Source organism: Pseudomonas sp. FP597 (assembly GCF_030687435.1).
Lineage (GTDB): Bacteria > Pseudomonadota > Gammaproteobacteria > Pseudomonadales > Pseudomonadaceae > Aquipseudomonas > Aquipseudomonas lactucae.
In genome coordinates this window covers 2,533,308-2,589,986 of the sequence record NZ_CP117432.1, presented here as the reverse complement: position 1 = coordinate 2,589,986, position 56,679 = coordinate 2,533,308, and the positions used below count along the sequence as shown (strand labels likewise).

Annotated in this window: 53 protein-coding genes and 3 pseudogenes (2 of these 56 running past the window's edge); 35 read left to right on the top strand and 21 right to left on the bottom strand. The window is 59.9% G+C overall.

The features are described 5' to 3' along the window. A protein-coding gene (locus tag PSH66_RS12130; protein ID WP_305429164.1) for a serine hydrolase crosses the window boundary here: on the bottom strand, positions 1–880 show its 5' portion. 383 nt of this gene lie to the left of the window's left edge; 880 of the gene's 1,263 nt are visible here — the first part of the coding sequence; the start codon lies at positions 878–880; its stop codon lies off the left edge, out of view. 218 nt (positions 881–1,098) lie between these two features. Here PSH66_RS12130 and PSH66_RS12125 point away from each other — a divergent pair, with 218 nt between their 5' ends. Next, complete coding sequence (locus PSH66_RS12125; RefSeq protein ID WP_305429163.1) at positions 1,099–1,536, top strand: hypothetical protein; 438 nt, start codon at positions 1,099–1,101, stop codon at positions 1,534–1,536. 40 nt (positions 1,537–1,576) lie between these two features. Here PSH66_RS12125 and PSH66_RS12120 read toward each other — a convergent pair whose 3' ends face one another. Continuing rightward, positions 1,577–2,077, bottom strand: a complete 501-nt coding sequence (locus PSH66_RS12120; protein ID WP_141064140.1) for a CinA family protein — start codon at positions 2,075–2,077, stop codon at positions 1,577–1,579. Positions 2,078–2,198: 121 nt separating this feature from the next. Here PSH66_RS12120 and PSH66_RS12115 point away from each other — a divergent pair, with 121 nt between their 5' ends. From PSH66_RS12115 to PSH66_RS12095, 5 genes are all read left to right on the top strand, one after another. Continuing rightward, positions 2,199–2,963: an OBAP family protein gene (locus PSH66_RS12115; RefSeq protein ID WP_305429162.1), complete on the top strand. Its 765-nt coding sequence runs from the start codon at positions 2,199–2,201 to the stop codon at positions 2,961–2,963. A gap of 94 nt (positions 2,964–3,057) precedes the next feature. After that, entirely contained in the window at positions 3,058–3,339 is a 282-nt protein-coding gene (locus PSH66_RS12110) for a hypothetical protein (protein WP_003174488.1), read from the top strand. A 91-nt stretch (positions 3,340–3,430) separates the two neighbouring features. Continuing rightward, on the top strand, positions 3,431–3,679 hold the full coding sequence (locus PSH66_RS12105) for a DUF6555 family protein (protein ID WP_305429160.1): 249 nt from the start codon (positions 3,431–3,433) through the stop codon (positions 3,677–3,679). A gap of 4 nt (positions 3,680–3,683) precedes the next feature. Continuing rightward, positions 3,684–3,923 carry a hypothetical protein gene (locus tag PSH66_RS12100; protein WP_305429158.1) on the top strand — a complete coding sequence of 80 codons (240 nt, stop codon included), beginning with the start codon at positions 3,684–3,686 and terminating at the stop codon, positions 3,921–3,923. Between the two features lie 383 nt (positions 3,924–4,306). Beyond that, the gene (locus PSH66_RS12095) at positions 4,307–8,452 is read left to right on the top strand and encodes a CheR family methyltransferase (protein WP_305429157.1); all 4,146 of its coding nucleotides are present in this window, start codon (positions 4,307–4,309) and stop codon (positions 8,450–8,452) included. 7 nt (positions 8,453–8,459) lie between these two features. Here PSH66_RS12095 and PSH66_RS12090 read toward each other — a convergent pair whose 3' ends face one another. The 3 genes from PSH66_RS12090 to PSH66_RS12080 are packed head-to-tail and all read right to left on the bottom strand — an operon-like array spanning position 8,460 to position 9,662. Further along, on the bottom strand, positions 8,460–8,903 hold the full coding sequence (locus PSH66_RS12090) for a DUF421 domain-containing protein (protein ID WP_078824067.1): 444 nt from the start codon (positions 8,901–8,903) through the stop codon (positions 8,460–8,462). A gap of 8 nt (positions 8,904–8,911) precedes the next feature. After that, positions 8,912–9,427, bottom strand: coding sequence for a hypothetical protein (locus PSH66_RS12085; protein ID WP_141064136.1), 516 nt, complete (start codon positions 9,425–9,427; stop codon positions 8,912–8,914). 13 nt (positions 9,428–9,440) lie between these two features. Beyond that, entirely contained in the window at positions 9,441–9,662 is a 222-nt protein-coding gene (locus tag PSH66_RS12080) for a PLDc N-terminal domain-containing protein (protein WP_305429156.1), read from the bottom strand. 318 nt (positions 9,663–9,980) lie between these two features. On the opposite strand from PSH66_RS12080, the gene PSH66_RS12075 reads away from it, so the two are divergent. The 6 genes from PSH66_RS12075 (at position 9,981) to PSH66_RS12050 (ending at position 14,399) form a co-directional block, all read left to right on the top strand. After that, positions 9,981–10,157: a general stress protein gene (locus PSH66_RS12075; RefSeq protein WP_003174481.1), complete on the top strand. Its 177-nt coding sequence runs from the start codon at positions 9,981–9,983 to the stop codon at positions 10,155–10,157. A gap of 320 nt (positions 10,158–10,477) precedes the next feature. Next, positions 10,478–10,828: a general stress protein gene (locus PSH66_RS12070; RefSeq protein ID WP_003174480.1), complete on the top strand. Its 351-nt coding sequence runs from the start codon at positions 10,478–10,480 to the stop codon at positions 10,826–10,828. A gap of 53 nt (positions 10,829–10,881) precedes the next feature. Further along, positions 10,882–11,433 (top strand): ATP-dependent Clp protease proteolytic subunit, encoded by a 552-nt coding sequence (locus tag PSH66_RS12065; RefSeq protein ID WP_078732623.1) that lies wholly within the window; start codon positions 10,882–10,884, stop codon positions 11,431–11,433. Between the two features lie 177 nt (positions 11,434–11,610). Further along, positions 11,611–11,880 carry a DUF6555 family protein gene (locus tag PSH66_RS12060; protein ID WP_042944868.1) on the top strand — a complete coding sequence of 90 codons (270 nt, stop codon included), beginning with the start codon at positions 11,611–11,613 and terminating at the stop codon, positions 11,878–11,880. A gap of 519 nt (positions 11,881–12,399) precedes the next feature. Then, on the top strand, positions 12,400–13,230 hold the full coding sequence (locus tag PSH66_RS12055; RefSeq protein WP_305429155.1) for an SRPBCC family protein: 831 nt from the start codon (positions 12,400–12,402) through the stop codon (positions 13,228–13,230). Next, a complete protein-coding gene (locus tag PSH66_RS12050; RefSeq protein WP_305429154.1) occupies positions 13,230–14,399 on the top strand; it encodes a zinc-dependent alcohol dehydrogenase in 1,170 nt (389 codons plus the stop codon). The genes PSH66_RS12055 and PSH66_RS12050 overlap by 1 nt, the downstream gene beginning before the upstream one ends. A 60-nt stretch (positions 14,400–14,459) precedes the next feature. On the opposite strand, the gene PSH66_RS12045 is transcribed toward PSH66_RS12050, so the two are convergent. The 3 genes from PSH66_RS12045 to PSH66_RS12035 all read right to left on the bottom strand — a co-directional run bounded on the left by PSH66_RS12045 (position 14,460) and on the right by PSH66_RS12035 (position 16,803). Beyond that, positions 14,460–15,185, bottom strand: coding sequence for a demethoxyubiquinone hydroxylase family protein (locus PSH66_RS12045; protein WP_141064133.1), 726 nt, complete (start codon positions 15,183–15,185; stop codon positions 14,460–14,462). Next, a complete protein-coding gene (locus tag PSH66_RS12040; RefSeq protein WP_003174473.1) occupies positions 15,182–16,357 on the bottom strand; it encodes a hypothetical protein in 1,176 nt (391 codons plus the stop codon). The genes PSH66_RS12045 and PSH66_RS12040 overlap by 4 nt, the downstream gene beginning before the upstream one ends. A gap of 131 nt (positions 16,358–16,488) precedes the next feature. After that, on the bottom strand, positions 16,489–16,803 hold the full coding sequence (locus PSH66_RS12035) for a hypothetical protein (protein WP_003174472.1): 315 nt from the start codon (positions 16,801–16,803) through the stop codon (positions 16,489–16,491). Positions 16,804–17,177: 374 nt separating this feature from the next. On the opposite strand from PSH66_RS12035, the gene cyoA reads away from it, so the two are divergent. The 4 genes from cyoA to cyoD are packed head-to-tail and all read left to right on the top strand — an operon-like array spanning position 17,178 to position 21,029. Further along, positions 17,178–18,095 (top strand): ubiquinol oxidase subunit II, encoded by a 918-nt coding sequence (gene cyoA, locus PSH66_RS12030; protein WP_003174471.1) that lies wholly within the window; start codon positions 17,178–17,180, stop codon positions 18,093–18,095. A 2-nt stretch (positions 18,096–18,097) separates the two neighbouring features. Then, positions 18,098–20,071, top strand: coding sequence for a cytochrome o ubiquinol oxidase subunit I (cyoB, locus tag PSH66_RS12025; protein WP_003174470.1), 1,974 nt, complete (start codon positions 18,098–18,100; stop codon positions 20,069–20,071). A 3-nt stretch (positions 20,072–20,074) separates the two neighbouring features. Continuing rightward, positions 20,075–20,689: a cytochrome o ubiquinol oxidase subunit III gene (gene cyoC / locus PSH66_RS12020; protein WP_003174469.1), complete on the top strand. Its 615-nt coding sequence runs from the start codon at positions 20,075–20,077 to the stop codon at positions 20,687–20,689. Between the two features lies 1 nt (position 20,690). Further along, entirely contained in the window at positions 20,691–21,029 is a 339-nt protein-coding gene (gene cyoD / locus PSH66_RS12015) for a cytochrome o ubiquinol oxidase subunit IV (protein WP_003174468.1), read from the top strand. 91 nt (positions 21,030–21,120) lie between these two features. On the opposite strand, the gene PSH66_RS12010 is transcribed toward cyoD, so the two are convergent. The 6 genes from PSH66_RS12010 to PSH66_RS11985 all read right to left on the bottom strand — a co-directional run bounded on the left by PSH66_RS12010 (position 21,121) and on the right by PSH66_RS11985 (position 27,053). Next, positions 21,121–22,701 (bottom strand): histidine kinase famiy protein, encoded by a 1,581-nt coding sequence (locus PSH66_RS12010; protein ID WP_198140457.1) that lies wholly within the window; start codon positions 22,699–22,701, stop codon positions 21,121–21,123. Between the two features lie 160 nt (positions 22,702–22,861). After that, complete coding sequence (locus PSH66_RS12005; RefSeq protein WP_003174466.1) at positions 22,862–23,092, bottom strand: hypothetical protein; 231 nt, start codon at positions 23,090–23,092, stop codon at positions 22,862–22,864. Between the two features lie 81 nt (positions 23,093–23,173). Then, positions 23,174–24,172, bottom strand: coding sequence for an NADP-dependent oxidoreductase (locus PSH66_RS12000; RefSeq protein WP_305429152.1), 999 nt, complete (start codon positions 24,170–24,172; stop codon positions 23,174–23,176). Positions 24,173–24,217: 45 nt separating this feature from the next. Then, entirely contained in the window at positions 24,218–25,087 is an 870-nt protein-coding gene (locus PSH66_RS11995) for an alpha/beta fold hydrolase (RefSeq protein ID WP_003174464.1), read from the bottom strand. Between the two features lie 44 nt (positions 25,088–25,131). After that, entirely contained in the window at positions 25,132–25,920 is a 789-nt protein-coding gene (locus PSH66_RS11990; RefSeq protein ID WP_141064128.1) for an SDR family oxidoreductase, read from the bottom strand. Between the two features lie 44 nt (positions 25,921–25,964). Further along, positions 25,965–27,053: an alkene reductase gene (locus PSH66_RS11985; protein WP_003174462.1), complete on the bottom strand. Its 1,089-nt coding sequence runs from the start codon at positions 27,051–27,053 to the stop codon at positions 25,965–25,967. A gap of 150 nt (positions 27,054–27,203) precedes the next feature. On the opposite strand from PSH66_RS11985, the gene PSH66_RS11980 reads away from it, so the two are divergent. Beyond that, a complete protein-coding gene (locus PSH66_RS11980) occupies positions 27,204–27,791 on the top strand; it encodes a TetR/AcrR family transcriptional regulator (RefSeq protein WP_141064126.1) in 588 nt (195 codons plus the stop codon). A gap of 50 nt (positions 27,792–27,841) precedes the next feature. Here the strand turns inward: PSH66_RS11980 and PSH66_RS11975 are convergent, their stop codons facing one another. Then, complete coding sequence (locus tag PSH66_RS11975) at positions 27,842–28,537, bottom strand: B3/4 domain-containing protein (protein ID WP_078824057.1); 696 nt, start codon at positions 28,535–28,537, stop codon at positions 27,842–27,844. A gap of 156 nt (positions 28,538–28,693) precedes the next feature. Here PSH66_RS11975 and PSH66_RS11970 point away from each other — a divergent pair, with 156 nt between their 5' ends. The 4 genes from PSH66_RS11970 to PSH66_RS11955 all read left to right on the top strand — a co-directional run bounded on the left by PSH66_RS11970 (position 28,694) and on the right by PSH66_RS11955 (position 32,224). Further along, positions 28,694–29,296, top strand: a complete 603-nt coding sequence (locus PSH66_RS11970) for a helix-turn-helix domain-containing protein (protein WP_003174459.1) — start codon at positions 28,694–28,696, stop codon at positions 29,294–29,296. Positions 29,297–29,398: 102 nt separating this feature from the next. Then, positions 29,399–30,262, top strand: a complete 864-nt coding sequence (locus PSH66_RS11965; RefSeq protein WP_078732610.1) for a sensor domain-containing diguanylate cyclase — start codon at positions 29,399–29,401, stop codon at positions 30,260–30,262. A 155-nt stretch (positions 30,263–30,417) separates the two neighbouring features. Continuing rightward, a complete protein-coding gene (locus PSH66_RS11960) occupies positions 30,418–31,362 on the top strand; it encodes a glycosyltransferase family 2 protein (RefSeq protein WP_305429151.1) in 945 nt (314 codons plus the stop codon). Positions 31,363–31,372: 10 nt separating this feature from the next. Continuing rightward, the gene (locus PSH66_RS11955) at positions 31,373–32,224 is read left to right on the top strand and encodes an NAD(P)-dependent oxidoreductase (protein ID WP_003174455.1); all 852 of its coding nucleotides are present in this window, start codon (positions 31,373–31,375) and stop codon (positions 32,222–32,224) included. A 20-nt stretch (positions 32,225–32,244) separates the two neighbouring features. Here the strand turns inward: PSH66_RS11955 and PSH66_RS11950 are convergent, their stop codons facing one another. From PSH66_RS11950 to PSH66_RS11935, 4 genes and pseudogenes are all read right to left on the bottom strand, one after another. Further along, on the bottom strand, positions 32,245–34,410 hold the full coding sequence (locus PSH66_RS11950; protein ID WP_370694848.1) for a glycosyltransferase: 2,166 nt from the start codon (positions 34,408–34,410) through the stop codon (positions 32,245–32,247). Then, a complete protein-coding gene (locus PSH66_RS11945) occupies positions 34,403–35,089 on the bottom strand; it encodes a 2OG-Fe(II) oxygenase (RefSeq protein ID WP_141064123.1) in 687 nt (228 codons plus the stop codon). The genes PSH66_RS11950 and PSH66_RS11945 overlap by 8 nt, the downstream gene beginning before the upstream one ends. Then, positions 35,083–36,399: pseudogene (locus PSH66_RS11940) on the bottom strand (polysaccharide pyruvyl transferase family protein); the annotation flags it as partial. The pseudogene PSH66_RS11940 and the gene PSH66_RS11945, both read right to left, overlap by 7 nt. A gap of 165 nt (positions 36,400–36,564) precedes the next feature. Beyond that, positions 36,565–37,794: pseudogene (locus tag PSH66_RS11935) on the bottom strand (ABC transporter ATP-binding protein); the annotation flags it as partial. A 183-nt stretch (positions 37,795–37,977) separates the two neighbouring features. Here PSH66_RS11935 and PSH66_RS11930 point away from each other — a divergent pair. The 10 genes from PSH66_RS11930 to PSH66_RS11885 all read left to right on the top strand — a co-directional run bounded on the left by PSH66_RS11930 (position 37,978) and on the right by PSH66_RS11885 (position 51,407). Then, positions 37,978–38,796, top strand: coding sequence for an ABC transporter permease (locus tag PSH66_RS11930; protein ID WP_003174451.1), 819 nt, complete (start codon positions 37,978–37,980; stop codon positions 38,794–38,796). A gap of 147 nt (positions 38,797–38,943) precedes the next feature. Continuing rightward, a complete protein-coding gene (locus PSH66_RS11925) occupies positions 38,944–41,394 on the top strand; it encodes a glycosyltransferase (protein WP_305429148.1) in 2,451 nt (816 codons plus the stop codon). A 104-nt stretch (positions 41,395–41,498) separates the two neighbouring features. Next, on the top strand, positions 41,499–43,850 hold the full coding sequence (locus PSH66_RS11920; protein ID WP_305429146.1) for a phospholipid carrier-dependent glycosyltransferase: 2,352 nt from the start codon (positions 41,499–41,501) through the stop codon (positions 43,848–43,850). A gap of 12 nt (positions 43,851–43,862) precedes the next feature. Beyond that, positions 43,863–44,885 carry a glycosyltransferase family 2 protein gene (locus tag PSH66_RS11915; protein ID WP_003174448.1) on the top strand — a complete coding sequence of 341 codons (1,023 nt, stop codon included), beginning with the start codon at positions 43,863–43,865 and terminating at the stop codon, positions 44,883–44,885. 32 nt (positions 44,886–44,917) lie between these two features. Next, positions 44,918–45,664 carry a class I SAM-dependent methyltransferase gene (locus tag PSH66_RS11910; protein WP_305429145.1) on the top strand — a complete coding sequence of 249 codons (747 nt, stop codon included), beginning with the start codon at positions 44,918–44,920 and terminating at the stop codon, positions 45,662–45,664. Further along, complete coding sequence (locus PSH66_RS11905; RefSeq protein ID WP_003174446.1) at positions 45,661–46,068, top strand: GtrA family protein; 408 nt, start codon at positions 45,661–45,663, stop codon at positions 46,066–46,068. The genes PSH66_RS11910 and PSH66_RS11905 overlap by 4 nt, the downstream gene beginning before the upstream one ends. 2 nt (positions 46,069–46,070) lie before the next feature. Beyond that, positions 46,071–47,354 carry an NAD(P)-dependent oxidoreductase gene (locus PSH66_RS11900; RefSeq protein ID WP_305429143.1) on the top strand — a complete coding sequence of 428 codons (1,284 nt, stop codon included), beginning with the start codon at positions 46,071–46,073 and terminating at the stop codon, positions 47,352–47,354. Next, a complete protein-coding gene (locus tag PSH66_RS11895; RefSeq protein WP_141064117.1) occupies positions 47,344–48,930 on the top strand; it encodes an FAD-dependent oxidoreductase in 1,587 nt (528 codons plus the stop codon). The genes PSH66_RS11900 and PSH66_RS11895 overlap by 11 nt, the downstream gene beginning before the upstream one ends. 49 nt (positions 48,931–48,979) lie before the next feature. Then, positions 48,980–50,086: a glycosyl transferase gene (locus PSH66_RS11890; protein ID WP_305429141.1), complete on the top strand. Its 1,107-nt coding sequence runs from the start codon at positions 48,980–48,982 to the stop codon at positions 50,084–50,086. A 106-nt stretch (positions 50,087–50,192) separates the two neighbouring features. Further along, positions 50,193–51,407: an aldose 1-epimerase family protein gene (locus PSH66_RS11885; RefSeq protein WP_305429140.1), complete on the top strand. Its 1,215-nt coding sequence runs from the start codon at positions 50,193–50,195 to the stop codon at positions 51,405–51,407. A 113-nt stretch (positions 51,408–51,520) separates the two neighbouring features. Here PSH66_RS11885 and PSH66_RS11880 read toward each other — a convergent pair whose 3' ends face one another. Continuing rightward, a complete protein-coding gene (locus PSH66_RS11880; protein WP_003174441.1) occupies positions 51,521–52,294 on the bottom strand; it encodes an SDR family oxidoreductase in 774 nt (257 codons plus the stop codon). A gap of 187 nt (positions 52,295–52,481) precedes the next feature. Between PSH66_RS11880 and PSH66_RS11875 the strand changes: the two genes are divergently transcribed. Beyond that, positions 52,482–53,363, top strand: coding sequence for a LysR family transcriptional regulator (locus PSH66_RS11875; protein ID WP_141064114.1), 882 nt, complete (start codon positions 52,482–52,484; stop codon positions 53,361–53,363). A 552-nt stretch (positions 53,364–53,915) separates the two neighbouring features. Here PSH66_RS11875 and PSH66_RS11870 read toward each other — a convergent pair. Beyond that, a complete protein-coding gene (locus PSH66_RS11870; RefSeq protein ID WP_305429139.1) occupies positions 53,916–54,104 on the bottom strand; it encodes a LysR substrate-binding domain-containing protein in 189 nt (62 codons plus the stop codon). Between PSH66_RS11870 and PSH66_RS11865 the strand changes: the two genes are divergently transcribed. From PSH66_RS11865 to PSH66_RS11855, 3 genes and pseudogenes are all read left to right on the top strand, one after another. Beyond that, entirely contained in the window at positions 54,088–54,435 is a 348-nt protein-coding gene (locus PSH66_RS11865; RefSeq protein WP_305429138.1) for a hypothetical protein, read from the top strand. The genes PSH66_RS11870 and PSH66_RS11865 overlap by 17 nt on opposite strands. Then, a pseudogene (locus tag PSH66_RS11860) lies at positions 54,362–55,080 on the top strand (DUF6282 family protein); the annotation flags it as partial. The gene PSH66_RS11865 and the pseudogene PSH66_RS11860, both read left to right, overlap by 74 nt. Before the next feature lie 798 nt (positions 55,081–55,878). Next, positions 55,879–56,679: the 5' portion of a D-isomer specific 2-hydroxyacid dehydrogenase family protein gene (locus tag PSH66_RS11855; protein ID WP_205489321.1), read on the top strand. The gene runs 267 nt beyond the window's last position; only the first 801 of its 1,068 coding nucleotides appear in the window; its start codon is at positions 55,879–55,881; its stop codon lies off the right edge, out of view.

The window sequence follows — 56,679 nt, the reverse complement described above, 5'->3', positions numbered from 1 at the left end:
CCACATTGCGCCCCCAGGGATCGGCCATGAAATGGCCGTCGCGCTCGCAGCCCAGGCGCGCCCAGATCTCCTCCAGCATCGCGCTGCAGGCCTTGCCCGAAGCACGCTCCATCACCCACGCCAGGGCTTCGGTGGTGGCCGTCACGTAATGGAAAAAACCACCGTGGTCGCCGCGCTTCTTGAGCGACGGCAAATACGCGTACAACGATTCGAACTGGGCGTATTGCGCCGGTGCCGGTTGAAAGCCGCAGGCGTAACCGTACTGGGAACTCTCCGAGTTGGGGTCGTCATACACCTCGCTGTACTCGATGCCCACCGCCATGTCGAACAGTTGGCGCACCGTGGCATCGCCAAACGCGCTGCCCACCAGTTCGGGCACGTAGTACGCGGCCGGCAACTCGGGCCTGAGCACGCCTTGGGTGACCAGTTGTTCGCCCAGGGTGCCGATCAACGACTTGGTCACCGAGAACATGATGTGGCGGTCACAGGCGCGCTGCCCGTTGAAGTAGCGCTCGAACAGCACCGTGTCACCCCGCATCACCAAAAAAGCGTCGGTCTGGCTGGCTACCAGATGATCGATGACGCTGATGCTCAACCCGCACTCGCTGTCGAAATACAGTGCGTCCAGTGCTGTCGGGACGTGCTTGAGCGCAGCCACAGGCATCGCGCCCGCCTGCACGTCGATGGTGGGACGCAGACGCGCCAGGTTACGAAAGCCCCATTGGCTGAAGGGCGAACGCATCCAGTTGCTCCAAGTGACGCGGTGTTGCGGCGCTGCCGGAAAGCCCTGCATGAGTGACGGTGCCAAGCGCGGCGCGGATAACGACTCGGCGGTCTGGACGTACAGACTGGCCAGTGACGGCGTGATTTTCTGACCCATGGCATAACCCTGGAAATGACTCTGCATGCGAGCAGATGCGCAGCAATAATTAACCGGGCAATATTCTTTAGTCAATAAAAGTTTTTATTTAAATTAATAAACCGCCTCTACGCCGCTATCAGGTTGCCAGTATTTACGACACGCAGTGGTGAGCTAGCCTTGATGGGGGATGGCTCGTTACCCAGGAGCCCTGCGTAAGCCGCATGGAGATAACGATCATGAACCTGCGCCTGCTGATATTTTTGATGACCGCCTCTACCTCTTCGACCGCCTTGGCGGCGGCGTGTGATGTCTACACCCGCACCCAGAGTGACCAGGTGCCGATGGTTGAACAACACACCTGTTATGCCTACGAAGGCATGCCCTCCGAAGCCATCGACTGGTCGTGCAGCAACGAACAAAAAGACATGCTGATCACGCAAAAAAGCCGGGTTGCCCAATGCCCCGGCGACTACGCGGCCAGTTGCAAGGCCACATTGACCCAGGAAGCACTTGCCAACCCGCATGCCACCGCCAAGGCCCCGGGGCACACAGGCGCCGTGCTTCCCGGCAACGCTCGTATGGTGACCTACCACTATGCGGCGCAGGACCTCAAACAGGCCAAAATCGATTGCGAGAAAGACGGTGGGCAGTGGACATGGCAGTCCGCTCAGTAGACAGCGCCGCGGCCATCGGCGCCGCCCCGCTCGTCCAGCGCTAAGCCTGTTCGCCCGCCAGCGCACGCTGGTGAAAATGCGGCAGCCATTTCAAGGCATGCACCGACGCGGCCAGTTGAACGTCCTCACGCGCGCCCATGAAACGCTCCTTTCGACTGAACACACTGAGCCCTCGGTCGGTGCGATAGGCCCAGGCAAAACAGATCGTCCCCGCCGGTATGCCATCGACATCCTCGGGGCCGAGGATGCCGCTGGTGGCCACCGCCACATCGGCGGGGCTGTCGCGTAACGCGCCCCTGGCCATCTCGCACACCACCTCGCAACTGGTGAGGTTGAACGTCTCGATCGTGCCGGCGCGCACGCCCAGCAAGCGTTGCTTGGCCTCTGGCGAGTACACGACGTAGCCACTTTCAATCATTGACCCACTGCCCTCGACTTGCGAAAGCAGCGTGACGATCTTGCCGGCCGTACAGGACTCGGCAGTCGTCAGCACCAACTGGTTGCGTTTTAGATAGTCGACGGTGGAAGCCGCTACGGACATGGTTTTACCTCCTGCATCTTTGACATCCGATTGAACGCCCGTTTGGCCGGGCCTTCTAAGTACTTGCATGCCTGAACCCGGCAAGCGCCGCCCCGAAAACGACCATGGAAGGACCCCAGCAATGAAACAAGCCAACCGGGAAACCACCCTCCAATCGCTCTGCCTGACGGTGGCCGTTACTTTTCTGACAGCCTGCGCCGGCAATAACTCCGTTTCGAATGTCGTGGCGCCCGGCACCCCCACCTCGCCGACCACGCGCGCGCTCGACGCGGGTGCCGGGCTGCTCCAATCGCGCCCACCCATCGAGGCGTTGAACGCTTATCTGGACGGCTTTCACTTCTACAACGGCCATCCCGATGTGCAAATGGAAGCGCATCACTACTGCGCCATCCTCAACGAAGAGGTGATCCAGTGCGTGATCTACGACGGCAACCGCAAGGACGCCAAGTTGATGGGCGTCGAGTACATCATCAGCGAGCAGCTGTTCAGCACGTTATCCGCATCTGAAAAGGCCTTGTGGCACAGCCACGTGCATGAGGTGAAATCCGGGCAACTGGTCGCGCCGGGCATTCCCAAGGTGGCCGAACATGCCCTGATGGAAAAGCTGGTGCACACCTACGGCAAGACCTGGCACACCTGGCATACCGACCTGCACAAGCGCCTGCCGCTGGGTGTGCCCCAACTGATGATGGGGTTCACCGCCGATGGTCAGGCTGACGCGCGCATGGTCGCCGAACGCGATCAGCGGCTGGGCATCGACAGCCACGAGAAGAAGCGCGCCCGTGCCGATATCCGCGCGCCAGCTATCGCACCCGGTGCGGATGCATGGCGCCAGGGCAACGTCATCCAGATCGTTGATCCGACCGAAACGCCCCATCAGCACTGATGGCGCCACCGGGTCATCGAGCGTAGGAGCCCGTAACAAGCAAACGAACCACACGCTGGGGCAACCGCCCCCTTTTACTGAGAGGTAAACCAGCATGTCTTACGACTATCAAGGTAACGCCACTGTCATCACCGCATCACGCCATCTGGGCACGCCATCGGATGAACGCCTGAATGAATCAGTCGATATCCAACTGACCAGCAGCGGCAAACCCACCATTGCCCGCCTGGATTTCCACGCGCCGCTCGACTGGCCCGGCAACCCAAACTTCGTCACGGTCAACCTGCCGGATGGCACGTCCGTCAGCGGCATCATCGCCGAGATTCAACGCCCTCAGGACGGGCCGGGCTGGGTGACATTCACCGTGGACGACTGAGGCGCTCGATACCCGTTATCGCGTTGTCGGACAATTTTTTGAATCTTTTCTGACGCCCTAAATCTTTAGTTCATGAGCACAAGGAGGCCTCATGAAACACAACGGTTTATTCACAATTCGGTACCAACTCCACGGCGAACAAAAGTCGTTCGTCGTGCGTGCGGCGCAGATGAACAATGCCGAGGCGTGGCATTGGGCCAGCTGCGATGCCGGCGTAGCGGTCATCCCCAGGTTTGGGCAACACACCTTCAAGCGTGTGTCCAAACCCATGGCGGAAAAATACGGCATTACGGACGTGCGCTGGAGCGGCGCCGCAGAGATCCAATGGGCGGAGGCCTGACACCATGAACAGTCACATCCTGGGTTACACAACAAGACAGACATGGGATGAAGAGATCGCGCAAAACACCGAAATGTTCTTTGAGGCCGATCGACTGGACGCGCATGCGTACAAAATCATCGAGTCCTACAGCGGCGATCCGCAGACGTGGGCGCGCTTTCTCGAAGCCAAGAAAATCGCCGACGCACAACGTACCGCCGCTTATCGAGACTGGATGCGCATTCGACGCGCCATGCGCAAGTAACTATCCGCTCACCATAAGGAGGATTTTCAATTCTTAAAAGTTATGTAGATCACATTTAGGTCGCGGGGGTGTCAGGCAGATAGTCGTCTGCCCCCAAGCCGTCGCGGGAGCAAGCTCCCTCGCCACAGGTTCGAAGTTGCATTCGATATGTGTATATCCGTGCGGCTACGACCGCGCCACTCGTCCGATTGAATAAACCTTCGCGCTCAACTACGCCTCAACCGAAAGGTAAAGGTCCACGCGAGGGCCTTCGAGTGGCCTGAAGGGATTCTGTCATTCGCAGGTTTTCAGCTATATTTCGCTTTTCGTTCAGCCCTCACCCCTCGCTGGAATTCGTCCCCTCTACACGCTCTCTCGTGCGCGGTTAACCAAGGTTGGTATTTATGAAGTCTGCCCCCCTGCGGTCCCCCAACGTTCCGCAACGCAAGGAACTGACCCCCAGCCACCTGAGCTTTCCGGTGGTAGGTATTGGCGCGTCGGCAGGCGGGCTGCAAGCGGTGAAAGCCTTTTTTGAGCACATGCCCAAAGACTGTGGCATGGCGTTCGTGGTGATCCTGCATCTGTCCCCCGATCATCAGAGCGTGGCGGACAAGATCATCCAGGAGTCGACCGGCATGCCGGTCGTGCAGGTCAATAGCACTTTGCCGATCGAAAAGAATCGGGTGTATGTCATTTCGCCTGCACAGCTGTTGAAGATGAATGATGGCTATCTGTCTGTATCGCCCTCGGTGCGCGAGGGCGGTTCGCATGTGGCCATCGACCTGTTCTTTCGCGACCTGGCAGACACCCACAAAGAGCGGGCGTTTTGCCTGGTCCTCTCCGGTACCGGCTCCGACGGCGCGGTGGGCCTTTCACGCATCAAGGAGCAAGGCGGCATCACCCTGGTGCAAACACCGGAAGACGCCGAGTACGACGGCATGCCCCTGGCAGCGCTGGAAACCCAGATGGTCGACCTGGTCCTGCCCGTGGTGGAGATGCCACAGAAATTGCTGGAGCTGTGGCGAAACGCCCAATCGATCATCCTGCCCACGGCCAATGACCCCGAGATCCGTACCACCCCGCCCGCCACCGAGCGTGATGCGGCCCTGGCCGAGCAATTGTTGCTCGACATCCTGGTCCAACTGCGCGCCAGCACCGGGCACGACTTCAAGCACTACAAACGCGCCACCGTGCTGCGCCGGATCGAGCGGCGCTTGCAGGTCACCGCCCAACCGGACCTGGCCACCTATTACACCTACCTGCAGGGGCACCCGGAAGAAACCAAGGCATTGCTCGGCGATATGCTGATCGGGGTGACCAATTTCTTCCGCGACCGCGAGGCCTTCGAAGCGCTTGAGCGGGATGTGATTCCCAACCTGGTCAAGTCCCTGGAAGACAGCGTGCCGCACCGCGAGGAAGTGCGCGTGTGGTCGGCCGGCTGTTCCACCGGCGAGGAGGCCTACAGCCTCGCGATGCTGGTCGCCGAGCAGTTGGCGCTGGAGGCCAGCAGCGCGAAGATGCAGATATTTGCCACCGATATCGATGAGCGCGCCATTACCCATGGGCGCAACGGTGTGTATCCCGAAGCGATCATCACGGACGTGCCGCCTTCACGCCTGCGCCAGTACTTCGCCAAGGAGAAAAACCAGCACTACCGGGTGCGCAAGGAGATTCGCGAAAAGGTGCTGTTCGCCAAGCACAGCCTGCTGGCGGACCCGCCGTTCTCGCAGATCGATTTGATCGTGTGCCGCAACCTGTTGATCTACCTGGACCGTGAAGTACAGCGCGACATCCTGCAACTGTTCCACTTTGCGCTGCGCCCCGGTGGCTACCTGTTCCTGGGTTCGTCGGAGTCGGCCGATGGCTGCCTGGACCTGTTTGTGCCGGTGGACAAGCGCAACCGCATCTTTCGTGTGCGTGCCGGCTCCTCCGCGGTGCGCCGCGCGCCCACCATGCCGCGCGGTGGCTATCTGCGCCCGAACGCCCCGACCACCGCCGCCGTCGCGCCGCCCCCCAACAAGGTCTCGTTCAACGATATCCACCTGCGCGCCCTGGCCAAGGCCGCGCCGCCCAGCGTGATTGTCGACATCCACGCCGATATCCTGCATATGAGCGAAGGCGCGGGACGGTTCCTGCGCTATGTGGCCGGGGAAATCACCCACAATCTCCTGGCGCTGGTGCATCCCGATCTGCGCCTGGATATCCGCACCACACTGTTCCAGGCCCAGCAATCGAATATCGCCGTGACCTCGCGCAAGGTCCGCATCCAGCGCGAACAGGGCACTTACCTGGTGGACATCAGCGCCCGCCCCTACCGCGATGACGCCACCGAAAACGACTATGTGCTGGTGATGTTCCAGGAAACCGAAGTCGATCCGCAGCAGTCCGAGGCCGACACCATCAGCCACGCTGAAAACCAGCTCATGAGCGCTCTGGAGCGCGAGCTGCAACGCACCAAGCTGCACTTGCAGGACACCATCGAGCAGGCAGAAGTCTCCAGCGAGGAACTCAAGGCCTCCAACGAGGAGATGCAGGCGATCAACGAAGAACTGCGCTCGGCCACCGAGGAGCTAGAAACCAGCAAGGAAGAGTTGCAGTCGATCAATGAAGAGTTGTTGACGGTCAATTATGAGCTCAAGACCAAGGTCGAGGAGACGGACAAGGTCAACGACTACCTGGCCAACCTGATCGCCTCCACCGACATTGCCACGGTGTTCGTCGACCGCAACATGCGCATCCGCTGGTTCACCCCGCGGGCCACTGATCTTTTCAGCATGCTGCCGGTGGACACCGGGCGCTCGCTGATGGACATCACGCACCGCCTCGATTACCCGCAGATGACCGAGGATGCGACGACCGTCTTTGAATCGCTGAGCATGATCGAGCGGGAAATCAGCAGCAAGGACGCGCGCTGGTACATTGCGCGCTTGCTGCCTTACCGCTCCAGCGAAGACCATATCGACGGCACCGTACTGACGTTTATCGATATCACCAAGCGGCGCCAGGCCGAAGAGGAACTGCGCCTGGGTGAAGAGCGCATGCGCCTGGTCGCCGAGAGCACCCATGATTTTGCCATTATCATTTTGAATGACCATGGCGCCATCACCGATTGGAACACCGGTGCCGAACTGATCTTCGGCTACACCAAGGACGAAGTGCTGGGTGCTTATTACGACCTGATTTTCTCACCGGAAGACCGCTCCGCCGGCATACCCGAGAGCGAACTGCGCGCCGCCCGCGAACATGGGCGCGGCGAAGATGAACGCTGGCACGTGCGCAAGGATGGCAGCCGGTTCTATTGCAGCGGTGAAGTCACCCTGCTCAAGAGCGCCAGCCTGCAGGGCTACGTCAAGATCGCCCGCGACCTCACCGGCCACAAACGCACCCAGGATGAACAGAGTCAGCGGTTGAGGGAGACCCAGACCAACAGTCATCTCAAGGATGAATTTTTCGCGGTGATGTCCCACGAACTCAAACACCCGTTGAACCTGATCCAGTTGAACGCCGAGTTGCTGCGACGCTTGCCCGCCACCAAGACTGCGGCCCCGGCGGTCAGGGCTGTGGAGACCATTTGCGAAGCGGTGTCGAGCCAGGCGCGGATCATCGATGATCTGCTGGATGTGGCGCGGGTTCGTACCGGCAAGCTCAAGCTGAAAAAACAACCGGTCGACCTGATTCGCACACTGCAGGACATCCACAGCGTGGTGCTTGCCGACGGGCATCATCGCCAAGTCACCCTGCAGACACCGTCGGAACCTGGTGCGTTGATCGTCGACGCCGATCCGACGCGCATCGAGCAAGTGACCTGGAACCTGGTCAACAATGCGCTGAAGTTCACCCCACAGGATGGCCAGGTGCAACTGGTGCTCAGCCGCTCGAACGGGCACGCGCAACTGGACGTCATCGACAGCGGCGCCGGGCTCGCCGACGACAGCCTGGAAAAAATCTTCGACCTGTTCGGGCAGGCGGAAAACCAGCATCAGACCCATCAACGCGAGGGCCTGGGGATTGGCCTGTCGCTGGTGCGCCAACTGGTGGAAGCACACGACGGTTTGGTGAGTGTTCACTCCAAAGGCTTGGGCTTTGGCTGCACCTTCTCGATCCGGTTGCCGCTGAGCGCACGCCAGGATCACTTGCCGAACACCGGCGACACCCAGGCCGAGGATGAACGCCTGAACGGCATCAAGGTATTGCTGGTAGACGACTCCGCGCAGGTGCTTGAAGTGCTGAATATGCTGCTGGAAATGGAAGGTGCCCAGGTCAGCGCATTCAGCGATCCGCAAAATGCCCTCGCAACCGCCCGTGACGCCCGCTATGACGTGATTATCTCGGACATCGGCATGCCGAAAATGAACGGCCATGAGCTGATGCAGAAGCTGCGCAAGATCGGCCATCTGCGCGAGGTTCCGGCCATTGCCCTGACCGGCTACGGTGCCGGCAATGACCAGAAAAAGTCCGCTGATTCAGGCTTTGACACCCATGTCAGCAAGCCCGTGGCCCATGATGCGTTGATCAACCTGATCGAACAACTCTGCCGTTCACGCCGTTAGGCAGGGCTCACTCAAAGGGGATCACCGAGATTTTTCCGTTGCGCTCAAGAATGGCGAATTTGATCTGCTCGATCTCGACGATGCCCTGGGCGGAGCGGGCCGCTTCGAGAATATCGCTTTCGTCCAGTCGCGCCTGCTTGAGACGTTCCACGAGCACTCTGCCGTGTTCAACCACGATGGTCGGCCCGCCATCCAGCAAGCGGGCAAACCAGCGTGAGCGCTGCTTGACCAGCGAGAAGCCAATGTCGATGGCGATCAATGTGACGATCACAAGAATAGCGTTGGTCAACGAAAAATCTTCGCCCAGCAGCGCCTGTTGCGTGGCCTCGCCAATCACCATCAGTAGCACCAGGTCAAAGGTGGTCAGTTCCGCCAGGGAGCGCCTGCCGGCGATCTTGAATAGAACCAGCAACAGCAGGTAAATCGCGGCTGCGCGCAAGACCGAGTCCATGGTGCCCCCTACGGGTAAATGAATTGTGAGAAACGCACGGACGCGCCCGTTGCCAGCGTCACCTGGGTGTCGAAGCTACCCACGCCGTCGCTGCGTAAGGTCAGGTACAGCACCGCCTGACCATCATTGTCGCTCAGCACCCACAGCCTGACGCCTTCACCCGCGGTACTGGCCTTGAGGGGTTGCGGCTGCAGCATCTCAATATTGAAACCCTGCAGCAGCTCGCCACTGATCGCGACTTCCAAGGGCTCGCGCGCCTTGCCCCGCAGATGAATCACCAGCACATCCGAAGCGCCGTTGCGCAGGAAGCGTTGGTGTTCGACACGCAACTGCCCATCAGCGCTGCGTGTTTGCGCGGTGCTCAACGGCCCCTTGGAAAACAAGCCGACCAAGCTCAGGCCGATCAGCATGACCAGCGCATACCAACCCAAGCGCTCGAAGCGCCAGACCTTGCGCTGCAAGGCCATGTCTTCATTGACCGGGTAACTGCGGCTGCGCAGGTCGTCGTGAACCGGTGGCTTCATACGGCGCACCGGCTTAGCCCTTGCTGTGTTCCGGCGAGGATGGGCCTTTGGTCACGCCGCGCGGCCCCGCGATGCTCCAGATCGCCAGCCCGACATACGGCAACAACACGACCAGGGCCGTCCAACCGACCTTGTTGCCGGAAGAGTTATCGCTTCGCCAGACACTGTTGATGACCCACAGGTCGAGCAACAACAGAATGACGCCCAGGGAAATCCAGAAATAGGTGAATTGCATGATGCACCTCCAGTTAGTCCATGTTCGTTAGGTGTGGAGCGGGCAGTAAGGGTTCATTATTTTTTCACCACTTAAAGCCTATAAGCACCCACTAAGCGAAGCGGCCTGCACAGCTATCAATTTAATATCAACGAATACAAAAAAGTTATACGAAGCGGCAGTCAGTGCGCGTACCTGTACAAGTTTTTTTCAGTTCACTACCGTTCATCGCCATTTTTGAAAATCCACAAAGCATTTTCGCGACGGCCCCAATCGGAGTAAGTGCACGTTGCGTAAATGCGCAACTAGCGAAACGATCCCTTATTTTGGAGAGTTATCATGACGACCAGCAATAAAAACCCTGGAAACTTTGCCAACGACCCTCAAAAAGCTTCCGAGGCCGGTAAAAAGGGAGGCCAGGCATCTGGCGGCAACTTCGCCAATGATCGCGAAAAAGCTTCGGAAGCCGGCCGTAAAGGTGGGCAAAACAGCCACGGCGGCGGTCGCAAGTCTTGACTCGGGAGACTGAACGCCCCCTCCTACATCACTAACCAGGTAACTAACTATGCGCGCGCCAATTGATTATCAGCGACGTGACTTATATCGCGGGCCTGTAGTGGAAGTTCGACCGCAAGCCACAACAAGCGCACGCTCTAACACCTCAGGGTGTTACGAGCGCCAGCAAGTTATTGAACACGCCGAAGCTACTGTTGGCGCCGCACAAACGCCACCCTTGTGCGAAAAGCACTTATAGCGACACGCGCAAGTTGGTAGCGACACCCATGCAACATCGAAGTTAACGTTTATTGACCGACATAACGACGAGGTAGCTAAAGATGAGTACTCAAGACAAGCAAGGCAAAATGAGCGTCAGCGAAGCCGGTAAAAAAGGCGGCGAAGCCACTTCTGCCACGCATGACAAGGAGTTCTACCAGGAGATCGGCAGCAAAGGTGGCCAAAACAGCGGTGGGAACTTCAAGAACGATCCCGAGCGTGCGGCGGAAGCTGGCAGCAAAGGCGGCCAGAACAGCGGCGGGAACTTCAAGAACGACCCTGAGCGTGCCGCTGAAGCCGGCAGTAAAGGCGGTCAGAACAGTGGCGGCAATTTCGCCAACGACCGTGAAAAAGCCTCGGAAGCCGGACGTAAAGGCGGTGAGCACAGCCACGGCGGCGGCCGCAACAGTTGAGGCGCTTGACGCAGGGGAGCATGGCTCCCCTGCTTTCTTTGACGAGGGATCCCATGCCTTTACACGTCATTAACTTTACCGGACCGGTTAACGCGTCCACCTGTAGCCAACTCATCGAAAAAGCCTCGTTGGCCGTGCAGCGCGACGCCTCTGGCCTGGTGCTGAACATCGCGACCATGGGCGGTGAATGCAGCTACGGCTTTACGATGTACAACTTTTTGCTGTCCTTGCCGATTCCAGTCCACACCCATAATTTGGGCACCGTGGAATCGATGGGTAACATCATTTTCCTGGCCGGCGAGCGGCGCACCGCGTGCCGGCACAGCAAGTTTTTGTTCCATCCGTTTCATTGGCACCTGCAAGGCGCTGTCGACCATTCGCGTATGTCCGAATATGCAATGAGCCTCGATTATGACTTGCAGCTCTACGCCCGCATCGTGGCCGAACGCACGCCCGATGCCGCCGAAAAACTGGAAACCGAAAAGTACCTGATCGCGGCCCCGCGTATTCTTGACCCTCAACAAGCCCTGGCGGCCGGTCTGATCCATGGAATCGAACTGCCGGTGATCAAGGCGGAGTTTGTGAGCAGCTTTATTCACTCTTGAAGTTGGACACCCAACTAATGTGGGCGCGGGCTTGCTCGCTCCCACATTGATCTTCATACGGATTCAAGTGGGTGAACTTCATGCAACGCAAAGCGGTAAACACCCAGCAGCCAGGCAAATGAAAAATTCTGAACCTTCGCCTGCAACAACTAACAAAAAGATGCAGACGGAGCCTTTATGAAAAACTCTCTATATATCATCGAATACGAACTTCATCATGAACCCAGATCCTTCATTATTAGGGCCGATGTCATGAACAACGCAGAGGCATGGCACTGGGCCTGTTGCGACGCCGGCATCGGTATCATTCCGCGGTCGCGCAATGAAAAGATCAAACGCATCAGTAAACCGCTTGCCGAACGCTACGGTCTTGAAAATGTGAAGTGGCGCCCCTCCGGCAGTGTTCCATTCATTGCGAAGCCATATATACCACCCCCTCCCGAATGAATGTAACTTCAAACAGCACCCAACCCATCAAGACTATTGCCATTCGTCGCCATCTGATTAAAAAAACGAAACTGCGTTCGCTGTTTTCGTTTCTCAATACTGAGTGTATTCACTCATCAAGTCCCTGGTAATACTCCTGTTTTGCCCGTACGTAGTGCGGGCTTTTTTTATGGCAGTGCTATGGCTACAAAAAATTGCGCTCAGCCCGGTCGCGACCCAGTGGCAGGCAGGTGCAATCACCCGTATATACGCAAGGGCTACTATCTGGGCCTGGATCCGGATGTTTATGTGTGCATGGGTTGTGGCGAACAGCGAAAACCGCAGCAATGGGAAGATTTCGAGCGGCGTCGCAAGCAGCCTGCCGGGTTGCTCAACGGACGGGACTGAAAGCCAATACCGGCGCTGCGCCGACCGCAGGCACAGCCTTGAACACCTTTCATCCCCCCAATCGCGAAATGCACTGAACCTCAAACGGCGCGAGTTTTTCTATCGCAAACACACCCGTTGGAGGACTGGAACATGACTGACCAACCACTGATTGCAACCCACACCCATCAGGACACACCTCGGCGCGGCACGATGACCCAAGCCGAGCGCACGCTTTCGCTCACGACCGGTGCCGTGCTGCTGCTCACTGGCTGGCGCAGGGGCGGTTTGAGCGGCGCATTGCAGATCGCGGCCGGCGCCTATGGGGTCTATCGCGGTACCGCCGGGCATTGCGCGCTGAAGCAGGCACTGACGCCAACGCCCTTCGAACAGCAAGTGAGTGCGGAACGTGACTGGCCGATCAGCGAGGCGATCACGCGCAGTATCACCATCGGGCGTCCCCTGGATGAGGTGGCGGCATTCATCGCCCGGCCACAGAACATCGGCCCGCTGCTGCGCTGGGTCGACAGCGTGGAACAACTGACACCGGACACTACGCGCTGGACGATCCGTGTACCGGCCGGGCGACGCTTGCAGTGCACACTGGTGCGCACCGACACGCAGGATCCCCATGTGCTTGGCTGGAAAACCCCAAGCGGCGCACGCTGGGCACACGACATCCGCGTCTCGCTGACACCCGCCCCCGCGGGTCGTGGTACGCAGGTCAAGGCAGTCGTGGCGTGCAAACCGGCCCTGGGCAAGCTGGGTTATGGCCTGGCGCGCGCCATCAGCCTGTTCAGCGATAAAGCCTTGCTCAACGCTTTGCAGGCCGTGAAACAACAACTGGAGACCGGCGAGGTCAGCAACAACCGCCTCCATCCGGAACACGACGACAATTTCTTCTACGTCCACGACGCCGAGCCTGAAACCAGCGATCACTCGGCCGTCAAAACCGGCGTAGCCGTTGAAGGAGGGCCCAACTGATGCGCGCACTCACTTGGCAAGCACCGAACATGCTGCAAATCGACAACGTTGCCGACCCAGCCATTCTCAATCCGCGTGACGCAATCGTTCGTGTCACGCTCTCCTCCGTCTGCGGTTCCGACCTGCACCTGTTGGGCGGCTACGTCCCGGCCATGAAGCCCGGCGATATCATCGGCCACGAATTCATGGGTGAAGTGGTGGATGTCGGCAAAGGCATCACCGACCTGCGCCAGGGCGACAAAGTGGTCGCTATCTCGATCATCGGCTGCGGCAACTGCGAGCCGTGCCAGCGCAGCGACTTCTCCTGCTGCGACAATTCCAACCCCAACCCGTCGGCAACGGACCTGCTGTACGGCCAGCCGTGCTGCGGCATCATCGGTTACAGCCACGCCTTCGGCGGTTATCCCGGCAGCCACGCAACCTATGTGCGGGTGCCGTTTGCCGACGTCAACCTGTTCAAGGTGCCCGAAGGCGTCACCGACGAGCAGGCACTGTTTATCTCGGATGCGGCGCCTACCGGCTATTTCGCGGCGGACAATGCCAATATCCAACCCGGCGACACAGTAGCGGTATGGGGGTGCGGCGGCGTCGGTCAGATGGCGATTTGCAGCGCCTACCTGTTAGGCGCAGAACGGGTGATCGCAATCGACCGTTACCCCGACCGGCTGCGCCTGGCCGAGGAGCGCGGCAAGGCAATCGCGCTCAACTACGAAAAAACCAACGTGCACGAAGCCTTGCTGGAACTGACCGGCGGGCGCGGACCGGACCGCTGCATCGACTGCGTAGGCATGGAGGCGCATGGGATCGGGATCGACTACGCCTATGACAAGGCCAAGCAACTGCTCAGGCTGCACACCGAACGCGGCACCGTTCTCAGACAAGCCATTCGCGCCTGTCGCAAAGGCGGTACGGTGTCAGTGGCTGGCGTGTATGGCGGGCTGCTGGACAAGTTCCCCATGGGCGCGATCGTCAACAAGGCGTTAACCCTGAAATCCGGGCAACAGCCGGGGCAGCGTTATGCATCCATCTTGTTCGAACACATTCAGAAAGGTGAACTGGACCCCGCCTACCTGCTGACCCATCCCATGAGCCTGGAAGACGGCGCGCAAGGCTACGCATTGTTCAAGGAAAAATCCGACCAGTGTCTGCGTGCGGTGTTCAAACCCTGAGGCTGCTTGAGCGCGCGGTTTCACGCCGGTGTCGACGTGAAACCGCGGCTTGCGCTCAGGTCAGCTCACCTGTTCAAGCAGGTTGTCGCGAATGAACTGGCGAACCGTGGCCAGGTGCGTTTCTTCCTGCTGCAACGCCGTTTTAAAGCGCTTGGCGATCAGCGGATGCCCGCCTTTCTCGGCCAGTTCGATCAACAGCTCCCAGGCCGCGTTATCTTCCAGTTCGATGGTCAGGATTGCACCCATCGACTGCGACACGGTGGTACGAGGGTCGGTCAACACCTGCAGCACGCCCATGGCCTTGACCCCGGCCACGTCCGCACAAGGCGTCATGGCGGTGGGGTCGGCGCCCAGGGTTTCAATGGCTTCGCGCACGATGTTCATGTGCTCCAGTTCTTCCGCCTGGATGTGCCGCAAGGTGTCCGCCAGCGCGGGATCGGCGCCCGGTGCCGAGGCGGCCTTGGCGATCATCGCTTCATACAGGCGCACACCGGTGCGCTCGAAGGCCAGGCGTTCGCCGAGCTTGTCGAGCAGTACTTCAGGCGCCTTGCCGAGGGTTTTGTCGAGCACGGTCTTGACCACGCCTTTGGCCGTGCCAGGCGCCGGTACCGAGCCGATCAGGTCGGCTTCGCGAATAGCCCGCTCGCGCTCGGCGGTGTAGGCGCTCATGTCGCCGGGGACATCGGCGGGAAACATGCGCGTAGCTTCCAATTGGCGGGTGGTGCCTTCAGGCGACATCTGCGCGCCGGTGCGGTTGGTGCCGATGATCACTTGACGTTCGCTCATTGCTGTTCTCCCGCTGGGTTGAGTTCGGTGCCCGGTTTGAAGGTGTAGCCAGCCGACACCACGTTGGCCGGGACGCCCTCACTGTTAAGGCGTGCGCGCTGATCCAGAGACGCCTGCCCTTCCCTTTCCTTCGGCACGTAATCGATGCCGTGTGCACGCAGGTCGACCTCGCGGGACAAGGTCTCGCGCACAAAATCGCGCTGGCTCTTGAATTCGATCATGCGCGGCAGCGGGCCGGCCAATACCTCGGCGGGATCGCGGCGTTCGTATTGCTTGAATAACTCGCAGGCCAGGTTGAGATGGCCCAGTTCATAGTCGACAAAGCGCTCCCAGAGCGCCTTGATGCGCGGGTTGTCTTCCTGCTCGGCGCAACTGGCATAGGTGTAGACCTCCATCGCCTCGTGCACCAGCCACTTTTCCATGAAGGTTTCGCTGGGGTCCTGCAACGAACCGTACTGGGTCACATGCTGCTCCTCGACCGAGGCAATTTCGGCGTACAGCGCGCGGGCGACCGGGTCGGCGAACAACGGACCGATGTTCATGTAGTAATCGTGGGTCTGGTATTCGGCACCGGTGATCAACGCCGCGTGGATCTTGGTGATCAGGGCGGCATTGTCCTTCTCATAGTTGTCACGCAGGTCATCGCTGGGCGCGCGATGATGCTCGCTGGTCGGCCGGCCGGGAACGAGATCGGTGTAGCCCTGCAGGATGTTGTTGGCATCCTTGCCTTCCAACCGATCAAGCATGGCGGCATAACGATAAAGGTGATCGAAGTCTTCCAGCAGACCGAAACGGTAGGTTTGCGCCTGATACGCGTCGGGCTCGTTCTGGGCAACGGCGGCGGTCACCTCGATCGCCACCTGCTCATAGGCCACGGTGGTTTCCAGGGGCGAATGGTCGGCCGACAGCAGCCAGTTGATCGCGGTCATCTGGTGTTGCTCGACACGGCGTATCTGCGCCAGCGGCAGCTGCAGCGCCTTGTGAAACCGCGCGCCGAAGTGCTTGAGTCGCAAGGCGTCGGATTCAACGCCGTTCATCAAAATCACCCGCACCCGGGTGAATGCATCGTCGTCCAGCTTGCTGATCGGCTTGCCGGCCAGATCACGCCAGGTAAAGCTCTGCTTGTCCAAGGGGGTGCCCTTGTTGTCCAGCAGATTATCGATTTTCGACATGGATCGATCTCCTTTCATCAGTCATCACGAAGGGCCGCCGCGACAATCGCCACAGGTTTCATGGCCCTTCCTTGATGACCAGAAGATCGAATGAGGGCATCGAAATTTTATGTTCACCCTCCGATGAGCGGTCAGTCGTCTGCGTGATGCTGCGCATCAGCGCAGGGCAATCGGCCGGACTCGCCACCCGCGATCCTTTCGGCCTGGTCAATCCCGCGCTTGAGCGCGTCCCGCACCGTCCATTCCGAGCCCGGCAACTGCCGGGTTCGTTCGACGACACACTCCCCTGTGGCGGTGTAGACGCTGATCAGGATTTCAATGTCGGCGTCCTCGCGTTCCCGGGCCCTGACTTCGATATGGCAACCGTTTTCCACTTCCTGGGTAAAGCACTCTTCGTCCAGCGCCTTGGCGGCCCACGCCTTATAGGTATTGCCACGAATAAACATAGTGTTCTCCACCAACGTTAGTTGAGCGCCCTCAACTTACCTGACAACTTGGATACCTCACGCATCTATTAAAACGCCGTCACCGTTTCGCTTGTTAAACCGTTCGTCAGGCGACGTAACAAATTGTTAAACCAACCCGGAAGACCCCATTCAAACCTTTCGGGAGCTGGCTGCAACACGCCCCGCCGCCCAACCTTGAACCCAACAAAACCGGGGATTTATCCGTGGCGGGCGGCTTATTGCCAGGCGTTAGCCGACTGACGACAACAGGGCCTGTAACAAGCGCAGCGTCAGTGCGTCGACAAACCAACTTGCGAATGCAATTGCGCAGTTTCAACAGGGAAACAGTGAAACTTTCAACACAGGAGCAGGGCATGAATAGAATGCTTGGGTATTGCCTGGTCTCACTCACCGGCATGTTCTTGTTAACCGGTTGCAATCTGGTGGTATTCAACCCCAAGGGGCAGATTGCAACCGATGAACGCGACCTGATTATCCTCGCCACGGGCCTGATGTTGCTGGTGGTGGTGCCGGTGATCGTGCTGACATTCGTCTTTGCCTACCGCTACCGCGCGACCAACAAAACAGCGCGCTACTCCCCCCGCTGGGCCAGTTCACACACAATCGAAGCGGTGGTCTGGGGCGTTCCGTTGCTTATCATCATTGCCCTGGGGTGGGTCACCTGGGTAACCACTCACGCCCTGGACCCCTATCGACCGCTCGACTCGGACACACCGCCGATCAACGTGCAAGTGGTCGCCACCGACTGGAAATGGCTGTTCATCTACCCCGACCTGGGCATCGCCAGCGTCAATGAGCTGGCCCTGCCGGTACACACGCCGGTGAGCTTTACCATCACCTCCGACGCCGCCATGACTTCCTTTTTTATCCCGGCCCTGGGCGGACAGATCTACGCCATGGCCGGCATGCAGACCAAGCTGCACCTGATCGCCGACGAAACCGGCGTGTTCAGGGGGATAGCCGCCAACTACAACGGCCCCGGTTTTTCCGACATGCACTTCGCCACGCTGTCACTGCGCCCTGCCGACTTCCAGGCCTGGGTCGAAAAGGTCAAGGGCGCGGCAAGGCCGCTCGACCAAAACAGCTATGCGCAATTGGCCAAGCCCAGTACACGCCACCCCGTGACCTATTACTCGGCGGTACAGGAGCGATTGTTCCTGGACATCGTCGACAAGTACGAAGGCATGAACAAGGCCGATAAAAGGCGCGGCCAGACGCAGTTGAACGACGCCGGCAAGCGTTCCGACCACTACCTGGCCAAGGAGCAATAATCATGTTCGGAAAACTATCGTGGGACGCGATTCCGACGACTGAACCCATTGTGATGTACACCCTGGCCGTCGTCGGGCTGATCGGTGTGGCGCTGGTGGGGTCGATCACCTGGAAACGCCAATGGGGCTATTTGTGGCGCGAATGGTTCACCTCGGTGGACCACAAGAAAATCGGCTGCATGTACATCATCGTCGCACTGGTGATGCTGCTGCGCGGCTTCTCCGACGCGATCATGATGCGCACCCAGCAAGCCATGGCCGCCGGCGGCGGGCCGGGTTACCTGCCGCCGGAACACTACGACCAGATCTTCACCGCCCACGGGGTGATCATGATCTTCTTCATGGCCATGCCTTTCGTGGTCGGGTTGATGAATATCGTTGTGCCGTTGCAGATCGGCGCGCGCGATGTGGCCTACCCGTTTCTCAATGCGTTGAGTTTCTGGCTGTTCGTGGTCGGCGCGGCACTGGTCAACATTTCACTCGGGGTGGGCGAGTTTGCGCGCACCGGCTGGGTTGCCTATCCGCCGTTGTCCGAGCTGGGTTACAGCCCCGGGGTGGGCGTGGACTATTACATCTGGTCACTGCAGATATCGGGCATCGGCACCTTGCTCACGGGGGTGAATTTCTTCGTGACGATCCTGAAGATGCGCACCGAAGGCATGACCCTGTTCAAGATGCCGGTGTTCACCTGGAATGCGCTGTGCACGTCGGTGCTGATCCTGGCGTCGTTCCCGATCCTGACCGCCACCCTGCTGATGCTGAGCCTGGACCGTTACCTGGGCATGCATTTTTTCACCAACGAAGCCGGCGGCAACCCGATGATGTACGTCAACCTGATCTGGGCCTGGGGGCACCCGGAGGTGTACATCCTGATCCTGCCGGCGTTCGGGGTATTTTCCGAAATAGCGGCCACCTTCAGCAGTAAACGGCTGTTCGGCTACGTGTCGCTGGTGTGGGCGACGATCTCGATTACCGTGCTGTCGTTCATCGTGTGGCTGCATCACTTTTTCACCATGGGCTCGGGCGGCAACGTCAACGCGTTCTTCGGCATCATGACGATGATCATCGCCGTGCCGACCGGGGTGAAAATCTTTACCTGGCTGTTCACCATGTACCGGGGTCGAGTGCGCTTCGAAACCCCCATGCTGTGGACCCTGGGCTTTATCGTGACGTTCAGCATCGGCGGCATGACCGGCGTCCTGCTGGCCGTGCCCGGCGCCGACTTCATGCTGCACAACAGCCTGTTCCTGATCGCTCACTTTCACAACGTGATCATCGGCGGCGCGGTGTTCGGCTACATGGCCGGCCTGACCTACTGGTTCCCCAAGGCCTTTGGTTTTCGCTTGTACGACAGGCTGGGGCGCATTGCCTTCTGGTGCTGGCTGACCGGCTTCTATTTCGCCTTCATGCCGTCGTACGTGCTGGGTTTCATGGGCATGACGCGCCGCCTCAACCACTTCAACAACCCGGAGTGGCGGCCCTGGTTGCTGCTCGAACTGGCAGGCGTGGCGATTATCCTCTGCGGTGTCGCCGCCCAGGCCCTGCAACTGTTTGTCAGCATCCGCTACCGTCATCGCTATCGCGACCTCACCGGTGACCCGTGGGACGGCCGCACCCTGGAATGGGCCACCGCCTCTCCGCCACCGCTGTACAACTTTGCCGAGCAACCCAAGGTCAGCGACCTGGACGCTTACTGGGGCATGAAGGAGCGCGGCGTCAGCACCCTCAGCCACACCGATTACCGAAGCATCCACATGCCGCGCAACACCGCCTCGGGCCTGGTGATCAGCCTGTTCGCGCTGGTCTGCAGCTTCGCCCTGGTATGGCATATCTGGTGGATGGCGGCGTTCGGCCTGGTGGCGTCGGTGGTTGCATTCGTGGTGCGCAGCTACGACGAAGACACCGATTACTTCGTGCCCGCGCAGGAAGTCGCGCGCATCGAAACGGCACGTTTGAAAGACCTGGCAGAGGCTTGACCCATGTCCCATATCGTTATCGAAAAAGACATCGCGCACACCCACGAACAAGGGCACGAAGACGCCGGTTCCCTGAGCCTGTTCGGGTTCTGGATCTACCTGATGACCGACTGCATCCTGTTCGCCACCTTGTTTGCCGGCTATGCCGTGCTGCGCGACAGCGTGGCCGGCGGCCCCTCAAGCGTGGATATTTTCGAACTGCCCTATGTGCTGGGTGAAACCATGCTGTTGCTGCTGAGCAGCATCACCTACGGCTACGCAATGCTCGCCATGAACCGTGGCCAGCAAGGGCACGTCTTGCGCTGGCTGGGGCTCACATTCGTGTTGGGCGCAGGCTTTATCGCCATGGAAATCAACGAATTCCACCACCTGATCGAAGCGGGCCACGGGCCGGACCGCAGTGCGTTCCTGACCGCGTTCTTCACCCTCGTGGGCACCCACGGCGCGCACGTGCTGACGGGGCTGGTGTGGATGGCGGTGCTGATGGCCCAGGTTCATCAACGCGGCCTGACCACTACCAATGCCACGCGTCTCAGTTGCCTGAGCCTGTTCTGGCACTTCTTGGACGTGGTGTGGATCTGCGTGTTTACCGTGGTCTATCTGCTGGGGGTGGTGTGACATGTACAAGCAAAGTTCGATTCACAGCAGCGCCGGTACAAGCCATGGCAGCAGCCGCTCTTACCTGGTGGGCTTTGTGGTGTCGGTGCTGCTGACCCTGATCCCCTTCGGCCTGGCGATGTTCCCGTCACTGCCGCGCACCGTCACCGCGTGGCTGGTGGTGGCACTGGGCGCGATCCAAATCGTGGTCCACCTCAAATTCTTCCTGCATCTGGACACGGCGCAGGAACAACGCTGGAACCTGATTGCGCTGATTTTCTCGGCGGTCATCATTGTGCTGCTGGTGGGCCTGTCGCTATGGATCATGAACAGCATTCATCACAACATGCTCGCGCACTGAGCACTGGCGAGGCTGCGTTCGCGGCGTATCTGACGCACCGCCGACGCTGCCTCGCCAAGGCTCGGCAGCGGCTACGCGAGGCGTTCGCGAGTTACGCATCGAGCACCGCGCGGATTTTCCGAGGCAGGTCAACCGGCCGATAGGGCTTGGGAATCAGCTCGAACTCCTGCACCTGCACATCGGCGCGCTCCAACGAGTCTTTGGCGTAGCCGGTCGTCAGCAGGATCCTGGTGCAGGGGTACAGGCGCGAGACCTCACGTGCGAGCGCTGCGCCATTCATCTCGCCCGGCATGATCAGGTCACTGAACACCAAGTCATACGTCGTGTGCTTGAGCTTGGCCAATGCTTCGGCGGCATTGAGCGCGGTGTCTGTGCGGTAACCGTAATCCGCCAGGACCACCTGCGCCAGTTCGGCCACCTCGGGCCGGTCCTCCACGATCAGGATGCGCTCGCGGCCTTGCAGCGAGGTCGTCTCTGTCGACGGGTGTTCGACCCAAGGCTGGCTGTCGTCCGCCGGAAAATACAGGCGTATCGTCGTACCGATGCCGGGGGATGAATGGACCCGCGCCGCCCCGCCCGATTGCTTGACGAACCCATACACCATCGACAACCCCAGCCCCGAGCCCTTGCCCTCCTCCTTGGTCGTGAAGAACGGCTGCATGACTTTTTCCTGGATGCCGGTGGCCATGCCGTTGCCGTTATCACTGACCGAGATGCTCACATAGTCGCCCGCGGCCAGGCCATCGTCTTGCGCGAGCACATCGCCCGGCACTTGGACATTGCAGGTTTTGACCGTCACCGTCGGCGCGTCACGCCCCTCTAATGCATCCCTGGCGTTCGACAGCAGGTGCTGCACCGCCAGCTCGGCCTGGGCAGGGTCGACGCAACAGTTGCGGAGGTCAGGCGCGAGTTCCAGTTGCAGATCGACACCCGGCAGTGCCTGCGCCATGAAGTCCGGGCGGCTGAGCAAGCGGTTCAAATTGATCACGCGGCTGTCGAGCCGTTGCTTGCGCGAAAACGCCAGCAATTGCTGGGTCAGGGTCTGCGCCTTTTCAGCGGCCGCCCTGGCTCGACCGGCGCTGTTGACGATGCGCTGCGGGTCGCTGCCGGGGCGCTTGGCGCTCTGCTGGATCAGTTCGAGATAGCCGACCATCACCTGCAGCAGGTTATTGAAGTCATGGGCGATACCGCCGGTCAGTTGCCCCAGGGCTTCCAGGTCCTGTAGGCGACGCACGCGCCGTTCGGCGTCGTGACGCCGGCTCACGTCCAGCTGGGAAGCAAAAAAATACACCAGTTGCCCGCGCTCGTTGAACAAGGGCGCCAGGAACAATTCATTCCAGAACGTCGAGCCATCCTTTCGATAATTGATGACCTCCACGCACACCTCGTGGTGTCGCTCCAACGCGCGCTGCACGTGGCGCAAGGCGTCCTTGTCGGTGTGTGGCCCTTGCAGAAAGCGGCAATTGCGCCCGATCACTTCATCCTGTTCATACCCCGTGAGGGCCAGGAACGCTTGGTTGGCGAAGATGATCGGATTGTCGGGCTGCGCAGGATCGGTCACGATCATCGCGCTGTGGCTGGTTTGCATGGCGGCGAAGAACAGGTCTTTGCGGTGGGCGGATAACGCCGCCAGATCGCTGTCGTGGACCACAGGCTTTGTCTTTTTTGCCAAGGTTCACCTCCGGGTCAGTGGTGCGTGTTCCATTGACCATAAAAATCTCTCGGAGTGCGACGCTCCGCTGTGGCTGTCGCTCTGGCTGCTGATCTTGATCTCGAGCACCCTTGCCACAGATACCTATGCTTCGTTGGTCCGGCCCTGCTCGACAGGCCGGTCAATCCGCACCTTCATTGTCAGCATCAGGCACAACGTCGATACCGGGCGTGCCATTGGGCGGCTTTACATCGATCTCCTGCTCGGTATCGATGTCATCGGGGTGATCCCAGTCGGTGGTCGCGTTGGGGTCTTCCTCACGCCCGGCCGTGCCGACCAGGCAACCGTCGTCATTCGGTTCACCCAGGTCTTCACGGGAGCCCTGCTGGGGATGGGAGGGGTCATGTTTCATGGGAAATCTCCAGTTCACCGGTGATAACCCCTTGGAATCGCATTTGGCTCTGGAGTGCGCGAAAAAGGACGAATGGCGTACTCAGTGGATGCGGATGCACACCTTGCCTTTGGACCGGCCCTGCTCGACATACGTCAACGCCTCTGCCGTCGACTCAAAAGGGAAGCAACGGTCAATCACCGGTTTGATCGATCCCGCTTCGATCAGCGCGGTGATCGCCTGCAGCTGCGCGCCGTTGGCGCGCATGAACAAAAATGTGTAGCCGACGCCCCGCTTGCGTGCCTTGCGTCGAATCCCGCTGCTGAGCAGGCGCATGACCTGTCGCAGCAGCCAGGACAAGCCTTGCGCCTGGGCGAATTGCGCGGTCGGCGGGCCCGAAATGGAAATGAGCTGCCCGCCAGGCTTGAGCACGTTGAGCGACTGTTCGAGTACATCGCCACCGAGGCTGTTCAACACCACGTCATAACCCTGCAGCTCGTCGGCAAAATTTTGCTGTGTGTAGTCGATGACCACGTCCGCGCCCAGCGCTTTGACCCACTCGACGTTCGACGAACTGGTGGTGGTCGCGACAAATGCGCCGAGGTGTTTGGCGAGCTGGATGGCCAGCGTGCCGACACCGCCGGAACCGGCGTGAATCAATACCTTCTGGCCGGGTTTCACCTGGGCGGTCTCCACCAGTGCCTGCCAGGCGGTGAGTGCGATCAAGGGAATGGACGCGGCCTGAAGCATGTCCAGGTTCGTGGGCTTGAGCGCCAAGGCGTGCTCGTTCACGGCAATCCGTTCGGCGAAGGTACCGATGCGCCCGTCGGGAGGACGTGCGTAGACTTCATCGCCGGCCTTGAAGCGCGAAACCGCCGAGCCGATGCCGACCACCACACCGGCCAGGTCATTGCCCAACACCAGGGGCAATGCGTAGGGCAGGATCAGCTTGAACTCCCCCGCCCTGATCTTTGAGTCCAACGGGTTCACGCTGGCGGCGTGAATTCGGACCAGCACATCGTGCTCCCCCACCACCGGCTCGGGTACTTCACCCATCGCGCCGTTGCGCTTGCCGTAACGGTCTATGAAAAATGCCTTCATGCTGCGGATGCTCTTGTCAGTGGGAGGAAAACGGCGTCAAAGCGCTCAAGCGTCAAGGAAGGCCCGCGCCTGGGCGACAAACTCAGCGTAGTACTGGAAAATCCCGCCGTGCCCGGCGTCCTTGTAAAGAATCAATTGGGCACCGGGAATGCGCCTGGCCAGCTCGATCGAATTGGCCGTGGGCACCATGATGTCGTGATCGCCATTGGCGACCAGCGTCGGCATTTGCAGGCCAGAGAGGTCTTGCGGTGCCTGTCTGCCCCATGCCGTGATGGCTTTCAACTGCCTTGCAAACGCACGCGGGGTCGGGCCTTTGACGCGGCCTTTGCGGCGCTCCTTCAAGCGCTTCAAAAACGCGGACGCCGCTCGGCGCCCGTTGGCCGTCGAGGTAAAGAACAGGTAGAACTTGGGGTCACGCAGGGTCAGCAGGCCTTTGATCATCAAGGGCCATGACACCTTGCCGACGTTGGCGATGCCTGTACCGCCGGCAGGGCCGGTTCCGGTGAGGATCAGTCGGCGCACACGTCCGGGCGCCTGCATGGCGATGTCTTGAGCGACAAAACCACCCAGGGAAAAACCCAGCAGATCGACCTGCTCCACCCCCAACGCCCGCATCAGGCCGATGACATCGTCGGCCATTTCAGCGACGGTCAACGGCGCGGTGCCGCCTGAGCCGCCGATACCGCGATAGTCGAGGGCGATGACGCGCCTGGTGTCCGCCAGGCCGTCGATGATCCTGGGGTCGAAGTTGTCCAGTACCGCGCCCCAGTGATTGAGCACCATCAACGGCACCCCGACCCGGGGCCCCAGATCGCGATAGGCGAAGGCAACGCCACCTACCGTGATCGACTGGTTCTCAGCCAGGGCAAACGAGGCCGGCGATCCCGAACGGCTGTGTGTGTCCAATGCGCGCATGCTGTCTACTCCATGCAATCGGGAAGACCGGTCTGTTTCAAGCGTCACGCCTGGGCTTGATAACGTTGCGCAACCGCCGACTGGCGGATCTGCGACAGCAGGCCCTGGCGCGCGCCCTGCAAGGCATCCCAGCGCTCGGCTTCGTGCAACGGTGGAATGGTCACCGCCTCGCGACGATCGAAGCCGACCAGGGCGGCATCCACCAGATCACCGACTTCCATCACTTCGCTCAAGGTGTTGATGTCGATACCGGCGCGGTCCCAGATCTCGGTGCGGGTGGCGGCAGGCAGTACGGCTTGTACATAGACGCCCTGTGGCGACAGCTCCAGGCTCAGGCCCTGGGACAGGAACAGCACGAACGCCTTGGTCGCGCCGTACACCGTCATGCCGAACTCCGGCGCCAGGCCGACCACCGAACCGATGTTGATGATCGCGCCGTTGCCCGCCTTGGCCAGGCGCGGGGCGATGGCACTGGCCAGGCGCACCAGCGCGGTGGTGTTGAGGGCGACCAGGTGGGCGACGCTGTCGGTGCTTTGCTCGATAAAGGTGCCCGACTGCGCGGCGCCGGCGTTGTTGATGAGGATGCCGATGCTGGCGTCATCACGCAGGCGCGCTTCGACGTGGTTCAAATCGCTGAGTTGGGTCAGGTCCGCTTGCAGCACATCGACGGCAACCGCGTATTCGCTGCGCAACTGGCTGGCGAGGGTCTGCAGACGGGCCTGATCGCGTGCGACCAGCACCAGGTCGTGTCCGCGTTGGGCGAAGCGCTGGGCATAAACGGCACCGATGCCGGTGGAGGCGCCGGTGATGAGAACGGCAGGGCGAGTAGTCATGAGCGTGTCTCTTTTTTAGCTAACGGTGGGGGAAATGGTTGCGCCTAGTTCGACTCGGCCAGCGCCGGGTAGTCGATGTAGCCTTCGGCAGCGCCGCCATAGAGCGTGGCCGGATTGAAGGCAGCCAGAGGCGCGCCGGTCTTCAGGCGTGCCACCAGGTCCGGGTTGGCGATGAACGGGCGACCGAAGGCGATCAGGTCGGCCTTGCCTTCAACCAGGCGTGATGTAGCCAGGTCCAGGTCATAGCCGTTGTTGGCGATATAGGTGTGCTTGAAGCGTCGGCGCAAACCGGCGAAATCGAAAGGCGCCACATCGCGCGGGCCGCCGGTGGCGCCTTCGACCACGTGCAGGTAAACGATACCCAGCGCATTGAGCTGGTCGACGATGTAGTCGAACTGCGCTTGCGGGTCGCTGCTCGAAACGCCGTTGGCCGGCGACACAGGTGACAGGCGAATGCCGGTGCGCTCGGCACCGATCTCGGCCACCACCGCGGCCGTCACTTCCAGCAACAGGCGTGCGCGGTTTTCAATCGAGCCACCGTAGGCATCGGTGCGCTGGTTAGCGCCATCCTTGATGAACTGGTCCAGCAAGTAGCCATTGGCGCCATGGATCTCCACGCCATCGAAGCCCGCCGCCATCGCATTGGCCGCCGCCTGGCGAAAATCGTTGACGATGCCCGGCAGCTCAGCGGTTTCCAGTGCGCGCGGCTCGGACGCGTCTTCAAAGCGGTTGTCGACGAACACTTTGGTCGCCGCACGCAAGGCAGAAGGCGCGACCGGTGCGGCGCCCTGCGCTTGCAGGTCGACGTGGGACACACGGCCCACATGCCACAGTTGCAGGAACATTTTGCCGCCCTTGGCGTGCACGGCCTCGGTCACCGCGCGCCAGCCTTCGATCTGCGCCGAGGTGTAGATGCCAGGCGTGTCCTGATAGCCCTGCCCCTGCCGGGAAATCTGCGAGGCTTCGGAGATCAGCAGGCCGGCGGACGCGCGCTGGCTGTAATACGCAGCGGCGAATTCGCTGGGCACCAGGCCTTTGCCGGCACGGTTGCGGGTCAGAGGGGCAAGCACCGCACGATTTGCCAGCGTCAGGGCACCCATCGTATAGGGGGTAAACAAATTCAGGTCGCTCATGTCATGCGTATTCCATGTCGGTTGATGAGGCAATCGTGCCGCTTGCCATTAGGATGATGATCGAAATCTAAACTGTCAACAGCTTTGATTACGATCAACATCTATGTATCATCGAACCTTGTTTTTGAGCGCACACGAGAGGTGTTGCACGTGAGAGTGAGCAAGGCTCAGGCCCAGGCAAATCGGGAACACATCGTCGAAACAGCCTCGACGGTGTTTCGCGAACGCGGTTTTGACGGGGTGGGCGTGGCTGACCTGATGGCGGCTGCGGGGTTCACCCATGGCGGGTTCTACAAGCATTTCGGCTCCAAGGCCGACTTGATGGCCGAAGCGTCCGCCAGCAGCCTTGCGCGCTCGCTGGTCGGCGTGCAGGCGCTGGATATTCAGCGTTTCATCGACATTTACGTGTCGAGGGAGCACCGCGACGGACGCGGCGACGGCTGCACACTGGCCGCCTTGAGTGCCGATGCGGCGCGTCAGCCCGATGACCTCAAGGTCGCGTTTGCCCAAGGCATAGAAGGCATGCTGCAGACGTTGGGCGGCAAGTGTGCCTCGCCCGCCGATGCGCCGCCTGGAGCGTCGCGCGCGAAAATGATCGGCCTGCTGGCACAGGCGGTCGGGGCGATCCTGTTGTCGCGTGCCTGCCCGGATGACGCTGCGCTGGCCGATGAAATCCTTGAGGTCTGCCACGCGCAGATGACGGCATCCTTGGCGACCGCGCAGAAACCAACAGCCTGAGGCTCGGCAGCCCAGGCTGAACGCGGGTAACGCCTTACGGTGACGAGGGTTCAGGAGGCCCCGGGGCCGATCAGTGAACTCTCGATCTGCACACCCGGCATCATCCTCTGCAAGCCTTCGATCAGCTTGTCGCCGGCTTCGGTCAAGGCCTCAAGCGGCATGGCCGGCAGACTTTCGAGGATGAACCACATGTGCCTGGCATCGGCGTCCAGCCGAGTCCTGGCGCCTTGCCGCCAGTTCCAGCGACGGCACGTCACGCCTTTTTCATCACGCCATACCACCTCGCCGGGGTCCGGATACTCGTAGGCGGGGGCACCTTCTTTCATCGTGTCAAAAGGCTCTGTGCCCTCTGCGACCACCAGCCGTGGGGCCCCCATATAGGCTTGCGCGTTTTCCCCGCCAACGGGAATGGCGTACTCAAGGCTGATGGCGTTGTAGAGGTCGACAATCGGGTCCAGGCTCGGCAAGTGGCCGTCCTTGAGCACGCGCTTGCGCAATGCCTGCGCCGAACACGGTGTGCGTTGCGGTTTGGCGCCGAAGGCACGGAAGGTATCCGCCCAGGCGGCCAGATGCGCATCGCCCCAGCTTGGGCCGCCCGCCAGCACTGATCGGCAAGCACGCTCCAAGGCTTCTTGCGCAACGCCTGGATGCGTGAGCGGCGCCGCCTGCACCACAATGCTCAGCGCGCGGAACTGCGGGGCCAGTGTCACCACGGCCTGGTCAATTAACGGCAATACGGACAGCATCAAGAGTCTCCAGCGTTCCACAGGTGATTTCATGCTAGTTAGTGCCGACCAAAAAAGTCAATATATCGACCAACACCCACCAGCCGGCGCACGGATTGACGCCAGCGCCGACAAGCACCCAGAATCCCCCCAACTTCAGCGCATGCCCCCTCCCCCATGACCAAAAAGACCGGTAAAACGACCACCCCCGGCGCCGATGCTCAAGCCGTGAGCCTGGCCGTCGCACGCACCCTCAAGCAGGCCCGACAGGCGCAGAGCATCACCTTGGACGAGCTGTCCCGGCGTGCCGGCGTAAGCAAAGGCATGGTGGTTGAAATTGAAAAATGCACGGCCAACCCAAGCATCGGCATCCTGTGCAAAATCGCCGCGGCGCTGGGGTTGTCCGTTGCCGATATCGTCAACGTGACGGACGTGCCGGCCGCCCATATGATCGCCAGTCAGGACATCCCGACGCTCTGGACCGGCGAGCTGGGTGGGACAGCGCGGCTGCTGGCGGGTACCTCGGGGCCGAACATGATCGAACTGTGGCGCTGGGAAATGTTTCCAGGCGAGTCCTTTTCGTCGCAAGGGCACCCGCAAGGCACCCTTGAGTTGTTCCATGTGGAGAAAGGCACGCTCAAATGCGTGGTCGGGGAAACCGAGCTGATCATCCCCGCAGGCAGTTCGGCGGTGGCGAGAACCGACGTTGCGCACCGCTATGCGAATGCGGGCAGGTCCCGATTGGTTTTCACCATGTCGGTGACCGAAATCCATCAGTGAGGGCGCGCGCAAGCAGGCAGCAAAAATGTGCGGGATAGCTCAACGCCGCCCCTGATGATCGGGCTATCATCAGCCGATACGAACCGGATGGCCGGATGTCCCATGCCCGTAGACCTGCAAGCGCTGTACCCCAAACTGATCCACCTGATGTTGGATACGGTGTTTGTCGTTGACGGTGAAAACCAGATTGCGTTTGTCAGCGATGCCTGTGAGGCACTGCTCGGTTACTCGGCCGATGAGCTGAGAGGCACCCTGATTACCCGCTATATGCACCCTGAAGACCTGGCACGCACCCGGGCCTCCATTGTCCGTGTCATGAATGGCCAGGCCCATGTCGACTTTCGCAACCGCTATATCCGCAAGGATGGCAGTATCGTGCATATCCTGTGGGCCGCCTTCTGGTCCCAGGAGGTGGGCGCGCGGATCGGTGTGGCACGGGACGTGACAGCGCTCACCCAGGCCGAGGAAGAGTTACGGTTCCTCGCCCATCATGATCCGCTGACGGCCCTCACCAATCGGTTGCTGTTCAACGATCGACTGGAACACGCCCTGCACAGCGCACAGACGCATAACCAGCCCCTGGCGTTATTGTTTGTGGACATCAACGACTTCAAGGCTATCAATGATGTGCATGGGCATGCCGTGGGCGATCGTGTGCTGTGTGTGATCGCGCGACGGCTGGAGCGCTGCCTGCGCAAGAACGAGCTGGTGGCGCGGATGGGCGGCGATGAATTCACCGTGCTGCTGGCCGATAGCCCGACGCCGGATGCCGTTGCCGTCAAGGTGGCGCAGATACTCGCGGTGATGGCCGAACCGTTGGGCGCCGAGTTTGGTGCGCTCAAAATGCCGTCCTGCAGTATCGGCGTGGCTGTTTACCCGGTCGACGGAACGGATGCCGATACGCTGCTCAGCCATGCCGATGGCGATATGTACCGTATCAAAAGGCAGCGGTTTGCAACGGAGTGACAAGGAGAATGCCCTGACCGGTTGAAAGCCAGGCCGTGACGCCGCCCGGCACGCGCTTGAGGAACTGGTGCAAAAGCACGGACCTGCTATCTTGGATGAAGGCCTGAGCAGTTGCGACCCCGTACGCATCCAGGTCTGTACAGGGAGTAATAAAGTTGGAAGCAGAGGACCTGCTCACTCTTGAGGATTCGGTTACATCGTCTCGACATGGCGAATGCGATGTGATCATTGTCAATTACAACGCCGGTGACCTGTTGCTGGCGTGCGTAGCGTCGGCGTTTGCCGCCGGTGCTTGCACAGTGATCGTGGTCGACAACGACTCTCACGATGACAGTTTGATGCGACTGGAGCGAGCCCACGCTGGCCGTGATTCCCTTCGAGTCCTGCGCAATACCGCCAATCTGGGCTTCGCCGTGGCGTGCAATCAAGGTGCCCGTCTGTCAACGGCCCTCAATTTGTTTTTCTTGAACCCGGACACCGTAGTGGCCGCAGACGCGATAGACCGTTTGCTGTTGGCGTTGCACAGCGCACCGCGGATCGGCATGGTCGGAGGGTTCCTGTCCAATCAGGACGGGAGCGAGCAACCTGGCGGGCGCCGAGTATTCCCGACGCCCAGGCGCGCGTTCATGCGGGCTTTCGGGCTTTCGCGGCTGTCGAAACTTTCCCATTCGGTGTGGTCCGATTTTTTATTGCATAAGGAGCCACTACCCACCGCGCCCATTGTCGTCGAAGCCATTTCCGGGGCCTGTATGCTGGTCAAGCGCGAAGCGATCGAGAGCGTCGGATTTTGGGACGAAGAGTATTTCCTTCATTGCGAAGACCTGGACTGGTGCATGCGCTTCCATCAGGCCGGCTGGCGTGTACTGTTCGTGCCGGATGCCCAGGTGATGCATGTATTCGGTGGCTGCAGTCAGCATCGTCCGTACTTCGTCGAATGGCACAAGCACCGGGGGTTCCTGCGTTTCTATCGCAAGTTTTTCCGCAGCAAATATCCGGCTGTCCTCTGGTTCAGTGTGGTGGTTGGGGTCTGGTTTCGATTCTGCCTGGTGGTCCTTCGCCACGCGACGAGCCGCCTGAAAAATGCATGGTCCCCAAAATGAGAGACCTGGATTGCGCATAGGAATTTTCGGCGCTTCCAGCTTCCTGGGCGAGCGCACCCTGCCATTGCTGGCCTCCATCGGGCACTCGACGAGCGCCTTCAGCCGAGCGCTGCCCAAGGTGCCCTGCCCCGGCGTCAACTGGCGTCAAGCCGACGATTGGCACGGACTGGCGCTGGACACTTTTGTGTCATTTGCGCCTATCTGGGTGTTGCCCGCCTATCTGGAGCGCTTGGCCGGCACCTCTGTCAAACGCGTTGTGGTGCTGTCTTCCACAAGCCGTTTCGCCAAGCAAGCATCACCCGACGCGCGAGAACGGGCCCTGGCGCAACGATTGATAGACGCAGAAGAGGCGATCGAACAGTGGGCGGCGCAACGCCAGATCGAATGGGTGATCCTGCGACCAACATTGATCTATGGCTTTGGCCGCGACCAGAACATCTCGCAGATAGCACGCTTCATTCAACGCTTCGGATTTTTCCCGCTGATCGGTGGCGCAACCGGATTGCGCCAACCGGTGCATGGGCATGACGTGATCCAGGCGTGCCTGCGCGCGATGAGCGCACCTGACCTGCCCAGTGGCGGTTACACCCTCTCGGGAGGAGAGGTGTTGCCTTATCACACGATGGTGAAACGAATATTCCAGGCCATGGGGCGTCCACAGAGAATACTGCCGGTGCCCGCCAAGACCTTGAGCGTCGGCGTTTCGATCTTGCGGAGCCTGCCGCGCTACCGGCATCTTTCAAGCGCGCTGGTGGCGCGGATGAATCAGGACCTGGTGTTCGATCATTCGGACGCTGGCGACCGGCTGGGCTTTGCGCCGAGAACGTTTCAGCTGGCGCATGAAGACTTGCCTGGGCGCTGAAACGCCAGCGCCTGCGCGACCTAACCCTCTCCCTTCTTTACCGCGCCCGCCTCATTCCGATGGACATGGGCTTGCCACGCCCCCCATTTGCTTTCGAAGTACGCCTGGTTTTTGTCCCAGAGGGCCTGATATTCGCCGCTGGCGATCAATTTTCTGAACGAGGCCTGCCCGTAGTGATGGATAAACGCGTCTTCGGCGCACACCGTCCGGTAGCCGGCCGTTTGCACGCGACGGCTGTAGTCGTCGTCTTCGAACATGCCGATGCCGAACGTTTCATCCAGGTACCCCACCTCGTCGAGGATGTTTCGGCGAAAGGCGACACAAAACATCGCGAGCATCGGGATATCGAACGAGTGTCCCCGGCGTGCCGCTGTGTAGTGATCGGCAAACGCTTGCATCTGTTGAATGTCGGTGTAGGAAACCTCGACTTTCGCTTCGTTGCCTACCGCATTCGTGACCGGCCCGACCAGACCAATGCTCGGATCGCGCAAATGCCTGACCAGCGGGTCCAGCCAGCCGCCAGGGACGACCGTGTCGTTATTGAGCAACAGCAGGACGTCGCCATCGGCTTCCCGCAGGCCCTGGTTGTTGGCCGCAGCGAAACCTCGGTTGTCCGAGTTGAGGATGACGCGGGTCGTCGGCACTGCCTGACGCAAGCGTTCAAGGTACTCAGCCGTACCATCATCCGAACCATTGTCGACAACAATGAGCTGGTAATGGGGCCAGGTGGTATTGCGCAGAATGCTGTTGACGCATTGAATGGTCAGATTGAGATTGTTATAGGTCACGAGCACGATGGAGACCTTTTCGTACAGCCCGACGATAGCCTGTTGCAGGCTATTGAACCGATCTTTCCAATCATTGGCCCTGGCAAGCTCCACGCGTCGCTTGTGCAGGGCCAGGTCGCGCTCGGCCAGAGCCCGCTCGATCTGCTCGATGAACTCATCGACCCCGGTTGCAAAGTACAGCAGGTCTTTATAGAGGCTCATCTCTGCCAGCGGCGTGGAGATCACCGGCTTGCCTGCGCTGATGTATTCGTAGAATTTCACCGGGTCGACCGCATGCGTCACGTTGTAGAGCCTGAAGGGAATCAGGCACGCATCGAAATGATCCAGGTAAAGCGGCATCTGCGCGTAAGGCTTGCGGCCCAGCAACTGCACATTGGGCTTGTGCTCAAGGCCCGCGAGGTCCTCGACGAAAACGTCCCCCACCAGGATGAAATTCCATTCCGGCCGCCGGTCCGCCAACGCCGCCAGCAGGGGGTAATCCAGCCATTGCGCCAGCGCACCGTAATAGCCGATCACCGGGCCGACCAGCCCGCTCAACACATCGTTGGCAAAACAGTGCTGCCGGAAAAAAGCGAAATCCACCGCGTTTCGCACCAGCAGGCAACGCGGGTTATGTGCGCACCACTTCTGGTAAAGCAGTGCGGCGGAAACGGTCACCAGGTCGGCCTGGGCAATCAGGGTCTTCTCCTCACTCAGCAGTTGTTCGCCGATGTTCGGAAAACCATCCCAGTCATCCATGCAATCGTACTGAATGCGCCAGCCATGCGTGGCTCGAAGGCTGAGTGCCACGGGGCTCCAGTAAGCGATATGCACCACCGAGAGGGCGGTTTTTATCTGCATATCGGCGACCAAGGCAGCCATCGCACGCAACAAGGCCTGATGATTTTCGGGCGTCACTATTTTTTCGTAATACGCTTCTTGAACATCGCGCTGCAGCGCCACTTCAAAGACATTGGGTGCCACCGCGGTCATGTGATAGAGCTGCCCCGGTTCCGGCACGCTGGAGGGGACGATATAAAACACCCGATAACCCTGGTTCGCAAACTGACTCATCAACTGTTGCGGGCGCTGGAAACGCGCGGCCCAATCGATGTTGGCGAAGCAGAGAATATCCAGGCGCCCTATCGTGGTGAAATCAGCATCCACCTCAACGTTCGGCAACAGCTGCGGCGCTGCCGGGTAGACCATTGCAACCGCACGCTCGGGAAATTCCGGCGCTGCGGAAAAACCATAGCGCCACCATCGGAACAGCGTGCGCAGTGGCCGAGTGAAACGCCACGAACGGGTGTTTTGCAGGAAGTCGACTTTTGCCTGCGCGCTGTCGCGCTCATGAATGGCCGCATCTCTCTGGGCCAAGGCGGCGTCGCGGTCGATCAAGCTGTTGTCGAGCTTAAGCAAGGGGGTACCCATGCAGCTCAGTGCTGTCACCCGGCGGCCACAGGGAGCTGACGGACCCCGGTCGGTAGAACGTTGCAGTGAGGCTGCGGCGTGAACAATGACAGCCATTCACCACCGGTGTGACGGCGTGCCAGGAATTATCCGAGCGCACCAGGATCGCTGAATTACCCACCAGGGGCTCGATCTCGGCCACCACGGCACTGGGGTCGTTGCGCTGCAGAATGTTCAGGCAGCCGCCGTCGTTGCGGTCCCAGGACTCGTTGAAATACAGGATATGCGTGACCAGCTTGTCGGGCAGGTCCGGATGGGCGCCCAGGCTCGCGCCGGGGCCGTAATGAAACACGTTGACCTCCATCGGCACATCGCGCAGATCGATCCCGCTCAGCTGCGACATGGCCTCTCGATAGTCGGCCGAGCTCAGATCCTGCGCCAGCCTCTGCCACGCCTCGCTGAGCGCTTCGGGGAAAACGATGGTACCGGCGCCCATGCCCACCAGGCCACGCGCCTCGTAGTCATAGTTTTTCTCGCCGCCATAACCACTCACTGTCTTGAAGTGATCGTGAGGAAAAGACGCCGCCAACGCAGCGCCATCCTCGACCGAATACAGCTTGTCGATTTGAGCCCAGGAGAAGGGATGAGTCTTGAGCGCCGCAGGCGTGAGTCGAGAGAGATCTAGCATGGTCGGTTCTTGTTCGCTGTCAGGTTTCTGATACCACGGGCGATGGAACGCAGTGGTGCGGTCATTCGGAATGAATGGGAGTTCTGCATCGCCAGCATCCTGGCGTCGCTGAGGGCCAGTTGTTGATCGAGCTGGATAATCCGTTGCTGCTGGGCAAGCGCCTCCAATGCCGCCAGGTTCTGCGCGGGCTCCACAACCTCGGGCGGTAGCGCAACGGCGCTTGCCGGACACTCGGTGGTCGCTGAGTCACGGCCCTCGGCGGCGGCTTCGAGCAGAGTGGGCAAATGTTGTAGAAACGCCCCTAACGCCGGCGCAGACGAGGTTTTACCCTGGCGGATGATCGCCGCGCCCCGATCCCAATGCTCGACCAACTGATCCGCCGCCGCACAGGCCGCAGGCGATGGACGGGTCTTGCCCACCCGCGAGAGAAACCAGTGAGGATCGACCGTCGCCACGTCCGGCAGCGCGTGCAGCGAGTCGAACCCGGCCAGTGCCGTGTACTTGCCGGTGGTCAGGTCCGCCGAGCAAAACACCGGGACGCCAAAGGCCAGGGCGGTGATCGCCAGGTGGTAGCTATGCCCGATCACTGCCTGTGCCTGGCTGAGTATTTCAGCCATGAGCAAAGGTTCCGGCCAGAACGACAAGGTGATGGCCCCCGGCAGGCGTGCGGCGATGACCGAAGGATCGTCGCCCAGCACCGGGCCGATCGGCACCACCAGGAACCGATAGTCCTGGAACGCCTCAGGATGCTCTTCGAACAGTCTTACAAAGGGTTCGACCACGTGAATGGCGTGAATCACGATATAGGGCCCGGTCAGCCCGGCGTGCTCGCGCAGGCGAATGAATTCTGCGGAGGGCTGCTGTTCATCGATCAGGCGGGGCAAACCGAATGCGGTATCGGGCAGCACCTCGATCTCGGCCTGCCGGGTAAGCGCGCCGAGGGTATCGCGCGACAATGCATCACGTACCCGCACATACGGGCTTTGCTCGAGGGCCATGGTCAATAACGGCCGAGCCCAGTCGGGAATACCGTTGCAATGCATTCCGGGAGCGTTCCACATGACGGGTACCCCGTGTTGCAGCGCGATCAGCGCAGGGGTCAGCCAATAGCCGGTGGGATGATGGATATCCGCGGTTGGCGGACCATAGCCATGGGCAACGACTTTATCGAATCGGACCAGAAAACCACCGCCGATCAAAACCCCATCGAGGCTGGCCGCTACCTGCGGCAATTGCGTCAGCGACGTGACCGCATAGGGCCACTCGGGCCGGGTTTTCCCATGATAGGAAAACCGCTGCAGGTTGACTGAACCCAAGCGTCGGGAAAGCTCCGCCTCGGCGATGATTGGAAACAGCAGATCGCCGTAGTTTTCGACGTCAAACGTGCCAAATATAGCGACCTGCCAAGTGCGCTCGCCCAGCTGCTCAGGCAACGCCTTCTCGCCTTGAGGCCCGCACGTCGCGGCAAGCGACTCAACCCGCTGCAACCCCAGGTCAACCATGCCCAGAAAATTCTGGTTGTTCGGCAACATGTCGAACGCCAGGAGCGCGACCTGTTTCTCGATCAACTGCGAAGTGTCTTCCGTGGCTCCGTGCAACAGTTTGAGCGTGACGTGATAGCGCCCCTGCGCGAGTTTGGCCGGGAAGCGCACGGTGATCGCCGTACGCCGCCAGCCGTCTTCGACGGAGCCTGGTTGCAGCGCAAAGTTACCGCCGCCGATCACCAGCAGTCTGGCCTCCTGAACGGTAAAGCTGATGTTGGGCTGGGTGATCGATTCATGCAGCAACGCCTCGACGCGAATCTCGATGTCGTCGCCATACAGGTAACTGGAGCTCAGTTGCCCGGTGTTGGTGAAGCAGGCGCTGCTGATGTGTCCCTCTTCGGTCCCAAAGGCAATCCCCTCCTGAGCGCCCATGAACGACTTGCGCGTAACCGGTACGGCCCCGCCACTGGCCCAGCGACGTTGCTCGTCACGCATGTCGAGCAAGTGCAGCTCGGCCATTTCATCGGGCGCGCCACTGGCAACGACCCGCCCCGCGCGCAGATAGATGACCCGGTGGCAGAAACGCTTGACCATGCTCATGTCATGGGACACGAACAGCAGGGTCGTGCCTTTGGCGGCCAGCTCTTCCAGCCGGTTCAGGCATTTGAATTGAAAGGAGGCATCGCCGACAGAAAGCGCCTCATCGACGATCAGGATCTCGGGCTCGACACACACCGAAACGGCGAACGCCAACCGTACCAGCATGCCGCTGGAATAGATCTTGGTGGGCTGGTCGATAAAGTCGCCGATGTTGGCGAAGGCGATGATGTCATCGAAACGCGCGTCGATTTCAGCGCGGCTCAAGCCCAGCACCGCCGCATTCACGTAGACGTTTTCCCGTCCGGTGAACTCCGGGTTGAAGCCCGATCCCAACTCAAGCAACGCGGCAATCCGGCCATGCCCCTGGACACTGCCCCGGGTCGGCATCAAGGTGCCGCAGATCAGTTGCAACAGGGTGGATTTACCACAGCCATTACGGCCAATGATACCGACGGTTTCCCCCTTTGCGATGGTCAGGGAAACATCGTCCAGGGCCCAGAACTCACGGTAGAACTGCTTCCTGCCGCATGCCAGCATCTGCAACAGGCGGTCTTTGGGCGCTTCGTAAATCTGATAACACTTGCTCAGGTTTTTGGCGCTGATGGCCACTTCAAACGACATCGGCAAAGCCCTTCCATGAATCTCGACCATTATTGCGACACTGTTGAATCAGTCCTTCGCTGGCTGCTGCGGATGAGTTAAGCACAGATTGGATAAAAAACTTCGAGCGAATCCAAACTTGGCCTAGTCTCCAATACGATGCGATTCAAGTAGCCTCCGATATCGTCTTAAGGATCAAGACCCATGCAGCCGTTCCGCCTGTCCCCTGCCGCCATGATCAACAGTGTCCTGATCAATCGAGTATTGATCCACGTGTTGATCCACAGGGAAATCATCAGTCGCTACAAAGGTTCGGTGCTCGGCATCCTGTGGTCGTTCTTCACGCCGGTGTTCATGCTGGTGGTCTACACCTTCGTGTTCAGTGTGGTGTTCAAGGCCCGCTGGGCTGGCGGTGGTGAATCCAGAAGCGAGTTTGCCCTGGTGCTGTTCGCCGGCCTGCTGGTATTCAACCTGTTTTCCGAATGCATCAACCGTGCACCGGGCCTGGTGCTGGCCAATGCCAACTACGTCAAAAAAATTGTGTTTCCGCTGGAAACCCTGTCCCTGGTGTCCCTCGGCGCGGCGCTGTTTCACATGGCTGTCAGCGTCCTGGCCTGGCTGGTTTTCTATATCGTGCTGTTCGGAACCCCACCGTTGACCGCGCTGCTCCTGCCAGTGGTGCTTTTTCCATTGGTGCTGATGACGCTGGGGATCTCCTGGTTTCTCGCCGCGATCAGCGTTTACCTGCGTGATATTGGCCAGTTCGTCGGCATTATCGTCACAGCAATGTTGTTTCTCTCGCCGATTTTCTATCCGCTCTCGACCCTGCCACCCGGCTATCAGGTGGCCTTGCAGGCCAATCCCCTGACGCTGCCGGTGGAAATGGTCCGCGAGGTTCTGTACTGGGGCCGGCCACCGCACTGGGAACACCTGGCGGCTTATTCGGCCGTGTCTGTGCTGATTGCCTGCGCCGGTTTCGCCTGGTTCCAGAAGACACGCAAAGGCTTTGCCGATGTCATATGAGTGCGTTGGTGGCGCGCCGTCCATAAGCGTCTATGCTGGTACCTGGCGCTGCTGAAAGCCGCGCACGGTTTGTAGTTTTAAGCCCACAGCGATCCTGAAAAATCGAGCGTGGGTTGACCGTATTGAATCAAGGACGAAAAAAACCGCATGGACCAGATCAACCGTCTTGTTGTTTGCATTGACCGACTGACGCGCTCCACCCACTCCAGATCCATTGAAGCGATGCAACTGGTCAAGGAAATCGAGAAGCGGGACCGGCTTATCGAACAGTTGAACCGTGAGTCCAAGCCGCTTCACACCCGCGTGGCCGTCCAGGAGACGGAGAACGCGCGGCTGCTCGAACAACTGCGCGAGACCCGGCAACGCCTCAAGGACGCAGAAGCCTTGCTCCAGACCAAAGAAAGCGAAGCTGTCGCGCTTTCCGATTGGGCGGTGGACCTGCGCGCTCAACTGGCGACGAAGCAGGCCGAGCTGGTCAAGCTTTCTGATTGGGGCAGCGCCATCGAACGCGCACCGCTGCGTTATTCGATACGCAAGCAGCTGTATAAATGGTCGCGCCGGGTCTACGGCTGGCTGCCCTTCCCCGCACAGCAGAAACGCACGTTGGCGCGTCGCCTTCGAGGCTGGTTCAAACCCGCCAAGGTAACGCCGGGCGAGCCTTCGGCGCCGGCCGCCCTCACTGCGCAGCATTACGTGCCACCCCACGCACACCTTGAAGTGCCGCCTTGCCCAGGGCAGTCCATGATCCTGATGTTCGGTGTGATTGACTGGCATTTCCGCATCCAGCGCCCGCAGAACCTGGCCAAGGAATTGGCCCGGGCGGGGCAGACCACGCTCTATATTTCGAACCATTTTATCGACGATGATGCCCCCGGCTTCGAAGTCGAGGCACTGGAAGGTTCCAACCAGCTGTTCCAGATCCGTTTCAAGGTGAGCGGCGCACCGGCCATCTATCACGCACCTCCTTCAGCGACCGCGATTCGTCAATTGTGCGAAGGCCTGGCCATGCTGCTGCAATGGGCGAACGTTGGTCCCGTGGACTGCATTGTGCAGCACGCCTACTGGTTTCCGCTGGCCAGGCGTGTCCCCAACTCGACACTGGTCTATGACTGCATGGATCACCACGAAGGCTTCGGCAACGTTGCCCAGGAATTACTCGACCTTGAAATCGCCCTGATGCGTAGGGCCGATCTGCTGGTGGCGACATCCGACTGGATCGAACAACACGGCAAGCGGGAAAATCGCAATGTGGAAGTGATCCGCAACGCCTGTGAGTTCAGCTTCTTCAGTCAGCGCCCCGACAAGCTCTACCGAGATCCCGCCAACAGAAAGATCATCGGTTACTACGGTGTCATTGCCGAATGGTTCGACCTGGACCTGGTCAAGCGAGTCGCCCAAGCCTTCCCGCAGCACCTGATCCTGTTGATCGGCAGCGATATCGTACAGGCCAAAAAACACTTCAAGGCCTGCCCGAATGTGGTCCTGGAGGGTGAGGTCCCGTATGCCTCCCTGCCCTACTACCTGCACGCCATGGACGTTTGCCTGCTGCCGTTCAAGGTCATGCCGCTGACCCTCGCCACCAACCCGGTCAAGGTCTACGAATACCTGAGCGCGGGAAAACCGGTGGTGTCGGTGAAGCTGCCGGAGTTGAGCCAGTTCGGCAAACGGGTCTGGGCGGTTGAACAGCCGACTGAGTTCATCTCGACCCTACGCGATGTCCTGAAAGCACTCCCGGAGGCCCGCTCCACGGTGCAGGCGCGTCAATCGTTTGCCCGGGGCCAGACCTGGCGGCACCGGGCCACCAGCCTGCGCAAGGCCATCGCGACATTGCCCGAACCTAAAGTCAGCGTTGTGGTGTTGACCTATAACAATCTCGAACTGACCAAAGCCTGCCTCGACAGCCTGTTGACTCAGAGCCACTACCCGAACCTGGAAATCATTGTCGTCGACAACCATTCCAGCGACCAGACCCCCGCCTTTCTGACTGCCTGGGCCGATGGGCATCCAGACCGGATCGTCATCCTCAACGCGGACAACAAGGGGTTTGCCGCCGGCAACAACCTGGGCCTCGCAGCGGCCAGTGGCGAGTATCTGGTGGTCCTGAACAACGACACGGTCGTTACTGCCGGCTGGATCAAAGGCCTGCTTCGCCACCTGCGCGATAACAAGGAAATCGGCATCATCGGCCCGATCACCAACAACATCGGCAATGAAGCCAAAGTCAGCACCCGGTATGAGCGGATAGACGACATGCCCGCCGAAGCCGCGCAGATGACCCGCGCCCGCATGGGCGAATGGTTCGAAATCAATACCCTGGCGTTTTTCTGCGTGATGTTCCCGCGCTCGACCTACGAAAAAGTCGGTGGCCTGTGCGAAGACTATGGCCTGGGGTTCTTTGAGGATGACGATTACTGCCGTCGCGTACAACGTCGTGGCATGCGCGCGGCCTGCGCCGAAGACGTCTTCGTTCACCACCACATGTCTGCCTCGTTCAACACCCTGGGAGCCGCGAAAAAACAAGCGCTTTTCGAGAAAAACCGCGCGATCTACGAGAGCAAATGGGGCTCCTGGGTCCCACACACATACCGAGACGTGTAAGCCCGCCTTTGCATCGCACTGAGGTGCTGAACAACAGAGACAATATTTTGCCCAGATACAGCCTGAAATATGCAGTAGTGCTGTCCGTTTTACTGGCGAGTGTGATGGTTGGCACGTACGGGTTTGCGACGCTTGAACTGGCGTCCATGAACAGCAGCACCCGCACGATAGTGCTGGCGTTGGCGGCACTGACCGCCCTGACCGTTTTCACCCGCAAACCACCGTTCGTGCTCTGCCTGGGTTTGCTCGCCTGCGTGTCCATTGCCTGTGCGCAGACATGGCCGGTGATTGTCGTGGCGACCTTCGCACTGTCGGCGACCGTGCTCGGCAAGTGCATGCTCCGGCAAACCGTATCGGCCGATCGGAGCGTCCACCTGCTGGTGGGGGCAGGTACGTTCGGCACCCTGACGGGTCTGGCGGCCTACGTGCCGATCAACTACCCGTGGCTGTATGGCGCGTTGTTGTCATTACCACTTTTGCTGGGGCGCAAACACGTCGTATCGATAGGGCGTGAACTGCTGGGGCACCTGCAGGCCGACCGTGGCGCGCAAACACCTTTGCAGACCGGGCTTGACGTACTGATCTGCAGTTTCGCCTGCCTGTATGTGCTGGTCGCCTTCATGCCGGAGGTCGGGCATGACGCGTTGGCCATGCACCTCTTCGTCCCGTCACACTTGGCACAGCGGCATCAATGGTCGTTCGATGCGAACACCTACGTGTGGGCGGTCATGCCCATGCTGGCCGACTGGATCTACAGCAATGTCTATATGCTGGGCGGCGAAACAGCCGCGCGCCTGATCAACAGCGCGTTCACCTTGCTGGTGGCGTGGCAGATCCGCAGCCTGACGCTCTGGGCCGCAGGTTCTGCCACCAGTGCCCGCCTGGCCAGCCTGATCTTTCTGTCGACGCCCCTTGCCTTCGCTGAAAGCAGCAGCTTGCACATAGAGTCGGCATGGACCGCGTTCATGATGGCCGGGACACTGGCGATCCTGAAGGTCTCACGCTTCACGGCGGACCCAGGGGAGCGCCTCTCGCAATGGGTTCTGGCCGGCATCCTGCTGGGCTTCGCCATGGCGACCAAGGCTGTGACGCTGAGCGTCCTGCCGGTGCTGCTGGTGGTGCTCTTGCTGCACTACAAAGCCTGGGCCATCCAGGGGCTGGCCAAGACGCTCCTGCTGGGCAGTGCCGGCCTGATACTGGCCGGCGCTACCCCTTACGTCTCGGCCTGGTATTTGACCGGTAATCCCGTGTTCCCGTTTTTCAATGCGATTTTCCATTCGCCGCTCTGGCCAAGCCTGGATTTCAAACCGCCGGCCACGTTCGGTACAGGCATGAGCTGGGACACGCTCTACCGCATGGTCTTCAATTCGCCTCAGTTCATTGAAGGGCGCATCGGTGCGGCAGGTTTTCAATGGCTGTTACTGCCCACGGCGGCCGTCGCCGTGCTGTTGAGCGGCAATAAAAAAGCCCTGTGCATACTGCTGGTCGGCGCCGGCGCATTGTTCCTGACGTTCCACTCCACGGCCTATCTGCGTTATGTGTTCCCTTCCTTCGCGCTCTTCTCAGTGATCCTGGCCCTACCCTTTTCCGACACCCGGATCTTTCCGCGCAGCCTCGCCATCGTGGCCGCCAGCGTGTTGATCCTGGCCAATACCCGCTTCATTCAGGCGGCGACTTACTATGGCGACATCAAACCCTCGGCACTGTTGAGCCAGGTCGGTCGGGATGCCTATCTGGCGCAGCGATTGCCTATCCGAAACATGGTCGACACCGTCAACGCCTTGAATAACGGCGATCAGCCCGTGGCGGTTTTTGCGCCGCCCTTGATGGCCGGTTTGCGCGGCGATGCCCTTTACGCCTCCTGGTACAACCTGAAGTGGAAAGGCGAATTCGACACAGCGACCTCTCCCGCGCAGCTTGCCCAGCGCCTGCGCCAGCGCCGGGTGAGCTGGCTGGTGATCGACCTCAAGGCCCTGCCCCAGGCGCCACTCGAGCGGCTGCTTGCGGTGTCCACTTCGTACGCCAGGCTGGGTGACCTGGACCTGCGAAAACTCGACGTTACGCACCACGAACACCTGCTCAACCCGGATTTATCCAGCCTCGAGGGCTGGAGCCTGACGTCACCGACAACCTATGACGCGTCACGCAACATCCTCACCGTCAACGTCAACACGCCGGCAACACAGCGCGTCGCCGTGACGCCGGGAATGACCTACATCAACAGCGTGTCCGCGCGCTGCGCGACAACCGCCACCACCGGAAGAATCCAGGCCAATTGGATGGACGACCGCGGTGACTTCATTTCCACCCGCATCGAAACGTTTGACTGCACCACGCAATGGGAGACCCATGAGATGAACGTCGTTGCCCCTGCCAATGCCACGTCCGCAATCATTTATGCATCGGGGCATACCGACACGCCGGTGGCGTTCAAGTCACTTTCCTTCAGGCAATAACGGGCGATATCGATGAACTCGAAAACAGCGCTTTTCACGGATGAACAACGCGTCGCCGTGGTCATTCCCAGCTATCGGGTCACCGCGCACATCATGGGTGTCATAGAAGCCATAGGGCCGCGGGTCTGGCGCATCTATGTCATTGACGATGCCTGCCCGGACGGCTCAGGCAAACATGTCCTGGCGTCCTGCAACGACCCTCGGGTCCGAGTGCTGCCCCATGACGTCAACAAAGGCGTGGGCGGCGCGGTCATGACCGGCTATCGCGCCGCCCTCGCCGAAGGCGCGAGCATCATCGTCAAAGTCGACGGCGACGGCCAGATGGACCCGACCCTGATCCCGTTGTTCATCGACCCGATCCTGGCGGGCGAAGCCGACTACACCAAGGGCAATCGTTTTTTTGACCTGGAAGAGGTCCAGTCGATGCCGCGGCTGCGTCTGTTCGGCAACGCGGTATTGTCGCTGATGGCCAAACTGTCGACGGGTTACTGGGACCTGTTCGATCCCACCAACGGCTACACGGCGATTCACCGTGACGTCGCCAGGCTCTTGCCCCTGGACAAACTCAGCCAGCGCTACTTCTTCGAAACCGACATCCTGTTCCGCCTGAATACACTGCGCGCGGTGGTGGTGGATATTCCGATGGAGGCCCGCTACGGCGACGAAGTCAGTCATCTCAACGTTTCGAAAATCGTCGGCGAGTTCCTGTTCAAGCATGTGCGCAATTTCACCAAGCGCGTGCTCTACAACTACTACCTGCGCGACATGTCCCTGGCTTCGATCGAATTGCCGCTCGGAATGGTGATGTTCGTGTTCGGCATCCTCTTTGGCAGTTATCACTGGTACGAATCAGCACAGCACGGCATCGCGACACCGGCCGGAACCGTGATGCTCAGCGCATTGCCCATGCTCATGGGCTTGCAGTTGATCATGGCGTTCCTCGGCTATGACATCGCCTCGGTGCCCAGCAGGCCACGCCATTACAAGCGGGGCAAAGCCCCCTCATTGCGGGAAGAACACTCATTAAAGCGCTGAGAGATTTTTTATCGGACCCATCGCTCAAGACCTTGGATGTCGATGGTTACGCGCGCCTCGAACTTCACGGCAAGGTGCTTGAGCGCAAACGGATGCTGCGGGACGTGTTCGTCGAATTCCACCATGGGTTTCATCGCTTGGCCGACCGCTATTTCAAGGTTCAGGGCCTTGAAGTGGAGCTCGGGGCGGGCATCGCGCCCATGCGCAATTCGTACCCTGAGGTCTTGACTACGGACATCGTCGCGACCGAGACCCTGGACATGGCGCTCGACGCCGAGGCGATGCGCCTGGACGATCAGTCGGTGAGGGCTTTTTATGGCCAGAACTGTTTTCACCATTTCCCTCACCCCGAGCGGTTTTTCACGGAACTGGAAAGAACACTGAAGATCGGCGGCGGCGCCATTTTGATCGAGCCTTTTCACGGCCCCTTTGCCGCCTTTCTGTATAAGCGCCTGTTCAGGTCCGAAGGGTTCGACAAGCACTTCCCCTCTTGGGAAACCCCTTCGACCGGCCCCATGAACGGTGCCAACCAGGCGCTGAGCTACATCGTGTTCGTTCGCGACAGGCAGGCGTTCGAGCGCAAGCATCCGGGCCTGGAAATCGTCCACCAGGAAATCTGCGGCAATTACCTGCGCTACTTGATTTCGGGCGGCCTGAACTTTCGCCAGTTGCTGCCTGACGCACTGATCCCGGTGCTCAAAGTCGTTGAAAAACTCCTGTATCCGGTGAGACGGCTAATGGCGCTGCATCACATCGTGGTGATCAGGAGGCGGTCTTGACCTTTGTCCGGTATGGCACCATCCAACTCATGGCCTATGCGTTGGACATGGGGACCTTTTTGCTATTGATGACGCTCTCTCAGGATCACCCCGTCCTGGCCAACATCACGGGCAAAATGGTCGCCGGTGTGTTCGCGTTCTTTTTGCATCGCCACTTCACGTTCCAGTCGACCCACGCCAGCGGCAAGGCGCAAGCCGTGCGCTATTTCTCATTGCTCGCCCTCAATATTCCGGTGGCTTCGGCGCTGTTCAGCCTGGGGCTGTATTTCATCAATAGCCCTGCTCCGGTGAAACTTATCAGCGATGTGATCTGCGTGGCCCTGACCTACTGGATCAGCAAACTGTTCGTGTTTCATTCCGATACGCCCCGGCCTGTTCCCGCTGACCGCGCCAAAGGCACATGACGATGAAGCTATTGATTACCGGCGCGACAGGCTACATCGGACAACGCTTGTCAGCCCTCGCTGCGGTAAACGGCCACGAGGTCATATGCGCCACGCGCCAACCGTGTCCCGCGGCCTATGCCTGGCTGCCTTATGATCTGGGGGGGCCGGCCCCCGAGTGGCCAGCCGACACTCAGGCGTTTATCCATCTGGCGGCCGACACATCAACGGGCGCTCACACCGGCGCGGAAAACGAAATACAGGCGGCCCAGGCGCTGATCCGTGCTGCCCGACAAGGCGGCGCCAGGTTCGTTTTCATCTCCAGTCAAACCGCCCAAGCCACGGCCCCTGGCGTGTATGGCCGGACCAAATGGCGCATCGAACAGCACGTACTGGCCGCCGGGGGCATCGTCATCCGTCCCGGCCAAGTCTACGGTGGCCCCGAACGCGGGCTCTTTGGCCTGTTGTCAGGGCTGGTTCGGCGAAGCCCGTTCATACCAGTCCTCATGCCGGCGCCTGGTGTGCAACCTATCCATGTCGACGACCTCGCGGCCTCGATACTGGCCGTTGTCGAGCGCGACGACCTGGGTGGCGAAGTCCTCTGCCTGGGCGCCATCGAGCCGATTGCCGTTGACCGCTTCCTGGGGGCGATTGCCGTGCACCGGGTGCGTGCCATGCGCCTGCCCGTCCCGCTGCCGGTGCCATTGCTGCGGCTATTGCGGGTGTCATTGGGTTCTTCCTTGAGCACGAAATCGGGCCTGGAGCGAATTTTCTCCCTGCTTCAACTGCCGCCTATGGACAGCGAAGGTTCGCTGCAAAAACTCGGTATCCGCTTGCGCCCCCTTGCCCACGGCATGCATCGATCCGGTCGCGGACAACGTCGAGCACTGCTCCAGGAAGCCACGATACTTTTGAGCTACCTGCTCAAACGCCCGCCGCAACGAAGCCTGGTCAGCCGCTACGCCCGCGCACTGGAACAGGCCGGCAGCAGCGGCGCCATCCTTCACTCACGCTGGCTAAAGGACTGGCCGATACTGCTGGCGCTACTGGACAACCCCGGCGTGCTGCATACGCCCGACGGCCAGGCGCTGGCCTGGCGCCTGCAGGTTGCACTCGCGATTGCCGAAGCCAGCCCCCAGGGCGCCAAGGTGTTCTTGGGCAACCCGCCACCGCGCAGCGTGGTCACCGCACTGATCGCGCTGGGGCTCACCTCGCTCAAAGCGCTGGTGTGGACGCTAGCGGCGCTGGCCTGCCGCCCCTTGGCCCGGCGGCTGTTGTCTGGGAGTGAGGCCCGCCATGAAGCCTGAATTCGATGTGATCATTATCGGCAGTGGCCCGGCCGGCACGTCGGCCGCCTATCCGCTGGTCAAGGCGGGCCTCAACGTCCTGATGGTCGATGCCCAGACCGAAACAGCGTGCGCGACGTTACCGCCGGGGCCCTTTCTCAGCGCCAGGGCCAACGACGAACATCAGTGGAAATGGATGATCGGCGAACAGTTCCATGCGCTGAACCGATTGGACGCCGTCTCGCCCAAGCTCAAGACGCCGGCCCACGCGCATGTCTTCGAGGGCTTCAGCGCCGGCAATCGCATCGACACCGACAATTTTATCGGCATCGGTTCACTGGCCACCGGCGGTCTGTCCAATGCCTGGGGCTGCGGTGTGGCAACGCTGGAAGCCAGCGACTTCGCCGGGCTGCCCATCGATTATTCGCATATGCAGAGGTCCTACGAAACGGTCGCTCGCCGGATCGGTATCAGCGGCCGACTCGACGACGATCTCTCAAACTACTTCGGACTAGATGCGTGGTCTCAACCGCCCCTGCCACTGGACTCGCTGCATCAGCACCTGCTTGATCGCTACGCCCGGCGCCGCTCGGCGTTTCCCGACCTGGGGTTTCGCCTGGGTCGCTCCAGGGTAGCCGTGTTGAGCCAGCCCATGAACGAGCGCAAGGCCTGCGACCTGTCTGGAAACTGCTTGTGGGGGTGTCACAATCAGGCCCTGTACAGCGCATCGCAAGAGCTACAGAAGCTCAAGCAATACCCCGGCTTCCGGCATGTCCAGGATTTTCTGGTGGAGGACCTGCAGCAACAGGACGGCTCATGGACAATCAGCCACCCTCGCTCCGCACAGCGCTTCTGCGGTACCCGCCTGCTGTTGGCGGCGGGCACCCTCGCCTCGACCCGGCTCGCCCTCAAGCAACTGAAGCACTCGGCCCCGGTACCGCTGCTGTCATCGCCGACGGCAGCCTTCCTGCTGTGGCTGCCGAAAATGCTCGGAACGCCCAGGGTACCGGCATTCGGCCTGGGCCAGCTGTCATTCGCCTTGGCATTGACGCCCAGCGCCACCGCCTTCGGTTCAACATTCAGTACCACGGGTTTGCCGATGACCGAATTCGTCAGCAGAATTCCGCTGAGCAAACGCTACAGCATCGAACTGCTGAAGAACCTGCTCAACGCGTGCGTCGTCGGCAACATCTTCCTTCCCGGCCACCTGTCCAACAACACGGCGATCTTGCGCCACGACGGTTCGTTGAAGATCAACGGCCACATGCATCCCGAGTTACCTGAGCTGATGAAAACCGCCGAGACAAAGCTGCGCCGGATCTACTGGAAGATGGGCGCGCTGCTGATGCCCATGAGCTTCACCGTCGGCAGGCCGGGCGCGGATATCCACTATGCGGGCACTTTGCCCATGCACGCTGCGCCCAGGATCGGGCAGACCGACAGCCTTGGCGAAGTCGCAGGCCTTCGCGGCGTGCATATTGTCGATGGCGCCTGCCTGCCCCGCCTCACCGAGAAATCCCACACGCTGACCCTCATGGCCAACGCGGACCGGATAGCCCGCTCACTTGCGACACTGATAGGACATCAAAAGGCATGACCCACACGGTACTTTGCGTCATCAACGTTTTACGCCGGTACTTGCAGCCATGCGCATGATTTACCTGTCCGCGGTGCCTTGGGCCAGCTTCAGCCAGCGCCCCCATCACTTCGTCAATTGGTATCACCACCAGACCGGCGAGCCGGTGCTGTGGATCGATCCGTATCCGACACGCTTACCCACACTGAGCGATTTCACGCGCACGCCGCCCGTCGCCCATGAACAAAGTGCTGCCCCTCCACCCTGGTTGCACGTGCGCAAGCCGCGCAGCTTACCCATCGAGCCCCTTCCAGGCTCGGCACTGCTGCTCACGCAACTGTGGCGCAACCTGTTCAAAGAAGCCGCGGCATTTTGTGCGCAAGGGTCCTGCATGCTGTGTGTCGGAAAACCTTCCGAACTGGCCCTGCAACTGTTGGCGCGGCTCCCTAGAAGCCACGCCGTCTACGATGCGATGGATGATTTTCCGGCGTTCTATCAGGGCCTGTCACGCCGGGCCATGGAGCGCCGGCAGGCTCAACTCATTCGACGGATCTCCAACGTCATGGCCTCCTCCACCCCACTTCGCGACAAACTCCTGAGCATGACCGACCCAGTACAACTGGCCCTCAATGCCTGTGACATGCAAGCACTGGCGCCGATCGAAAGCCTGGACCTGGGCGCCAAACAACAGGTACTCGGCTACGTCGGCACGCTGGGTCGTTGGTTCGACTGGGACCTGGTCATCGCGCTGGCGCGCGCCAATCCCGCCAATCGGATCCGGCTGATCGGCCCTCTCTTCACGCCGACCTCATGCGTATTGCCTGACAACATCGAGCTGCTTCCCGATTGCTCCCATGCCGACGCAATCGCGGCCATGGCGACGTTTTCGGTAGGTTTGATCCCTTTCAAGCTCAACCGCCTGACCGCCTCGGTGGATCCGATCAAATTCTATGAGTATCGCGCCCTCGGCTTGCCCGTCATCTCCACCCGTTTCGGTGAAATGGCCCTGCGCGACCGTGAACCGGGTGTCTGGATCGTGGATAAAGGCAGCGACTTGCGTAAAACCGCCGTTGAAGCACTCGCCAGTCGAAGCGATTATTCGACGGTCCATCAATTTCGTGAAGCGCATCGTTGGGCCCAGCGCTTTTGTGCGATGCCTCTCAACAACGGCGAATGACGAACGAGACAACAGAGACCAGCAAGGCGGTGGATGCCTTTTTAAGCTTGCTGAAACGTTTCATCAGGTTTATAAAAATGGCACAACTCCAAGAAAGGCTGCTGCCATGACCCCGCTCAAACTCTTTGTTGCCCTCAGCGCACTGTCCGCTGCCTCCCACGCCATGGCCTGGGATTACGTTCTGCTCGACACCGACAAAGCCGCGCAGAACTGGCAGATCACCAGCCAGCAACTCGGCATAAAAACCGACAAACCCTTCAGCGTCAGCCTGCGCACCTTGCACGGCGGTCGGCAGGAGGGCGTCAGCATCGTCGACATCGATAACGGTACGATGAAACTCTCGGTAGTGCCGACTCGCGGAATGAACGTCTTGCAGGCCTCGGTTGGCGACGTGCGCATGGGCTGGGATTCGCCGGTCAAGGAAGTGGTCAACCCGTCCTTCATCGAACTCAATGGCCGCGGTGGTCTGGGCTGGTTGGAAGGTTTCAACGAGCTGGTCACTCGCTGCGGATACGAATGGGTCGGCCATCCCGGCATCGACAACGGCGAACTGCTGACCCTGCACGGTCGGGCCGCCAACATTCCCGCGAACAAAGTCACCCTGCATATCGATGAAAAACCACCGTACGCCATCACCCTGCGCGGTGAACTGAAAGAGCAGGCGTTCAAGAAGGTCGACTTCTCCGTCGCTACCGAACTGGTTACCGAACCCGGCAGCGTCGTGTTCGCCCTCAACGACACCCTGACCAACAACGGCGACTATCCGAAGGAATATCAGGCGCTGTATCACAGTAACTTCAGCACCCCGTTCCTGGAGCAGGACGCTCGTTTCGTCGCGCCGGTGAAACAGGTGTCGCCGTTCAACGAGAAGGCCAAGGAAGATCTGCCCGACTGGCAAACCTATCGCGCTCCGACCAAGGACTACGACGAAACGGTGTACAACGTGGTGCCCTATGCCGATACCCAGGGCGATACGTTGACCGTGTTGCATAACAAGGCCGGCAGCCTGGGCGTTTCAGTCGGCTTCAATACTCAGACACTGCCCGTGTTTTCCCTGTGGAAAAACACCGATACCCAAGGCCAGGGCTATGTGACGGGGCTGGAGCCGGGGACAAGTTTTTCCTACAACCGCCGTTATCAGCGGCCACTGAACCTGGTACCAACAATCGGACCGAAGGAACACAAGCAGTTCCGCATCAGCTACAGCTTGCTGGCGGATAAGGCGGCTGTGGACAAGGCCTTGAAGCAGGTGAGCGAGATTCAGGCTGGGCGGGAGACTGAGGTGCGGCAGACGCCGTTGGTTGATCTGACCAAGGGATGACACCGGCTAGAGCATTGTCAGCCGACGCGCTATTAGCATCTGCTAAGTTTCAGGGCCGTCGGCTGTTTGCGTGTTGGCAGTTTGTCGTCGGCCGAAATCAGACCGACGTGGTTTCATATCACACTGGGCACCAAATTCTCCCCACCCGATACTTCAATCACGGCGCCGGTCATATAAGGATTGGTCATTAAGAACAACGCCGCATGCGCAATATCGGCCGCCGTACCTGCGTGTCTCGCTGGAAAATTCTGGCGAACTTTCGCACGCAAGCTTTCACGTTGATCCGCAGGCAACACGCTCCACATATCTGTGTCCACAAAACCCGGACGAATCGTATTCACCCGAATTGGGGCGAGCTCCAGCGCAAGTGAACCTGCCAGTGCTTCCACTGCGATAAAAGCAGACGTCGGTGCGGTGAAGCCGAGTTTTGGCCGAACCGCCGAGCCCCCGGTAAGGAAGGTGATCGTGCCGCCAGCCCTTAGGTGTGGCACGGCATACCGAGCGCAGGCCCAACTGCCGAGGAACTTGCCTTCGAAGTAACTGCGTACCCCTTGCATATCGGAATCCATAAAAGCTCCCCAGGTCCCGAAATCAGGAGCGGCCGTGATCGCAAGATGGTCGAAGGCGCCAATCCGATTGAAAGCCTCGCGCACATCGGCTTCGTTTCGTATGTCCAGGCTAATCTGTTCGAAATTGGCGAGATCCGGACGTTCCTGCCGGGATGTAATACGGCGACTGGCGACCGTTACCGATGCGCCGGCCGCATAGGCCGCCTGAGCAATGCCGAGGCCCATCCCGGTTTTGCCCCCTACGACTACGACCTTTTTGCCTCGAAGGCTCAAGGAGGGTGCGGAGTTTGGGTTCTGATCGATCACTTCGTTGCTCATGATTCTGTTCCTCAGTAGTGAAAGGCACCGACGTGTAGCGACTGGTTGTTAACCGGCAATCGGCGATGAACCCATAGTAATTAAGCACCCAAGAAGTGATAATCTTCGAAAAACATATATGCTTTATTCATATTTAGAATTAATGGATGTATGTGTTGGTGTCGCGCAGATAGCCTGGAAAATTAAAATGGACCGATTTCGTGAACTGACGGCGTTTGTCACCGTTGCTGAAATGGGCGGCTTTTCTGCTGCTGCCCGTCGACTGGGCGATTCGCAATCCGCCATAAGCAAATCCATCAGTGCCCTGGAGAAACGCCTGGGGGTCATGCTGTTCAATAGGAGCACGCGCAGCGTGGCCCTCACCGATCAAGGCCGCCGATACTATGACCGGACCAAACCGCTCCTTGAGGAAATCGATGAAGCCGACGGTGAGATGGCGAGCAGTGTCGGGGAAGTCAGCGGTTTAGTTCGAATAGCTGCGCCGTCTACGTTCGGCCGGCTTCATGTCGTTGCGCTCATTCCGAAACTGCTGGCGCTTCACCCGCATATCAAACTAGATGTCTGCCTGTCGGACAGCGTCCGAGATCTAGTTGACGATGGTGTCGACCTCGCGATCAGAGTCAGCCCCAAGCATGATCCTGATTCGGTGGTGAGGCGCGTCGCAGTTACAAGGCTGGTCTGTGTCGGTTCCCGCCATTACTTTAATCGCTACGGCACGCCAGCCGTGCCCGAGGATCTGGCGCAACATAATTGCCTGATCTACGGCGACATGACGCAATGGCCATTCCAAGGGCCAAACGGAGTATTCACCGTTCCCGTGCAGGGCAATCTTTCTTCCAACAGTGTGGAAACCATCTTAGCCGCGGTGCTGGCGGGTGTCGGCGTTGGAATGTTCAATAGCGCATCGTTGGTAGGGGATCTGCAGCATCCTGATATCGTGACTGTTCTAGACGAGTTTATGAATTCATCGAGAGATATAAGCCTGATATGGCCCCGGCGTCGGTTTGTTCCCGCAAGAGTCAGAAAAGTTACGGACTTCTTTGCCACACAGCTCGCGTTACGCATATGAGTATGCGATCGCCCACTGGCCAATGCAGACATGTTGCTGTGGGTCAGACAGCGGAGCTCTTTTTAAACAGAACCGGCCGACACAAGCCTGCCAGAATGACACCTGCCACAGGAGGGTCAGCAAGTGACCGAGAAAGGCCGGCTCGGTATTGAGTCGTACCAGTCAACAGCGGGAGATTGCAGCGTGATTAAATCCCTCAGCAAGCCAAATCGGTGCCACTGGACGTGGCGCACATCGGCGTGCTGCTCGGCGACAATGACGGTACAGGTCAGATCCAAGTCATCAGGGCAAACTAGCAGGGGAACCAAGGTCCGCCAGCCCGGCGCCGTAGAATAAATTCGGTCCCATACCAAACAGGTGTCGTCATCGCTGTACAAGCCTGAATGAGCCGCTACGAGGTGTAGCTCAGCTTCTCAGATTTAGGCACCAAACTGGCGGAGCGCTGGTGGGCGGCAGTTCAACCCTCCCCTCAGTTGTAGCCGCCGCCGCTATAGGTGAAAGGCCCACCCGCTTTCACGCAAAAACCGTTCAATCAGCCTGTCGCGCACCCACTCACATATGCAAAGAAATGAAATCCACGAAACAGCGCAGCTTGGGCGTGATAAAGCGGTTCGGCGGCCACAGCACACTGAAATGGATGGTGCGGGTTACCTCTTGGGTCAGGACGGCCTGCAGCTCGCCGGACTCAAGAGCCTCCTTGACGGCAAATTCCGGCAGGCAGGCGATGCCCCGCCCTTGCATGGCGGACCAGGCCAGTGCCGCATTCCAGGCCAGGCGCCTGCACTTGGGTTTCCAGCTGCTCAATCACCTCGACCTGCGGCAGGCCAGCCACAGTTTTCCCGGTGCGTTATTGACGGTCTATGGCGAACAGTCACAGCTGGTGCGTGGCATCAACGTGCATGTCAACGAGCAGGCCCGCCATTACCGGCTACCTATCCCCGATGGCGGCATGCGCCCGTTGCTCGATGCCCCGGCATTGGTGATGCGCAACGTGCGCGGGTATTTGGGCATCACAGGCCTGGGAGGCTCGACAGGAAGGGCTTCCCGTCTCCGGCTCGGTGGTCCTCAATGAAATTGCCGGCGGTATCGATTTCAGGGTGGTACAGCGTTCCCTTTGCCACCACGGGGACAGCGAAGCCCGGCTGATCGTGCACCTTCCCACCGTCACCGGCCGCTCTCACCAGTCCCGCCTCAAGCGCAACAACGGTCATTGGATCTTGGATAAATACCCCATCCGGCCACTGACCGTCAGCCATGAGGGGAAACTGAACGAGCAAACACTGGATGTGCTGCGGATGGCCCGGGACTACCGATCGTCATTTCTACCGGTCATGCCGACGCTCACGAGGTGCGTCTGTTGATAGACGCGGCAGTGCGGCTTGATGTACCCCGATTGATGCTCAACCAGCCAGCCAATCCTTTGACCGGATTGGACGCCAGTGCCCTGCTGGAGTTGGCTCAAGCGCCCATGGTCTACACCGAACAAACTGCCCTGACCTACCTGCTCGGCTACCAGCCGTGGGACGACTTCAGCCAGGTCCTGCGCGACGTGCCCAGGGCGCTCTACAGTTCCGACCTGGGCCAGACCTCTCAGCCCGATATCGAACAATGGCAGGTAGACAGTTTGCTGTGGTTTGAGCGGATGGGATTAGGCAGTGAGCGAGCGCAGCGAGTCAGCCAGGGGAATGCGCGGGAACTTTTGCAACTGGCGCCGTAGTGCGGATGGGCCACAGCTTGTTCCGAGCAGTCTTGCGCAATCAATATTTGTTAGAGCACGCTCGCTGCAAGTGCTGAGCGCGTTCGGCTAAAGGGGCATACTTTTTTTGCGCCCATAAGAACTGGATCTAAGTGCTTTCAGGGCGAGAGCGCGGCAAAAGCCAAAGAAAGACTTTTCTCTGAACGAAAAAAATGGACCTCTTTTCAGAGATCCATTTTTTAATACTTGGAGCGGGAAACGAGACTCGTATCTGGTGTCCGACTCATTGAAATCTAAGGGGTTTCTTTTCTTGCCGAAGCAGGGAAAGACTCAATTCTGGACTTGTTTCTGCGGTGTTTCAAGAGCGAAAAAAGGGGTAACTCTAAGCAAGGCTATTGGATTCTACCCATAGCCAATCGGACGAACGATCATCAAGCCGGCGGTGTCATTTTCATAGGATCAACAGGGTATGAGCCCCCCCGAAAAGACGTCCCAACCTCCCCCGCTCACCAGGCAACTCACAACCGACGAATATCGACCACCGCAGGCAACTCTTCGGGCTGGTAGACCATGAGCAGATGTTCTGGAGCCCTCTCCTGCTCAGGATCAATGGCCGCTCGGAAGGATTGGACTAATACTTGGCGATAGGGGCGCGATTGGCTTGGCATTGACGCTGCTTTTTGAATGGCCGGTATGCCGGAAAGCCATTCATTACGCCGTCGAGGATTTTGAGATCAGTTTCATTGGTAAATAACCCACCGAAATCCAAGGCAATCAGGTATAGGTACTTGCAGGTATTCTTCCGAAAGGAGCACACGCATGGCATTCGTCACGCTGATCCTGGACGCCCCTGGCCCACCGCTGCTGTTTGAGGAAGTCGACCGCTTCCTTGAAGCGGGCATCGCCATCACTCTGAACGTTCACTATTTCATCGATAAGACCCACATCAAACTGCACTATGGCGAGCGCATTCAATATGTCGATATCAACTGCCACGACAAGCCCGCCTTCATCGCTGCAGTGAAGCATGCTGGAGGTTACAGCGTGTTCAAGACTCGCCTGAACATCCCTCTTGATAGCGAAGTGATCAGGTCCGCTGCGTCATCAGACTTGGCAACTCCGTTACAAGCAATCGCTCAGGCAGGCGTAGGAATCAGCCATATCGATAGACAAGAGGCCGAGCGGTCTGGCGTGACGGTGTTGAACACTCCGGGCGCCAACGCTACAGCCGTCGCCGAATATGTGGTGGCTCAGGCCGTTTACTTATCGAGAGACCTGAACCACTACAATACCGAAACACACAGCGGCCATTGGTCCAAGGGAAGTCTGGCACCTGGCCTGGAACTTTCCGAACTCACCCTCGGGCTGGTGGGGACTGGCAACATCGCTCAGGAGGTAGCTCGCAAGGCTCACGCACTCGGCATGAAGGTCATTGCCACCGGTTCGGAACGCTTTACGGATAAGGTCGCAGGGACTCTCGGGCTTGAACGACGACAAACCCTCGCGCAGTTGCTGACCGAAGCCAACGTCGTATCAATTCATACTCCGCTCACAGCATTCACCCGGGGCCTATTCGGTGCCGAAGCGTTCAGTCAAATGCGTCGAGGCTCGATTCTAATC

What these genes read in the sequence shown, in the direction of transcription:
- PSH66_RS12065 (WP_078732623.1), top strand. Translation starts at nt 10,882, where the DNA reads ATGCCTTTACACGTCATTAACTTTACCGGACCGGTTAACGCGTCCACC.
- PSH66_RS12005 (WP_003174466.1), bottom strand. Translation starts at nt 23,092, where the DNA reads ATGAAACATGACCCCTCCCATCCCCAGCAGGGCTCCCGTGAAGACCTG.
- PSH66_RS12060 (WP_042944868.1), top strand. Translation starts at nt 11,611, where the DNA reads ATGAAAAACTCTCTATATATCATCGAATACGAACTTCATCATGAACCC.
- PSH66_RS11945 (WP_141064123.1), bottom strand. Translation starts at nt 35,089, where the DNA reads ATGCTAGATCTCTCTCGACTCACGCCTGCGGCGCTCAAGACTCATCCC.
- PSH66_RS11890 (WP_305429141.1), top strand. Translation starts at nt 48,980, where the DNA reads ATGCGCATGATTTACCTGTCCGCGGTGCCTTGGGCCAGCTTCAGCCAG.
- PSH66_RS12110 (WP_003174488.1), top strand. Translation starts at nt 3,058, where the DNA reads ATGTCTTACGACTATCAAGGTAACGCCACTGTCATCACCGCATCACGC.
- PSH66_RS11975 (WP_078824057.1), bottom strand. Translation starts at nt 28,537, where the DNA reads ATGCTGTCCGTATTGCCGTTAATTGACCAGGCCGTGGTGACACTGGCC.
- PSH66_RS12045 (WP_141064133.1), bottom strand. Translation starts at nt 15,185, where the DNA reads ATGAGCGAACGTCAAGTGATCATCGGCACCAACCGCACCGGCGCGCAG.
- PSH66_RS11895 (WP_141064117.1), top strand. Translation starts at nt 47,344, where the DNA reads ATGAAGCCTGAATTCGATGTGATCATTATCGGCAGTGGCCCGGCCGGC.
- PSH66_RS11920 (WP_305429146.1), top strand. Translation starts at nt 41,499, where the DNA reads ATGGTTGGCACGTACGGGTTTGCGACGCTTGAACTGGCGTCCATGAAC.
- PSH66_RS11870 (WP_305429139.1), bottom strand. Translation starts at nt 54,104, where the DNA reads ATGCAAGGGCGGGGCATCGCCTGCCTGCCGGAATTTGCCGTCAAGGAG.
- PSH66_RS11865 (WP_305429138.1), top strand. Translation starts at nt 54,088, where the DNA reads ATGCCCCGCCCTTGCATGGCGGACCAGGCCAGTGCCGCATTCCAGGCC.
- PSH66_RS11985 (WP_003174462.1), bottom strand. Translation starts at nt 27,053, where the DNA reads ATGAGCGACCTGAATTTGTTTACCCCCTATACGATGGGTGCCCTGACG.
- PSH66_RS12000 (WP_305429152.1), bottom strand. Translation starts at nt 24,172, where the DNA reads ATGAAGGCATTTTTCATAGACCGTTACGGCAAGCGCAACGGCGCGATG.
- PSH66_RS12100 (WP_305429158.1), top strand. Translation starts at nt 3,684, where the DNA reads ATGAACAGTCACATCCTGGGTTACACAACAAGACAGACATGGGATGAA.
- PSH66_RS12095 (WP_305429157.1), top strand. Translation starts at nt 4,307, where the DNA reads ATGAAGTCTGCCCCCCTGCGGTCCCCCAACGTTCCGCAACGCAAGGAA.
- PSH66_RS12055 (WP_305429155.1), top strand. Translation starts at nt 12,400, where the DNA reads ATGACTGACCAACCACTGATTGCAACCCACACCCATCAGGACACACCT.
- PSH66_RS12050 (WP_305429154.1), top strand. Translation starts at nt 13,230, where the DNA reads ATGCGCGCACTCACTTGGCAAGCACCGAACATGCTGCAAATCGACAAC.
- PSH66_RS11990 (WP_141064128.1), bottom strand. Translation starts at nt 25,920, where the DNA reads ATGACTACTCGCCCTGCCGTTCTCATCACCGGCGCCTCCACCGGCATC.
- cyoD (WP_003174468.1), top strand. Translation starts at nt 20,691, where the DNA reads ATGTACAAGCAAAGTTCGATTCACAGCAGCGCCGGTACAAGCCATGGC.
- PSH66_RS11970 (WP_003174459.1), top strand. Translation starts at nt 28,694, where the DNA reads ATGACCAAAAAGACCGGTAAAACGACCACCCCCGGCGCCGATGCTCAA.
- PSH66_RS12040 (WP_003174473.1), bottom strand. Translation starts at nt 16,357, where the DNA reads ATGTCGAAAATCGATAATCTGCTGGACAACAAGGGCACCCCCTTGGAC.
- PSH66_RS11930 (WP_003174451.1), top strand. Translation starts at nt 37,978, where the DNA reads ATGCAGCCGTTCCGCCTGTCCCCTGCCGCCATGATCAACAGTGTCCTG.
- PSH66_RS12090 (WP_078824067.1), bottom strand. Translation starts at nt 8,903, where the DNA reads ATGGACTCGGTCTTGCGCGCAGCCGCGATTTACCTGCTGTTGCTGGTT.
- PSH66_RS12085 (WP_141064136.1), bottom strand. Translation starts at nt 9,427, where the DNA reads ATGAAGCCACCGGTTCACGACGACCTGCGCAGCCGCAGTTACCCGGTC.
- PSH66_RS12070 (WP_003174480.1), top strand. Translation starts at nt 10,478, where the DNA reads ATGAGTACTCAAGACAAGCAAGGCAAAATGAGCGTCAGCGAAGCCGGT.
- PSH66_RS11995 (WP_003174464.1), bottom strand. Translation starts at nt 25,087, where the DNA reads ATGCGCGCATTGGACACACACAGCCGTTCGGGATCGCCGGCCTCGTTT.
- PSH66_RS11885 (WP_305429140.1), top strand. Translation starts at nt 50,193, where the DNA reads ATGACCCCGCTCAAACTCTTTGTTGCCCTCAGCGCACTGTCCGCTGCC.
- PSH66_RS11915 (WP_003174448.1), top strand. Translation starts at nt 43,863, where the DNA reads ATGAACTCGAAAACAGCGCTTTTCACGGATGAACAACGCGTCGCCGTG.
- cyoA (WP_003174471.1), top strand. Translation starts at nt 17,178, where the DNA reads ATGAATAGAATGCTTGGGTATTGCCTGGTCTCACTCACCGGCATGTTC.
- cyoB (WP_003174470.1), top strand. Translation starts at nt 18,098, where the DNA reads ATGTTCGGAAAACTATCGTGGGACGCGATTCCGACGACTGAACCCATT.
- PSH66_RS11900 (WP_305429143.1), top strand. Translation starts at nt 46,071, where the DNA reads ATGAAGCTATTGATTACCGGCGCGACAGGCTACATCGGACAACGCTTG.
- PSH66_RS11925 (WP_305429148.1), top strand. Translation starts at nt 38,944, where the DNA reads ATGGACCAGATCAACCGTCTTGTTGTTTGCATTGACCGACTGACGCGC.
- PSH66_RS12105 (WP_305429160.1), top strand. Translation starts at nt 3,431, where the DNA reads ATGAAACACAACGGTTTATTCACAATTCGGTACCAACTCCACGGCGAA.
- PSH66_RS12125 (WP_305429163.1), top strand. Translation starts at nt 1,099, where the DNA reads ATGAACCTGCGCCTGCTGATATTTTTGATGACCGCCTCTACCTCTTCG.
- PSH66_RS12120 (WP_141064140.1), bottom strand. Translation starts at nt 2,077, where the DNA reads ATGTCCGTAGCGGCTTCCACCGTCGACTATCTAAAACGCAACCAGTTG.
- PSH66_RS11875 (WP_141064114.1), top strand. Translation starts at nt 52,482, where the DNA reads ATGGACCGATTTCGTGAACTGACGGCGTTTGTCACCGTTGCTGAAATG.
- PSH66_RS12080 (WP_305429156.1), bottom strand. Translation starts at nt 9,662, where the DNA reads ATGCAATTCACCTATTTCTGGATTTCCCTGGGCGTCATTCTGTTGTTG.
- cyoC (WP_003174469.1), top strand. Translation starts at nt 20,075, where the DNA reads ATGTCCCATATCGTTATCGAAAAAGACATCGCGCACACCCACGAACAA.
- PSH66_RS12035 (WP_003174472.1), bottom strand. Translation starts at nt 16,803, where the DNA reads ATGTTTATTCGTGGCAATACCTATAAGGCGTGGGCCGCCAAGGCGCTG.
- PSH66_RS12115 (WP_305429162.1), top strand. Translation starts at nt 2,199, where the DNA reads ATGAAACAAGCCAACCGGGAAACCACCCTCCAATCGCTCTGCCTGACG.
- PSH66_RS11880 (WP_003174441.1), bottom strand. Translation starts at nt 52,294, where the DNA reads ATGAGCAACGAAGTGATCGATCAGAACCCAAACTCCGCACCCTCCTTG.
- PSH66_RS11965 (WP_078732610.1), top strand. Translation starts at nt 29,399, where the DNA reads ATGCCCGTAGACCTGCAAGCGCTGTACCCCAAACTGATCCACCTGATG.
- PSH66_RS12075 (WP_003174481.1), top strand. Translation starts at nt 9,981, where the DNA reads ATGACGACCAGCAATAAAAACCCTGGAAACTTTGCCAACGACCCTCAA.